This is a genomic window from Burkholderia sp. GW821-FHT14F03, from assembly GCF_058803765.1.
This window is the reverse complement of record NZ_JBXAPG010000030.1, coordinates 1-55,885: the sequence shown is the minus strand read 5'-3', so window position 1 is coordinate 55,885 and position 55,885 is coordinate 1. Positions and strand designations below refer to the sequence as shown.

Here is a 55,885-nt window from a genome sequence, read left to right as displayed (position 1 = left end):
CGACGCTCCCAACCCGCTCGCGCCGCGAACGACGCGCGAGCGCGACGCACACGGCCCGGCCCCATGCATGCGCATGGGCACGGCGGGAACGGCGGATCGGACGGCGGGCGGAGAGAGGCGCTAGGGCAACAGCGACGCGACGTCGTCGCAGTGCACGGCAATGAAGGCGCGGGCGGCCACGACGTTGTAGCGGCGCACGCAGCGGCGGGACAGGATGGCGTAGATAGACAGGCTTGGGCTAGCGAGATGCTTGCCGCAGCTGCCGTCGTCGCAGGGCTCGGCGGCATGCGGAAGATCCGCCTGCCGACTTCGATCCCATCTGACCAAGGGGCCTTGGACTCTCACGATCACACTCGTCTGGCTGTTTAAAGTATTGAACGTCCCGGCATGCGGTGCGAACAGCCTGGCACCGTGGACCGGCCCGTCGGCGCGCCGTCGCTGCCGGGAAGCCTTGCCATCGCCCAGGTGCGGGATGGCGTTTTGACGGGCCTCAACATCGACATGACGACTTGCTGACATCCAGCTTAACTGATTCAAAAATGCCGTCAATTCCGTTTCAAAAATACCCGCTCAGTGTTTTCCCCTAAAGGCGGCGCGTCACGACTGCTTAAAATATTCGACAATTCGGATGCCGACGGAAATGCTGCGGTGCACGCGTTTTCCTTTATGCGGGGTCCGAAACGTCTCTTTCCATGCGGGTCATATCCGGGGTCGCACGATGTCCGTCGAAGTCGCCACGCGTCTGCAATACATTCGAAAAAAGCACGGCCTGTCGCAGCGCGAACTCGCGAAGCGCGCGGGCGTCACGAACGGCACGATCTCGCTGATCGAGCAGAATCGCGTGAGTCCGTCGGTGGGCTCGCTGAAGAAGCTGCTCGAATGCATCCCGATGAGCCTCGCCGAATTCTTCACGTTCGAGATCGAAGAGAGCCGCGCGATCGTGTCGCGTCGCGACGAGATGCCGAACCTCGGCAACGATGCGATCCGCCTCTATCTCGCCGGCGCGGCGAACCGCGACCGCACGATCGGCATCATGCGCGAGGTCTACGAGCCGCTCGCCGACACCGGCCCCGACATGCTGCAGCACGCAGGCCACGAAGGCGGCGTGGTCGTCAGCGGCGCGATCGAGCTGACGGTCGCCGGCACCACCTGGCGGCTCGATCCGGGCGACAGTTACTACTTCGAGAGCCGCCTGCCCCACCGTTTCCGCAATCCGAGCGCGGAGCACCGCTGCGAGATCGTGTCGGCCAATTCGCCGCCGACCTTCTGAGCGACGCGCCCGGGCATCACGGCGCGCGGGCCTTCCGCGCCGCGCGCCCCAACCACGAGGCATACCGATGAGCAAGACACTCGCATACTGGCAGGATCTGGCCGCATCGCTGAGGTTCGAAGGACGCGCCTTCATCGACGGCGCCTATCGCGACGCGGCCTCGGGCCGCCGCTTCGACTGCGTGAGCCCGATCGACGGCCGCGCGCTCGCGACGATCGCCGACAGCGGCGCGGCCGACGTCGACGCCGCCGTGGCCGCCGCGCGCCGCGCCTTCGAGGCCGGCGTCTGGGCCGGGCTCAATCCGCGCGAACGCAAGGCCGTGCTGCTGCGCTGGGCCGCCCTGCTGCGCGCGCATCAGGATCAGCTCGCGTTGCTCGAAACGCTCGACGCGGGCAAGCCGATCGGCGACACCACCACCGTCGACGTGCCCGGCGCGATCTATTGCATCGAGTGGTACGCGGAGGCGATCGACAAGCTCGGCGGCGAGGTCGCGCCGGCCGACCATCACCTCGTCGGGCTCGTCACGCGGGAGCCGGTCGGCGTGGTGGCCGCGGTGGTGCCGTGGAATTTCCCGCTGCTGATGGCCGCGTGGAAGTTCGCGCCCGCGCTCGCGGCGGGCAACAGCGTCGTGCTGAAGCCGTCGGAGAAATCGCCGTTGACCGCGCTGCGGATCGCGCAGCTCGCGCACGAGGCGGGCATCCCGGCCGGCGTGTTCAACGTGGTGCCGGGCGGCGGCGAACCCGGCAAGCTGCTCGCGCTGCATCGCGACGTCGACTGCCTCGCGTTCACGGGCTCGACCGCGGTCGGCAAGCTGATCATGCAATACGCGGGGCAATCGAACCTGAAGCGCGTGTGGCTCGAACTGGGCGGCAAGTCGCCGAACATCGTGCTGCCCGACTGTCCGGATCTCGACCGCGCGGCGCGCGCGGCGGCGGGCGCGATCTTCTACAACATGGGCGAGATGTGCACGGCCGGCTCGCGGCTGCTCGTGCATCGCGACATCCGCGACGCGTTCGTCGCGCGCCTGCTCGATGCGGCGCGCGCCTACACGCCCGGCAATCCGCTCGATCCCGCGACCACGATGGGCGCGATCGTCGATGCGACCCAGCTCGAACGCGTGCTCGGCTACATCGAGGCGGGCCGCGCGGAAGCGACGCTGCTCGCGGGCGGTGCGCGGGTCAGGCAGGACAGCGGCGGCTTCTACGTGGAACCGACGGTGTTCGAGGTGCCGGACGCCGATGCGCGGATCGCGCGCGAGGAGATCTTCGGGCCGGTGCTGTCGATGATCGTGTTCGATACGTTGGACGACGCGATCCGCATCGCGAACGACAGCGACTATGGTCTCGCGGCCGCGGTGTGGACCGCGGACCTGACGACGGCGCACGAGGTGTCGCGGCGGCTGCGCGCGGGCACCGTGTGGGTGAACTGCTATGACGAGGGCGGCGACATGAATTTCCCGTTCGGCGGCTACAAGCAGTCGGGCAACGGCCGCGACAAGTCGCTGCACGCGCTCGAGAAATACACCGAACTGAAGTCGACGCTGATCCGGCTGCGATGAGGCGAGGCGCGCCGCGCGGCTCGACAGCCGCCGGCGCGCCGTCGACCGGACGCGACCTCAGTGCCGCGCGAGCGCGGTGGTGACGAGCGCTTCGAGGATCGGCGTGATGCGCGCGGCCTTCGCTTCGTCGTACGCGTAGGGCCGCGCCTCTTCCATGTAGGTGTCCTGCACGAGTTCGAGCTGGACCGCCTGGACGCCGGTTTCCGGCGCGCCGTAGTGGCGCGTGATGTAGCCGCCCTTGAAGCGGCCGTTCGCGACCGACGTGTAGCCGCCGTGCGCGCGGACCACCTCGGCCAGCGTCTCGGCAAGCCCTGTCACGGCGCTCGCGCCGTTCGACGTGCCGAAATTGAAGTCCGTCAGCCGGCCGTCGAAGAAGCGCGGCACGTGCGAACGGATCGAGTGCGCCTCCCACAGCAGCACCCGCCCGTGCGCGGCCTTCAGGCGCGCCAGTTCTTCGGCGAGCGCGTCGTGATAAGGCTGCCAGTACAGCGCGCGCCGACGCGCGACCTCGGCCGCATCCGGAACCGCGCCGTCCGGGTACAACGGCGTCTTGTCGAACGTGTCGACGGGCACGAGCCCCGTGGTGTCCTGGCCCGGATAGAGATTCTCGTCGTCGGGCGGCCGGTTCAGGTCGACCACGTAGCGCGCGTGCGCCGGCACCAGCACCGACGCGCCCAGCGTCTTCGCGAAGCCGTACAGCCGCTCCAGGTGCCAGTCGCAATCGTCGACGTGCCGCGCGACCGGGGTCATGGTCGCGGCGATCTCGTCGGGCACGGCCGTGCCCGCATGCGGAATCGAGATCAGCATCGGCAGGCTGCCGCGCTGCAACGAGAAAACCGGTGGATGGGATGCGGAACTCATGATCGTCAACCTCTTGAATGGAAAACCGGGGCCCCGCGGCCCCGGTTGCGACGTCAGCGCAGCAGCTCGGCGAGCGCCGCGCGATAGGCCGCGTAGGCGCGCCCCTCGTCGCGGTGGCGACGCGCGCTCACGACCTGCGCGCCGCCCGTATAGACATCGAATACCGGCGTATCGCCATGCTCGGCGAACACCACGCCCGACAGCCAGGTCTCGCGGCCATGCTCGGCGATCGCGGGATGATCGGGGTCCAGCACGAGCCAGTCGGCGCGCGCGCCGACGCGCAGCGCGCCCACCGCGCGGCCGCTCGCGAGCGCCCCGCCGTGCAACGAGGCCGCGTACAGCCGGTCGGCCACATGAGTATGCGCCGAATCGGCCAGCACGTTGCGCTCGCGCCGCGCGAGCCGCTGCCCGTACTCGAAGAGCCGCAATTCCGAACGCCAGTCGACGGCCGCATGGCTGTCCGAGCCGATGCCGATCACGCCGCCCTGCGCGAGATAGTCGACGGCCGGGAACAGGCCGTCGCCCAGGTTCGCCTCGGTGGTCGGGCACAGGCCGGCGACCGCGCCGGAGCGCGCGAGCGCGGCGGTCTCGGCCGCATCGAGATGGGTCGCGTGCACGAGGCACCAGCGCGCGTCGACGCCGAAGCGGTCGAGCAGCCACTGCACCGGCCGCGCGCCGTAGGTCGCCACGCAATCGTCGACTTCCGCGGTCTGCTCGGCGATGTGGATATGGACCGGCGCATCGCCGGGCAAGCCGTCGAGCAGCGTGCGCAGCCCCGCCTCCGACACCGCGCGCAGCGAATGCGGCGCGACGCCGTAGCGCAGGCCCGCATGCTCGGGCGCGTCGCGGCGCAGGCCGTCGAGCAGCGCGAGCAAGGCCTCGGACGTGTTGATGAAGCGGCGCTGGTCGTCGCGCGGCGGCCGCGCGCCGAACCCGCTGTAGGTGTACGCGACGGGCAGCATGGTGATGCCGATGCCCGCGTCGCCCGCGGCCCCGACCACCCGCAGCGCGAGTTCCGCGGGCCGCGCATAGCGAGCGCCGTCGGGGGCGTGGTGCACGTAGTGGAACTCGCACACCGACGTATAGCCGCACTTGAGCATCTCGACGTACAGCCAGCGCGCGATCGCCGCGAGCGCATCGGGCGTGAGCCGCAGCGCGAAGCGGTACATCAGGTCGCGCCAGCTCCAGAACGTATCGGACGGATTCGCGCGATATTCGGTCAGGCCCGCCATCGCGCGCTGGAATGCGTGCGAATGCAGGTTCGGCATGCCGGGCAGCAGCGGGCCGTGCGCGCGCGCGACGCCGGCGGGCGCCGTCGCATCGGGCCGCACCTCGCGCAGCGTGCCGGTCTCGTCCCAGCGCAGCAGGACATTGCTCCGCCAGCCCTCCGGCAGATAGGCATCGGCGGCGAACAGCATCGAATCGCTCATGATCATTCCTGTCGGGTCACGCGGCGGACCGCTGGTAGACGGTGACGCCGCCCTTCACGACGCGTTCGCACAAGGGCCGGCCGAACCAGTAGGCCAGCTCGGCGAGGCTCGCCACCGGCCACACCGCGAAGTCGGCCTGGCGGCCCGCGGCGAGTTGCCCGTGCCGCGCGCCCTGGCCCAGCGCCGCGGCCGCATGGCGCGTGACGCCCAGCAGCACCTCCGGCACCGTCATGCGGAACAGCGTGCAGGCGAGATTGAGCGTCAGCAGCAGCGAGGTCAGCGGCGAGGTGCCCGGGTTGTGGTCGGTCGCGAGCGCGATCGGCACCCGGTGCTTGCGCAACAGGTCGAGCGGCGGCAATTGCGTCTCGCGAATGAAGTAGTACGCGCCCGGCAGCAGCACCGCGACGGTGCCCGCGGCCTTCATGGCCTCGACGCCGGCCTCGTCGAGGAATTCGAGGTGATCGGCCGACAGCGCGCGGTAACGCGCGGCCAGCGCGGTGCCGCCGCCGTTCGACAGCTGCTCCGCATGCATCTTGACGGGCAGCCCGCGCCGGGCGGCCGCTTCGAAGACGCGCTCGCTCTGCGCGAGCGAGAAGCCGATCCGCTCGCAGAACACGTCGACCGCATCGACGAGCCCTTCGTCCGCGAGCGCCGGCAGCATCCGTTCGCACACCTCGTCGATATACGCGTCGGCGCGCCCCGCGTACTCGGGCGGCAGCGCATGCGCGCCGAGGAACGTGGTGTAGACGGCGACGGGAAAGCGTTCGCCCAGCTGCCGCGCGACGCGCAGCATCTTGCGCTCGCTCGCGAGGTCGAGCCCGTAGCCGGACTTGATCTCGATCGCCGTGACGCCCTCGGACAGCAGCGGTTGCAGGCGCGCGGCGGCCTGCGCGAACAGCTGCGCCTCGTCGGCCTCGCGCGTGGCGCGCACCGTCGAGACGATGCCGCCGCCGCGCCGCGCGACTTCCTCGTAGCTCGCGCCCGCGAGCCGCAGCGCGAATTCGTCGGCGCGCTGCCCGCCATAGATCAGGTGGGTATGGCAGTCGACCAGGCCGGGCGTGACCCAGGCGCCGCCGAGGTCTTCGTGCGGCCAGTGCGCATAGCCGTCGGGCAGCGCCGCGCGCGGCCCGAGCCAGGCAATCGTGCCGTCGCCCTGGACGGCGAGCGCCGCGTCGTCGATCGTGTCGTCGGGGTCGCCCTGCGGGCACAGCTTCAGGTTATGCCAGAGAATCGGTTTCATGCGGTCGTGCGGTTGCAGTTGGATTCACGCGCGTCACGCGGACCGCGAGCAGCGTGCCCTCGCCGCGGACCGCGCAGGACGCGTCCGCCGCCGGAGCGTCGATCCGCAGCGTATCGAACGGATACAGCGTGTACGACTCGGCGCCGCCGTCGAGCGCGACGGCCAGCTCGCCCGCGACGCAGAACAGCAGCACGGTGTCGGCGTCGAGCCGCTCGCGCGCCCCGCCGCACCAGATCGCCACGTCGCCGCGCGCCAGCTCGCGCCGCACCATCAGGTTGAAATCGCGGGTCGGCCCGTCGTGCAGTTCGGCCCGCAGCGCCATTTCGCCGGCGAACGCGAGCCGGTCGAGCGGCCGCGCGAGCACGTGGCGCGCGCCGCCCTCCTCCACGAGCGTCATGCCCGCGCCCGACAGCAGCACCAGCGTGCGATCCACGCCGTCGAAGCGCGAGAACGGCCCCGGCTGCGCGACGTCCGCGACGCTCACGCGCCAGCTGAACGCGTCGAAGGTTGTGGCGGCGGCCGATGCCGCGGCCGCGATCTCGCGCGTCACGCCGCCGCCGTTCTTCCACGGCGTCGCGACCAGCGCCTCCGCGCGGATCAGCGTCGTAGAGGACGTGGCAGCCATGCGCTCAGCGGCCGAGCATCGGCAGCTTGAGGCCGGCTTCGCGCGCGGTCTCCTGCGCGAGTTCATAGCCGGCGTCCGCGTGGCGCATCACGCCCGTCGCGGGATCGTTGAACAGCACGCGCTCGACGCGCCGCGCCGCGGCGTCGGTGCCATCGCAGACGATCACCACGCCCGAATGCTGCGAGAAGCCCATGCCCACCCCGCCGCCATGATGCAGCGACACCCAGGTCGCGCCGCCCGCCGTATTGAGCAGCGCATTCAGCAGCGGCCAATCGCTGACGGCGTCGGAGCCGTCCTTCATCGATTCGGTCTCGCGGTTCGGGCTCGCGACCGAGCCGGTGTCGAGGTGGTCGCGGCCGATCACGACGGGCGCCTTCAGCTCGCCCGACTTGACCATCTCGTTGAACGCGAGGCCGAGACGATAGCGGTCCTTCACGCCAACCCAGCAGATCCGCGCGGGCAGGCCCTGGAACGCAATGCGTTCGCGCGCCATGTCGAGCCAGTTGTGCAGGTGCGGATCGTCCGGGATCAGTTCCTTGACCTTCGCGTCGGTCTTGTAGATGTCTTCCGGATCCCCCGACAGCGCCACCCAGCGGAACGGCCCCTTGCCTTCGCAGAACAGCGGACGGATATAGGCCGGCACGAAGCCCGGGAAGTCGAACGCGTTCTCGACCCCCATCTCGAGCGCCATCTGGCGGATGTTGTTGCCGTAGTCGAGGGTCGCCGCGCCGCGCTGCTGCAGCGTGAGCATCGCGCGCACCTGCGCGGCCATCGAGGTCTTCGCCGCGTGGACGATGCAGCCCGGATCGACCTTCTGGCTCTCGCGCCACTGGTCGACGGTCCAGCCCTGCGGCAGATAGCCGTGCACCGGATCGTGCGCGCTCGTCTGGTCGGTCACGCAATCGGGCGTGATGCCGCGCGCGACGCATTCGGCGAACACGTCGGCCGCGTTGCCGAGCAGGCCGACCGACACCGGCTTGCCGGCGCGCTTCGCGTCCTCGACGATCGCGAGCGCTTCGTCGAGCGTGCGCGCCTTCTTGTCGACATAGCGGGTCTTCATGCGGAAATCGATGCGCGACTCGTCGCATTCGACGGCGATCATCGAGAAGCCCGCCATCGTCGCGGCGAGCGGCTGCGCGCCGCCCATTCCGCCGAGGCCGCCCGTCAGGATCCAGCGGCCGCTCGGGTCGCCGTTGAAATGCTGGTTCGCGACCGCGAAGAAGGTTTCGTACGTGCCCTGCACGATGCCCTGGCTGCCGATGTAGATCCAGCTGCCGGCCGTCATCTGGCCGTACATCATGAGGCCCTTGCGGTCCAGCTCGTTGAAGTGCTCCCAGTTGGCCCAGTGCGGCACCAGGTTCGAGTTCGCGAGCAGCACGCGCGGCGCGTCGGCATGCGTGCGGAACACGCCGACCGGCTTGCCCGACTGCACGAGCAGCGTCTCGTCGTCGTTCAGGTCCTTCAGCGACGCGAGGATCTGGTCGTAGCAATCCCAGTTGCGCGCCGCGCGGCCGATGCCGCCGTACACGACGAGCGCATGCGGATGCTCGGCGACCTCTGGATCGAGATTGTTCTGAATCATCCGGTAGGCCGCTTCCGTCAGCCAGCTCTTGCAGGTCTTGACGTTGCCGCGCGGCGCGCGGATCACGCGGGTGGGATCGAGGCGAGGATCGATGTGTTTCGGATGATTCATGACGGCTTGCTCCCGCAGGGAAAAAAAGACGGTTCTCAGAAATGTCCGGTGAAGCGATAACGGCTGCCCGGGTGCCACAGATTCACGACCGATGCCACGACGCCCTGCGACCAGGTTCGGCGATGCAGCACGAGACACGGCTCGGTGTCGCTCATCTCGAGGTGCTCGCGCATCGCCTTGTCCGGCGTCGCGGCCTCGATCCGGTACTCGACGCGCTGCAGCGGCGCGGCGCGCATCAGGTACTGGTTCGGCGTGACGTGCGTGAAATCCTGGTCCGCGTAGTCCGCCGCGACGGCCGGATTGACCCAGCGTTCCTCCAACTGCACGGGCTCGTCGTTCTCGTAGTGCAGCACCATCGAGCGGAAGATCCGCGCATGCAGCGCGACCTGCATCTCGTCGGCAAGCGCCTCGTCGGCCTTCATCGTGACGAGGTCGAGCACGCGCGCATGGTGCCGGTGCCCGCGCGCGTCGATCTCGTCGGAGATGCTGCGGATCGCGACCAGCGTCGATTCGTACTTGGGCCGCGCGACGAAGGTGCCCGCCCCCTGGATCCGGGTCAGCACCTGCTCGGCCGTCAGCTCGCGCAGTGCGCGATTGACGGTCATCCGCGCGACCTTGAACTCGCGCGCCAGCTCATTCTCGGACGGCACCTGATCGCCCTCCGCCCATTCGCCGGCGTGGATGCGTTCGAGGATGAAATCCTTGATTTCCTGATAGGCGGGCGTGTTCATCGCGTCACTGTTCCGATTCGAACGACAGCGGGCTGTGCGCGGCGAATGCGCCCGCCTGCACGAGACGCGCGATCGCGGCGATGTCCGGCGCGAAGTAGTGGTCGAGATCGTAGTGCGCGACCTCGGCGCGGATCGTCTTCATCACGCGGTCGAGCGCGGGGCTCGTCTCGCGCGGCGCGCGCAGGTCGACGCCCTGGGCGGCGGCGAGCAGCTCGATCGCCAGGATGTACTGGGTGTTGTCGGCGATGTCGGCGAGCTTGCGCGCGGCGAAGGTCGCCATCGACACGTGGTCTTCCTGGTTCGCCGAGGTCGGCAGCGAATCGACCGAGGCCGGATGCGCGAGCGTCTTGTTCTCGGACGCGAGCGCGGCCGCCGTCACGTGCGCGATCATGAACCCGGAATTCACGCCGCCATCCTTGACCAGGAACGGCGGCAGGCCCGACAGCGTCGCGTCGATCAGCAGCGCGATGCGGCGTTCCGCGAGCGCGCCGATCTCGGCCGCCGCGAGCGCGAGGTTGTCGGCCGCGAATGCGACCGGCTCCGCGTGGAAATTGCCGCCCGACAGGACTTCGCCCGTGTCCGGGAAGATCAGCGGGTTGTCCGACACCGCGTTCGCCTCGATGAGCAGCACCGACGCCGCGTGGCGCATCTGGTCGAGACACGCGCCCATCACCTGCGGCTGGCAGCGCAGGCTGTACGGATCCTGCACCTTGTCGCAATCGCGGTGCGACAGGTTGATGTCCGAACCTTCGAGCAGCGCGCGATACGCGGCCGCCGCCTCGATCTGGCCGCGATGGCCGCGCAGTTCGTGGATGCGCGCGTCGAACGGCTTCACGGAGCCCGCCGCCGCGTCGACCGACAGCGCGCCGGCCACCAGCCCGGTGCGGTACAGGTCCTCGATCGCGAACAGGTTGTTGAGCGCGAGCGCCGTGGACGCCTGCGTGCCGTTCAGGAGCGCGAGCCCTTCCTTCGCCTGCAGCGTGAGCGGTTCGAGACCCGCGACGCGCAGCCCGTCGACGGCGCTCGCGCGCTCGCCGCGGATGAACACCTCGCCGATGCCGAGCAGCACGGCCGACATGTGCGCGAGCGGCGCGAGGTCGCCCGATGCGCCGACCGAACCCTTGACCGGGATCAGCGGCAGCACGTCGGCGTTGAACAGCGTGACGAGCGCCTCCATCACGACGCGGCGGATACCCGAATGGCCGCGCCCCATGCTCGACAGCTTGAGCGCCATCAGCAGCCGCACGACGGGCAGCGCCATCGGCTCGCCCACGCCCACCGCATGCGACAGCACCAGATTGCGCTGCAGCAGCTCGAGCTGGTCGTGCGGGATGTGGGTGCTCGCGAGCCGGCCGAACCCCGTGTTGATGCCGTAGGCCGGCTCGCCCTTCGCGGCGATGGCCTCCACCGCCTGCGCACAGCGGTCGATCGCGGCGTGGCTCGCGGGATCGAGCACGATCCGCACCTGTTCGCGGGCGATCCGGCGCAGTTGCGGGAGGGTCAGGTGGCCTGGGGTCAACGTGATCATGAAAGCGTCCTGTCTATACAAGTGTTCGGGTGACTGAAGTGTAGAGTCACGAGCTTGTATAGACAACTTGTTTTTGCGCTTTCGAAGGTCGGGAATTTCCCTTAGATCGATCTCGCGCGGACAGGCGAAGGACCGGGTGGAAGCACGCCGGGGGCCCACCGGCGCGGCGTGCGCGCCACCGTCATGGAAGGGCCGGATCGGGGGAAATCAGCGCACGGGCCAAGGGCGGGCGCGCCGGCCCGCGCCGCCGCGTTACGCGCGCGGCCAGGCGACGCAGGCCGCGTAGCCGTCGGGCGCCTCGAGCCAACCGGCCTCGAAGCCGGCCACGCCGCGCGCGGGCGACGCCGGCTCGACCACGCGCACGGCGGGCCGCGTCGCGTCGTAGGTGGGATCGACGACCGAGAACGCGGTGAGGCCGCCCGCGATGCCGGTGCCGAGCGCCTTGAGCAGCGCCTCCTTCGCGGACCAGACCCGGTAGAACGCCGCCTCGCGCGCGCCTTCCGGGTGCGCCTCGACCCACGCGCCGTCGTCGGCCGCGAACACCGCGGGCCCGAGCGACGCCCAGCCGATGCCCGGGCGATGCCATTCGATATCGACGCCGACCCGCGCCGTGTCGCTCCACGCGATCAGCGCATGCCGGCCCGAATGCGAAACGTTGAAGTCGAACCCCGGCACGCGCGCGGCCAGGTCGGGCGCGAGCCCGGGCCGGCCGGCCGCATCGGTGACGAGGCGCACCTCGGCGGGCGCGATGCCGAGCCGCGCGCCGAGCAGGCCGCGCAGCGCCGTTCGGGTCGTTGCGCTGCGCACGCCGTCCTCGGCGCGCAGGAAGCGTCGGGCGCGGGCGCGCTCGTCGCCGCTCAGCACGTCGAATGCCGGCGTGTCGAGCGGCGTGTCGAACGCGAAATCGATGCGCAGCACCCGTACGGCCGCGCGCCGCGCCGCATCGGGTACGCGCACTTCGACAATCCGGCCGGCGGGCGCGCAAGCGGTCGAGAGAACGGCGTCGAGGTCGGCGGGCAGGCTCATGGGTGGCGAGGGCGTGCAATGGAAAAAGGCATCTTAGCGGATGCAGCCGCCGGACGAAGTATCGATTGCCCTAGCTCGCGCGCCGGCCTCGCTCGACGTCGCGATCCCGCCGCCTGGCGCCCCCCCTCCGTCGAGGCCGCCGCGAGCCGGCCCGCCCACCGACGCCGGCGACCTCGCCGCGCCCGCCTCCCGTCGACCCAGCGCCCCGGCCCGCACACCGGACATCCCGCGCGGGAAGCGCGTCTCGCCGCCCCCAGCGCACGTCTCGCCGGCCGTTACGCGCGCCGCCCCGCCGCGGATTCGGCCGGACGCCGCACGACCTCGCCCGGCGCCCCGGCCGGCAGCGCGCCGTCCTGCAGCCAATGCAGCGCGAGCGGCCACAGCGTCGCCGCGAAACACGAATGAAAGAATGCGAAGTGACCGATCGCCGGCACACCGATCTCCTGCGGCGCGATCCGCACATGCGTGACCTCGCTGCGTGCGTAATACGCGAGCAGGCGCTCGATCGCCGCGACCGTGCCGAACTCGTCGTCGGCCAGGCCGACCGCGAGGATCGGCGCACTCACGCGTGCAAAGCGCGCGACCAGCTCGCGGCGGGTCTCCTGCGTCTCGAACAGCGGCGCGCGCGCGTAGGTGTCCTCGAAGCGCGGCCGGCAGCGGCTCCACGACAGCGCCACGCCCTTGGGCGTGTCCTCCATCCAGCCGAGCCGCTTCGCGGGCACGTAGCCGAGCAGATGCGCGAGCGCCGGCATCGCGAGATACCACTTGAGCAGCATCCCGAACCGGTGCGTCGGCGCGGTGTCGCGCCAGTACGCATACTGCGCGCCGACGGTGAACACGCGGCGCAGCTGCGCGCTCGAGGCCGCGAGGCCGAGCGCGAAGCCGCCGATGCTGTGGCCGACGAGATCGAGCGGCCGGCCGGGAAAGCGCTGCAGCGCGAACTGCAGCACCGCCTCGCAATCGAAGCGCCCCCAGTCGAGCCAGGTCGCATGAAAGCCCGCGAGCCGCGCGGGGCGCGATTCGCCGATGCCGCGATAGTCGTAGACGAGCACGTCGCGGCCCTGGCCGAACAGATAGGCCGCGAACCGGAAGTAATAGCGGCAGCGCACCGAGGTCGCGCAGTTGATGACCGTGACCGGTCGCCGCGAAGCCGGCGCGCGATGGCGCCACATGAAGCCGCGCACCGGATAGCCGTCCGCCGCGATCGCGACGAACGGCTCGGGCGGCATGGCCTCGGGAAACGGTATCGCCATGGGTTCTCCTGATTCCGGCGGCCGCATCGGCCCCCGCGTTCTCATTCTGTCCTGTCTCGCCATTGCACTTGACGCATGACGATATCTCAACCAATCTTCGGGCTCCGTTCGCATGAGCGTCACGCATGTCAACTCCCCTCGTCCGCCTGCCGCCCCTCGATCTGCTGCGCGGCTTCGTCGCGGTGGGCCGGCGCATGAGCATCACGCTCGCCGCGCAGGACCTGTGCCTGACCCAATCGGCCGTGAGCCGCCAGGTGCACGCGCTCGAGGCGCAGCTCGGCGTCGCGCTGCTGCATCGCGGCTACCGGTCGATCGCGTTCACGCCGGAAGGCGAACGGCTGTTCCACACCGCCGACGCCGCGCTGCGCCGGCTGCAGGACACCGTGGCGATGCTGCGCGCGCCGCAGGCGCGGCAGCCCGTGACGATCACCGCCAGCATCGGCGTGACCGCGCTGTGGCTGCTGCCGAGGCTCGGCGGGTTCCAGCGGCGCCATCCCGACATCGACCTGCGCGTCGCCGCCAACGACAAGTCGCTCGACCTGCGCGCCGAAGGCATCGACCTCGGCATCCGCTATTGCACCGCGCAGCGCGCGCCGGCGGGCGCGCTGCGCCTGTTCGACGAAACCGTCGTGCCGGTCGCGCATCCGTCGGTCAGCCGCACGGCGCTGTCGAGCGCCCGTGCGCTCGGCGCGCACGTGCTGCTCGAATTCGACGGCCCGCGTCACGCGCAACTGCAATGGACCGATCATCTCGCCGCGATCGGCCTCGCGAACGCGCGGCCCAAGGGCGTGCTGCGCTTCAACCAGTACGATCAGGTGATCCAGGCCGCCGTCGCCGGCCAGGGCATCGCGCTTGGCCGGCTCGCGCTCGTCGGGCCGCTGATCGCCGACGGACGGCTCGCGGTGCTCGGTCGCAGCGCGCCCGAACTCAAGCGCGATTTCGGCTATTGGCTATACGCCGCCGAGCCGTCGCCGCGCGCCAACGTGCTCGCCGTGCGCGACTGGATCCGCGACGAGGCCCGCGCCTACGAGGCCGCGCCCACGCTCGGCTGACGCCGCCGGCGTCAGGCTACCAGTTCTGGTAGTTGCGGTGCTTTTTCCTCCCGCGTGAAATAGGTCGCGATGGAACCGCGAACTCGACCGCGCACCCTTGTCGAGCCGGCCCATCCCAGACATCCGACCGGAGGTCACGCGTGAGTCCGACTGTCCCCCTGCTTCGCATCGAAGCGCTCGCCTGCGGCTATGGCAAGCGCGAAATCCTGCATGGCATCTCCCTCGTGGTCGCGCCCGGCGCGATCGAGGGCCTGCTGGGCCGCACCTCGGCGGGCAAGACCACCCTGCTGATGACGATCGCGGGCCTCGTGAAGGCCTACGACGGCTCGATCCGTTTCGACGGCATGGAACTGGCCGGCCTGAAAAGCCACGAGATCGTCATGCGCGGCGTGGCTTACGTCCCGCAGAAACGTTCGCTGCTGCGCGCGCTGTCGGTTCGCGACGCGCTGATGGCGGGCGCCTGGCGCGACGCCGACCAGGAACGCATCCGTCACGACACCGATTGCCTGCTCGACCGCTTCGCATGCCTGCGCGCACGCGCCGCGCAATGCGTCGCGCTGCTCGACGACCACGAGCAGCAATTGCTCGCGATCGCGCGCGCACTCGTCCAGCGACCGCGCCTGATGCTGCTCGACGAACCCGCGCTCGGCCTCACCGACGCCCATGCGGAACAGATCGCCGCGCTGCTCGCCGAGCTGCGCGCCGAAGGCCTGAGCATCCTGATCGCCGAGCGCGAGCCGCGGCTCGTGCCGCGGCTCGCCACGGGCACCCACACCCTGGTCGAGGGCTGCATCGCCGGCATGCCCGCGCCGGCCCCGCGCGAGGCGCCCCGCCGCCGGGTGCGCCGCCACGTGCTGCCGCAGGAGGAAGCGCTGCCCGCAGCCACCCTCTGACACGCCGTCTCCGGCTCGCGGGGGCCATCGCGCGCGCCGCCGCCGGGCGCGTGCGCCCGCGCATCCGGCCGCCTTCCCGCCTGCTTCCCGCTCGCCGTGTTTCGCATGCGCGCCACGCATGCGAAACGCACCGAGGAATCGATTGAAACACCCCGCCGCGCCGCGTCTAATGGCGACGGCGGCTCCCCTCCGACGGGCCGCCCCCACTCGGAGACGCCTGTCATGCCCTCATCCCGGCCCCCTGTCCGCCATCGCTGGCGCCTCGTGATCGCCGGCGGCCTGGTGATGGGCGCCGCGCTCGGCATCCGCCACGTCCAGGGCCTGTTCCTGCTGCCCGTCACGCTCGAGCGCGGCTGGTCGCGCGAGGCGTTCGGGCTCGCGCTCGCCTTGCAGAACCTGCTCTGGGGCCTCGCGCAACCCTTCACGGGCATGATCGCCGATCGCTTCGGCTCGGCGCGCGTGATCGTCTCCGGCATGATCTGTTACGCGCTCGGCCTTGCACTGATGGCATACGCGAACACCCTGGGCCTGTTCACGCTGGCCAGCGGCGGGCTGATCGGCGTCGCGCTGTCCGGCTCCGCATTCGGCGCCGTCTACGGCGCGCTGAGCCGGCTCTACCCGGGCGAGGAACGCAGCTGGGCGCTCGGCGTCGCCGGCGCGGTCGGCGGCTTCGGCCAGTTCTGCATGGTGCCCGCCGCGCAGGGATTGATCAGCGGCTTCGGGTGGATGACCGCGCTGCTCGCGCTTGCGCTCGCCTGCCTGCTGCTCGCGCCGCTCGGCGGCCTGTTGAACGATGCGCCGGGCGCGGGCGCGCCGACCGCCGACAACGACCAGACGCTGCGCGCCGCCATCCGCGAAGCGCTGTCGCATCGCGGCTTCCTGCTGTTGAACCTCGGCTTCGTGGTGTGCGGCTTCCAGCTCGCCTTCATCGGCGCCCATCTTCCCGCCTACCTGTTCGACCAGGGCTTCACCGCGCGCCATGCGAGCATCGCGCTCGCGCTGATCGCGCTCGCCAACGTGGCCGGCACCTATGGATGCGGCTACCTGGGCGGCTTCCTGCGCCGCAAGTACGTGCTCTCCACGCTCTACCTGGTGCGCGCGGGCGTGATCGCGCTGTTCGTCGCGCTGCCGCTCACGCCCGCGAGCCTGTATGTCTTCGCGTGCGCGATCGGCCTGCTGTGGCTCGGCACCGTGCCGCTGACCAATGGCCTCGTCTCGCAGGTGTTCGGCGTGCGCTACATCACCACGCTGTTCGGACTCGTGTTTCTCGGCCATCAACTGGGCGGCTTCCTCGGCGTCTGGCTCGGCGGCATCGTGTTCGACGCGACCCGCTCCTACCTGCCGCTCTGGTACGGCGCGATCGGGCTCGGCCTCGTCGCCGCGCTGCTGCACCTGCCGATCGACGATGCGCGCGTGGCGCGCACACCGCGCGCCGCGCCCGCGCGCGTGCCCGCATGAAGCCGCTGCGCGCGGCCGGTCGCGCGCTCGGCATTGCGGCCGCCCTGGCGCTCGTCGCGCTGTGCTTCGCCGCGTACCTGCGGCCGGACGCGCTGCTGTCGGTCGCCACCGCCCTGAGCTTCTGCGGCTGACGCGCGCTGCGCGGCCGCCCGCCTTGATGCAGATCCGCTCCATGCCGCGCGGCCGCGCGCACGGCCGCCGCGAACGTTAGAATCTCGATTGCGCACCCTGCGCAATCATTCGTTCAAACCACATCCGGCATCCCGGGAGGGCCTTATTTCCATGAAAGCAACGACGTTCGTCGGCACCGCCATCCTTACCCTGTCCGCCCTGCACCTTGGTTCCGCCGCCGCGCAGGAACCGGCCGCCCCCGCGGCGACGGGCGAATCGGCACTCGCCGCGACCGCGCAAAACGTCGTGGACAACGTCAAGCCCCGCCACATGCGCGCGCTGATCGTCGGCATCGACGCGGCGTCGCGCACCCTCACGCTGAAAGGCGCGAAGGACTTCGTCTCGAACGTGGTGGTCGGGCCGGAAGTCCCCGGCTTCGAAAAGCTGAAGGTCGGCGACCGGGTCGACGTGTTCTCCCGCAACGCCCTGCTCGTCACGGCCGACAAGGTCGACGCGTCGGACATCCGCGAAAGCAAGGTCACGCGCTCGCTCACGCCGAAGCCGAGCGGCTTCGACACGACGCGCCAGGTCGAACTGCTCGCCACCGTGACGCGCATCGATCGCAAGGCGCGCGTCGTGACGCTGCGCGGCCCGCAAAACACCGCGTCGTACGAAGTGTCGCCGCAACTCGACCTCGGCGCGCTGAAGGTGGGCGATACGGTGCATGCGGTGTATGTGTCGGCCACCGCCGTCAACGTGACGTCGCAGCCGACCGCGCAGGACTGAACGTGGTGTCCCGCGCCTCGCGCGCGGGCCCCGGCCTGCTCAACTGAGCAGGCCGAGCATGGCGGCCCGCACGACTGCGGCCGTCTTGTTCGCGGTCTTCAACTTGACGATCGCGTTCTTCACGTGGAAGTTCACGGTATCCACCGAGATCGCGAGAATCTTCGAGATTTCGCCGGAAGTCTTGCCGTCGGCGGCCCACTTGAGCACCTCCACCTCCCGCTCGGTCAAGCCGCGCTCCGGGTCCGCCATCAGCTTCGGCAGCATCCTGCGGCCCAGCGCATGATGCGCGGTGCTGACGAGCCAGCGCATGCGCGGTTCCTTGCTCTCGAGTTCGTCGGCCGTCAACGGCGCCGAGGAACGGACCATCACCAGCATGCCCATCACGCCGTAGGCGTCGCAGTTCGATTGCGCCCAGCCGAAACGCAACCCGAACGACTGCGCCTCGATCCACAGCTGATGCGCGGGCGCGAACAGCTCGTCGCTCCAGATGATGGGCGCCTGCGAACGCCGGCCATGCGCGACGATCGGATCGATATCGAGAAAGCCCGCTTCAAGGTAGCGACGCTGCCAGGGCTCCGGGTAGTTGCTGCGCATCACGATCCGGGGACGAGACAGCGGCCAGGGCACGCGCAGCCCATACGCGCAGTACTCGAAGCCGAGGTCGGCCGCGGCGGCCTCGACCTTCGCGAATACATCGTCCTCGGACCGTGCGCGATCCAGCCCCGATAGCACGTTCTCTGCCCAGTTCATCATGTAGGCCCTCTTCGGATCTGTGTGCCGGACTTGCCGCCCCCCACGCCCCAGATGAGCGCACGAACCCGGGCCGCCCGTTTTTTTTGAGGTTATTAAACCCGTCTATTCAAATCAGGAATCATTAAACATTAAGCCCGTGACGAAATCAATTGCAACCATCCCGAATCCGTCATTGGCGCAATGAATAAGTAAAGTTCAGTCTCAACAGCGACCTCGATTATTCAACCCGCAATCCACGAATTTCACAAATAAATCAATATGATGCCGGCCGTTACGATACCGCGCACAATTCAGGGCACGCTGACATTACGCAAACGTTCTCAACATTCTTGACGAAATGAAAGAATTCAATCCTCAAGGATAAATTTATCTGCGATAGCAGATTGCCAATTTTCTTGCTTTTGAAATCAGAAAAGAATTGACGAAATTCCCTTGCTTAACAAATGAATATAATTAAATGCACAATGAAAGGCGTGGGGAGTCGAGCGTGCGCGCACGCCGGACGAGGACGGCGCGGGTCGCGCGGCGAACGGCGGGAAACGAGGCGGAAGGAATCGCGCCGGATGCAGGAAGGGCGCGGGTAAAACGGTGCGCCAAGCATCGGCGCGGCAGACACGCACAGGCGCCTGCCGCCGGAAAACGTCAGAGCCGGCCGGGCAGCTCCGCGACGCTCGCCAGTTGCGCAAGCAAGGTCAGGATCGACACGCCGACCTCGCAGCCCGACGTATCGAGCACCATCTCGGGCGCCGCCGGCGCCTCGTACGGGCCCGACACGCCCGTGAATTGCGGCAGCTTGCCGCGCTCCGCGAGCGCGTACATGCCCTTCGGATCGCGTGCTCGGCACACGGCTGCCGGCGTGGAGACGAAGGTCTCGAAGAAACCCTTGCCGATGATCGAACGCGCGAGGTCGCGCTGCGCCTGCAGCGGCGAGATGGTCGCGACGATGACGAGATAGCCTTCGTACTGGAACAGCTTCGCGATATGCGCGAAGCGGCGGATATTCTCCATGCGGTCGGCATCGGAAAAACCGAGATCGGCGCACAGGCCGGCGCGCAGGGTGTCGCCGTCCAGCACGATGGCCTTCACGCCGCGGGCCAGCAGCAGGTTCAGCAAGGCGTTCGCGGTCGTGGTCTTGCCTGCGCCGGGCAAGCCTGTCATCCATACGACCGGAGCAACGGCCTCCGGTGGATATCCACCCTTCATATCCATTTCAAATCCCTCTCAAGATCCTGATATCGAGGGGAGTCTAGCCGCTAGACGAATAAACAAAAATGCATGAATTTTTACAAAATATTCTCAAGAAATATGCTAAAGTGGAAACCGAGCACAACGCTGCATCGGTTTGGGCACAAAATGCCGCACGGGCGAACTCAACCGCGCGTGACCTGCTCCAGCGCCGCGAGCGCCCGAGCGCGCGCGGCGTCGTGCTCGACGATCGGCAGCGGATAATCCGCGCCAAGCCGCACCCCGGCCGCCGCCAACTGTTCGGGCCGCGCCCGCCAGGGCGCATGGATCACGCCGGCCGGCAGGCGCGCGAGCGCCGGCACCCAGCGCCGGACGTAGTCGCCGTCGGGATCGAACTTCTGCCCCTGCAGGACCGGATTGAAGATTCGGAAGTATGGCGCGGCGTCGGCGCCGCAGCCCGCCACCCATTGCCAGTTCGCCGCGTTGCTCGCGGGATCCGCGTCGACCAGCGTGTCCCAGAACCAGGCCTCGCCGTCACGCCAGTCGAGCAGCAGATGCTTGACGAGAAACGACGCCGCCACCATCCGCACCCGGTTGTGCATCCAGCCCGTCGCCCACAGCTCCCGCATGCCCGCATCGACCAACGGATAACCGGTCATGCCGCGCTGCCACGCCGCCAGCGCCGCCGGATCGCGGCGCCAGGGCATTGCGTCGAACTGGCGGCGGACATTACAAACCGATAAGTCCGGTAACGCATACAACATGCCGTAACAAAATTCCCGCCAGCCGAGCTCGCTCAAAAACTTGTCGAGATCCGCGAGCGCGGCGGCGCCCTGCTCGTGCGCCGCCGCCTGCGCCGCATGCCAGATCTGGCGCGCGGACAACTGGCCGAAGCGGAGATACGGCGACAGTCGGCTCGTCGCCGGCTGATCCGGCCGATCGCGGGCATCCGTGTAGCCGCGCAGGCGCCGAGCCAGGAATTCGCGCAGGACGTCCAGCGCGTCGTCCTCGCCGCAACGCCAGGCGTCGCGCAGGCCGCCCGACCAATCCGGGCGGACTGGCAACAGGCCCAGTTCAGGGAGCGCCGCGCGGCGCGCCGCGAGCGCGGGCGGCAGCGGAAGGAACCTCGGCGACTCCGGCTCCGGCAGCGGCGGCGCAACCTCGCGGCCGGCGCGCGCCGCGCGCCAGTACGCGGTAAATACCTGGTAGGGCTTGCCTGCACCGGTCAGGACCTCCCAGGGCTCGTTGAGCAGCGCCGCGTTGCCGCTCTCCGCGACGATCCCACGCGCCTTCAAGGCTGCCTTGAGGCCGCTGTCGAGCGTGCGATGCCCCAGCGCGTAGCGACGGTTCCAATACACCGCGCCCGCGCCGAGTTCGACCGCCAGCCCCTCGATGGTGGCGGCCTCGTCGCCTCGCAGCAGCACGAGTTCACCGCCGCGCGCGCGCAACGCGCGATCGAGCGACGCCAGCGCGCCATGCAGCCACCACCGCGCCGCGCCGCCGAGCGACCGGCCCGCCCCCGCCGGATCGCTGACGAACACGCACACGAGCGGACGACCGGACGCCGCCGCGCGATACAGCGCGGGCTGGTCGATCAGGCGCAGATCATCGCGAAACCAAACGATGGCGGGAGCATCAGGGTTGGACACGGCGGGACACCTCGAAGCGGACGTTCTGGCAGGGGCGGTCATTGTCGCGTGGGGAGATCGCGTTGTCGATGCAAAGGGCGGGCAGCCTCCCCGATCGTTGCGTGAGCACCCGACTCCCTCCTCGTTCCACTCCACCCGTCCGGCTGCACGGCATCCGCTCCGGGCTCGAACCAACCGTCGCCTCCGTGCCGCGTTTCAATCGCCGCGCCAGGCGAGCCGCATCGCATCGCGACGGACAGCGCCCCGTTTGGAGTCGTACACCTAACCGGGGATTTGGCGAAGCCCGGGCGCAGCACATATAAATCAGGCCATCGGGGCGCGCGCGAGGCGGCCAAACCACAACAAGGAGGGAGACCATGTCGACACCCGCACCGGCATCCGTGCCGTGGACCGACGGCAAGCGCTACTGGTGGCTGCTCGGCGCCTTGACCGTCACGCTGCCGATCGCCTCCGCGCAACTCGCGCTCGCGACCGGCTGGCATATTTTCTGGTGGTTCGGGCCGCTATTCGCGTTCGGCGTGATCCCGCTCCTCGACATCCTGATCGGCGACGACCGGGACAATCCGCCCGAGGCCATCGTGCCCGCGCTCGAGCAGCAGCGTTACTACCGCTACGTGGTGTACCTCGCGACCTTCGTCGAATACGTCGTGTTCGCGGGCGCGATGTGGGTGGTCGTCACGCAGACGCTGACCTGGTATGACTACCTCGGCTTCGCGCTGTCGCTGGGCGTGGCGACCGGCGCCTCGATCAACACCGCCCACGAGCTTGGCCACAAGACCAGCCGCTTCGAGCGCTGGCTGGCCAGGATCACGCTCGCGCCCGTCGCCTATGGTCATTTCTATGTCGAGCACAATCGCGGCCATCATGTGCGCGTCGCGACGCCCGCCGATCCGGCCAGCGCGCGCTACGGCGAATCATTCTGGGCGTTCCTGCCGCGCACCGTGACGGGCAGCATCGCCTCCGCGTGGCGGCTCGAACGCCAGCGCCTCGCGCGCGGCGGACACAGCGTCTGGTCGTGGCGCAACGAGGTACTGCAGGCGTGGGCGATGACGGCCGTGCTGTGGGGCGTCGCGATCGCGTGGTGCGGCGCGATCGTCGTGCCCTTCCTGCTGATCCAGGCGGTGTACGGCGCGTCGCTGCTCGAGGTGGTCAACTACGTCGAGCACTACGGGCTCGGCCGCAAGCAACTGCCGAACGGGCGCTACGAGCGATGCGCGCCGCAGCACTCGTGGAACAGCAACCATGTCGTGACAAACCTGTTTCTCTATCAGTTGCAGCGGCACGCGGATCACCATGCCAACCCCACCCGCTCGTATCAGGCGCTGCGTCACTTCGACGACGCACCGCAGCTGCCCGTCGGCTATGCGGCGATGATCCTGCTCGCGTATGTGCCGCCGCTGTGGTTCCGCGTGATGAACCCGCGGGTGGTCGCGCATTACGGGGATCGGTTCGCGCAGTCGAACATCAAGCCGTCGATTCGGGAGAAGGTGCTCGCGCAGGTGGCGGCGGGACGGGGTTAGGCGGGGCTAAGCGTTACGCATCGCCCGCCCTGAAAGATAAAACCCCCGCAAATCGGCGATTCGCGGGGGTTTCGGTATTCTGGCGGAGAGAGGGTCCGTCAAAAACCCTTATTTTATAAGGCCTGCAAGGCGATAAATCAAAAAAATACCCGACAAAGTACCCGCAAACTGAAGGCATTTCGTCAAATAAGGCTTTGGAGGCAGCGAATGCGGCCGCTCCACCAAAAAGTCCGCCATATGCCCATATTTCACAACCGTTTCCAGCCAAATCACGAAAAAATGTCCGGATAAATACCCAGCGTTGTCGGCTGCCGCACAAACCGCCCTTGCCTTGGTGCCGCCCTCTCCCACTTCAAAAATTGCCGACAGTGCACTTGAGCCGGTTCCGGGATCACCTGTGCGCGTGAATAGCCCAAAGGGGTCCGTCAGGGAGCGCTCAATGTGGGCTAGTCGGCAGTATGCCCTTTGCATCGATGGAATCGGTTTGTCAATTCGTTCGCGAGGAAGGAGGAACTGTTGGAAATGAGGCGGCTAGTTTTCATTTGACACTCGTTCGCCTATGGTCGACAGTTCTGTTTGCGTCGGTCACCAAAGCAAATATATCGGGGAAAACATGGCAGCGGAAGAAAACAGATCAAAACTGGTAAGAATCAGTGTCCGCAATATCGGTTGTATCGGAAACGATCCCGTAGACATTTCCCTCGATAACGTTGTGTGTCTCGTAGGTCGAAACAACGCTGGAAAATCGACAATACTTCGTGCGTACGAGTTGGCAAAGGGCACGATTTCCTTTGAGCCCACGCGGGATAGGCATATTCAGGCGCAGCAGGATCATCCCTCCGAGGTGATTCTCGAAGTTCATATTCCCGACGGAATTGGAAACATAGCTCCTGAGTGGAAAATCGATGACGGTGGGCTGCGCATTGTCAAGAGCCGTTGGCAGTGGACGGTCCCGTCTTTTCAGAAGGTGCGTACGACTTGGAATCCGACCGGTGGCGCGGACAATGCCGGGGACTGGGATCCCGACAAAAATGCTGCGGGTCTGGATAACGTTTTCACCTCACGCTTGCCGCGCCCGCTCCGCGTCGGGTCGCTAGACGATGCCGAGAAAACTGAAGAGATGCTTCTCACGCTCGCTCTCACACCTCTGATCGCCAGCCTCGAAAAGGAGCGCCAAAACGCTGAATCGGCCTTATCAAAAGCGATTTCAAGCATCACCGCCAATATCAACGATCACAGCGCTGCGCACGAAGGCGACTTTAATAAAATTGCGGCGCAGGTCACCGAGGGTTTCAAGAGTGTATTCCCATCGCTGGGTGTGCGCCTCAATATCGCTTCCGCTCCTTTTACAGTAAAGCTTGACGATCTTGTGAAAAAGGGTTCGGGTCTCCGGATAGCTGATGGTAAGGCGGACACATCATTGGCCCAGCAAGGAACGGGCGCACGGCGCGCGCTGTTCTGGGCGATGTTGCAGGTACACAATGAGCTCACTCGTGAAAAGGAAGTTCGTGCCGAGTTTCAGAAGAACCTCGAAAGAGAGCTAGCCGATCAAGAAAAAAAGGCAGCGAAGAAGATAACGGACGAAGTTCGGGTAGAGATCAATGCTCGGATAGCCAATTTGACGGCGCAATTAGATGCTCATGCCGCTGGCGCTCCGATACCCGAAAGTCCGGACGACCCGTCGCTGCCTGGCTATCTTTTACTGATCGATGAACCGGAGAATGCTCTGCATCCAATGGCCGCCCGCGCGGCGCAAAGGCACCTCTACAGGCTGGCTGAAAGCCCCGATTGGCAAGTTTTCATGACTACGCATTCCCCGTACTTCGTGAATCCATTTGAGGACCATACAACGATCGTGCGGCTGGAGCGTCTTGGCGGGAACGATGGAGCTCCTATTGCGCCAATGACATATCGCTCCGACTCCATTGCGTTTGAAGGTGACGAGAAACAGCGACTTCAGGCTTTGCAGCACATTGATCCGAGTTTTGCCGAGGTCTTCTTCGGTTCCTATCCGGTGCTGGTCGAAGGCGACACGGAGCACGCCGCGTTTGTGGCCGCCATCGTTGAAAAGGAACAGGAGCTCATGGATCGGGCGACAGTCATCCGAGCACGTGGAAAGGCGATTCTGGTTCCGTTGATCAAGGTATTGCGGCATTTTAAGATCGGCTTCGGCATCGTTCACGACTGCGATCCGCCGTTCAAAGCCAACGGTGACAAAAACGGCATGTGGACCGAAAACACGAAGATCCGAAACGCGATACTGGATGCTCGAACCGCGGGCTTAACGGTACGGCATCGGGTCAGCATACCGGATTTCGAGCGGTTTCTTGGGGGAGACGAAGAATCCAAGGACAAGCCGTTGAACGCGTATCGAGCCATTACCGAGGACGCCAAACTGGGGGCATTGGTTCAAGCGCTGTTGAAAGACCTCGTCAGCAGCGAACAGCACGAACCCTTTCCGCAGGACGAAATGCAAGGTGAGTATATAGAAGTGTTGCGTTCGAAAGTCTTGCTCTGGGCTCGGGACCATGGCTTTGAGACTACCGTCCGTTTTGCCGGAAACCCAAAAGCCTGATAGACCCGAGTAGCGAGCAAAATTATATGAACGATCACAACCCAACCTCTCAGGCATCTAACGTTTCTCTTGCTCTGCACACGTTAGGCTGGAAAGGTTTCCAGGATCTCTGTGCCCAAGTATGCGAGGTAGCTTTTGGGCGCACTGTTTCTGTTTATCGTGAAGCGCAGGACGGCGGGCAGGACGCTGTATTCATGCTGCCCGGCCAAGAGGTCCATGAGCCGCTCACAGAGGCGACCGTTCAGTGTAAGTTCAGCAGTCGGAGTGACGTTCGGCTGCGGCCGGGTGATATCTCCAGCGAATTGGAAACGGTTGAGAAGCTAGTGTCGGAGGGTAGAGCATCGACCTACTACTTCCTTACTAGCCTTGGCGTGGATGCCCCTGTTGCAGCGAAGATTCGCGATACCCTTGTCGCAACCGGGGTAAGGGAAGCCCACGTTCTGGGACTGGAATGGCTCACGCTGCAGATCAAAAGCAGTCCACGACTTCGCGCACTAGTGCCACGCGTCTATGGCCTGGGTGATCTCTCGACTATCGTCGATGAAAGATGCGCGACACAAACGGAGGCACTTCTCGGACACCTGCTGCCGAGTCTGAAGGTATACGTACCGACTTCTGCACACAGGACCGCTGTCCGCACACTAGGCGAACACAAGCTTGTTTTGCTTCTCGGTGCCCCTGCAGCGGGTAAATCGATGCTGGCAGCGATCTTGGCAACCACGGCGATTGACAGCGAGCATCACCAGACCCTCAAATGCGAAGGTCCTCTTGAGCTACGGTCGCGCTGGAATCCTCACGAGCGAAATCGGCTGTTCTGGATAGACGATGCCTTTGGTCCGAATCAGTTGCGAGACGACTATGTGGATGCCTGGATCGAGTTTATGCCGAAGGTGAAGGCTGCTATCGAACTCGGCAATCATTTTATACTTACCTCGCGTACGCACATCTGGAATGCAGCTAAGCATAAGCTTGGCACCCGAAATCACCCGTTTTTGGCCGATAATCGCGCGATCGTAGACGTAGGCTTGCTTAGCCCAGAGGAGCGACAGCAGATCCTATATAACCATGTGAAGGCGGGGAATCAAATCCGCTCTTGGAAACAGGCGGTGAAGCCACACCTGCCGGACTTAGCTGCGCAACTTTACTTGCTCCCGGAGATTGCGCGACGATTAGGCGATTCTACCTATACGAAAGGTGTGAAGTCGCTACCCAAAGACTTGATTCGTTTTGTGAATGAACCTCAGGAGTTCTTAAAGGAGACGATTCTTGAGCTCACGTCGGCGCAGCAAGCGGCGATGACGTTGGTATTTCTCGCCCGTTCGAGGCTTGCAGTTCACTCAGCGGGGGACGCAGAATGTAAGGTCGTGGCTGATAAGTTCGGCGTAACGGTTGCGTCCGTCGTCGAAGCACTAGGGCAGCTCCTGGGAGCGTTTCTTCTGAAGCGGCTGGAAAGCGGACAGATGTGTTGGGGGTTCGTTCACCCCACCTTCGCGGATGCGATCAGCAGCATACTCAGTGGACGGTCGGACTTGGTGGGCCTTTATGTCCGAGGTACGCGCCTTGAGAACCTACTCAGCGAAGCGATATGCGAAGGCGCGCCCAGCGTACGTGACGCGGTGGTAGTGCCAGCGACGAGCTTTGACAGCGTGATCGGACGCTTGATCGATACGCCGGATGCGTCGGGTCTGAACGAGAAACTGTTCCTGTTCTTGGTTGATCGGTGTCCGGAGTCTGTTACGAAGAAGGTCCTTGAATTCGACCCATCTATTCTGACAAGGCGTGGCGAGACGCACAGTTGGCAGAGAATCCGAAGGAATAATAGCGTGCGCCTTCGTGGCTTAGCACACCGCCTCGGAATCCTCGAAAGCTCGCTGCGTTCGGCGACTAGCGACGAGCTTGAGGACGCGGCGCTTCGCAACTTCGACTTGTCTTTCCTTCGTCAGGAGAACTTACTGGAACTGTTTGAGCCATTAGATTTGATGCGTCTAACCGGCAAGCTCATCGGCTTACTGAACGATGCCGTTCGTGATCGCATATCCGAGTTGGCTGAAAGCGCGGATCCTGATAGCGATTTGGACGATCACTTCGACCCAATATCAGACTTTCTTCGCGACATAGAAGAGCTAACGATCGATAACGACGACTTGGAACCGAAAATTCGGGAGTTGGAGGATGAACTGACGGAAGCCAAGGCGTCAGTTAAGGCATCCAAATCGGACGACGACTCGGGCAGCTTCTGGAACAGGGTTTCGCCCGCCACGGTTGGAGATTCCACAACGGGGCGATCTATTTTCTCCGATGTCGACGAGTAACGCGGCGTCAGAACGGTGCTGATCGCAAGAATTCGGGTTGCCGACACACTCCGACCGTCTCTTTAAAGGTGACTGTCTGGGCTTGTCATGAGTGATGCAGAAAGTAGTCGTCGAGATTCGATCGATCGGAGAGGCGGATATAGGCGCAGACGCGGAACATATGTACGTCTCAAATAGGCCGAAATGTACGCGTGAATATTAACGCGTGTCCGAAAATACAAAGGTCTTATTTTCGGACACGCCTAAGCCGCTCTCTCCGCAATGGATCTCTTTGGGTTGTGCGCGCACTTAAGATATAGAAAGTTTTTTGTAATAATAGACTTTCCCTTTTGCTTTCGTGCCGAAGCGCACCGCTCGTTCATGCCCATCTCACCGCGCATCCGCTACCGCAACCTAGAAAATCTAAGGCGGTCTGATTTTCGTGACTGGCTAGGTGAGATGGAATGCACAAACAAACTCTTGGCAAACATACAGAGTGTAGCTAGGAAAGCTCTGGACGACGCGGTACAGGACGAGCTACTCGCCACAAACCCGTTGTACGGCTGGACATACCGGAAGAAGGAGGCACCGAAAGAGGAGGACGACGTGGACCCGTTCACGTCAGATGAACAACGAAACATCGTCGCAGCTATGCAACCCCAAGCCGCGAATATGTTTCAGTTCGCGTTCTGGACCGGCTTACGTACTTCGGAGCTAGTCGCACTGAACTGGACGGATGTAGATTGGAAACGCGGAGTAGTTGTTATCAAGCGCGCGTTGACCCAAACAGCCAAGGAGGCAGAAGACACTAAAACCAAGTCAAGCCGTCGAGAGGTAAAGCTGTTGCCGCCTGCCCTCGCCGCGCTAGTTGCCCAAAAAGCTCACACGTACCTACTGGGCCGGGAAGTATTTCAAGACCCGCGCAACGGGGAAAGGTGGGGAGGGGATTCCCCCATTCGGATAGTGTGGACCCGAGGACTACGGCACGCACAAATCCGCTATAGAAAGCCCTACCAGACGCGCCATACGTATGCGTCCATGATGCTTTCAGCGGGGGAACATCCGATGTGGGTAGCTCGGCAGATGGGCCATTCGAACCAGAACACGACGGTTCGAATTTACGCTAGGTGGATGCCCAGCGCTGACCCAGATGCAGGCGGCAAAGCTGTAGCGAAGTTTGCAGAATCGACGTTGCGATTAAGCTGCGATTCCGCACAGAAAACAGCGGTAAACCATAGCAATTAATCGAAACCCACTTCGCCAAGTCGTTGAAAAATAAAGAAATTCTGGCGGAGAGAGGGGGATTCGAACCCCCGATAGGCGATTAACCTATACACGCTTTCCAGGCGTGCGACTTAAACCACTCATCCATCTCTCCAGCAAGAGCGAGAGTATAGCAAACTCCCGGCCCCTTTCACCAGCCCCCGTCAAGGATGCCGGATGTAGTCCACGAGCGCGTTCGTATACGCATCCGGCGGCCGGTCGCACAGACTCACGACGATCGCGACCGCGAACCCCGCCGGCACGCCGAACACGCCCGAGCTGATCGGCTCGATCCCGAACCAGCTGGGCCCGGCGAACCCGGTGATCTGGGTAAAGAACGGATAGGTCGACACGATGTAATACACGCACACCGCGAGCCCCGTCACCATGCCGGCGATCGCCCCGCGCGTGGTCGTGCGCTTCCAGAACACCCCGAGCACCAGCACCGGGAAGAAACTCGACGCCGCCAGCGAGAACGCCGCGCCCACCAGGAACAGGATCTTCCCCGTGTTGAGCGACGCGACATACGACGCGAACAGCGCCACCCCGAGCAGCAACACCTTGGAGATGGTCACGCGCCGCTGGCTCGACGCATCCGGCGCGACCATGTGGTAATAGACGTCGTGCGACAACGCATTGGCGATCGTGAGCAACAGCCCGTCCGCGGTCGACAGCGCCGCCGCGAGCGCCCCCGCCGCGATCAACCCGGACACGACATACGGCAGCCCCGCGATCTCGGGCGCCGCGAGCACGACGATGTCGGGCTGCATCTGGATGCCCGCCCAGTGCACGACGCCGTCGTGGAGCAGATCGAACACGCCGACCAGGTCGGGTTCGAGGTGATGCCACTGCGTCACCCAGGCCGGCAGTTCCGCGAACGGCCGCCCGACCAGGTTCGCGAGGATCTCGTACTTGATGAGCACCGCGAGCACCGGCACCGTCAGATAGAACAGCGCGATGAAGAACAGCGTCCAGCCCACCGAGCGCCGCGCCGAGGCCACCGAGGTCGTCGTGTTGTAGCGCGTGAGGATATGCGGCAGGCTCGCCGTGCCGAGCGACAGGCACAGCAGCAGCGCGAGGAAATTGCGCTCGCGCGGACGGCGCTCGCCGTCGTTCGCGGCGGGGAACGGCTCGGCCATCGGCTCCGGGTCGGCCGCGCGCACGAGCAGGTCGTCGCGCGCCTGCTCCCACACCACCCGCGCCGCGTCGGGATCGCGCGGGAATTCCGCGAGCCGGCGCTCCTGCTGGCTGATCTCGCGCAGCGGCCCGTTACGGCGGCGCAGCGCCGCCAGCTCGTCGGCCAGCCGCGCCTTTTCCTCGCCGTACGACGCCGGCAGGCGATCGAGCATGCCCTGGATCTGCACGGCCCGGGCGCGATAGGTCTCGCGCGCGCGACGTTCGTCGGGCGAAGTGCGCACGCGCGCCTCGAGTTGTTCGACGCGTGTCATGAGCCGGCCGTAATCGAACTGCGGCGCCGGTCCGAGCCCCTGCTTCATCGCGATCAGCGACACCGGGATCAGGATCGCGCTGATCAGGATGATGTATTGCGCGACCTGGGTCCAGGTCACCGCGCGCATGCCACCGAGAAACGAGCAGACCAGGATCCCGGCCAGCCCGCAAAAGATCCCGATCGAGAAATCGACGCCGATGAAGCGCGTCGCGATCAGGCCGATGCCCTGGATCTGCGCGACCAGATACACGAACGAGCACAGGATCGCCGCCCCCGCCGCCAGCCCGCGCATCGCCGTGCTCGAGAACCGCGTGCCGAGGAAATCGGGAATCGTGTAGCGCGCGAGCTTGCGCACGTACGGCGCGAGCAGGAACGCGACGAGGCAGAAGCCGCCCGTCCAGCCCATCAGATAGGCGAGCGCGTCATAGCCGGTTGCGTACAGCGAGCCCGCGAGGCCGATGAACGACGCGGCCGACAGCCAGTCCGCCGCGGTGGCCATGCCGTTGAACGCGGACGGCACGCGCCGCCCCGCCACGTAGTACTCGACCAGATCCGAGGTGCGCGACAACAGCCCGATCACCGCGTACACCGCGATCGGCACGAACAGGAACACATAGCCGATCCATACGCCGGGCCCGGTCACGTGCTCGATGCGCGCGAGCAGCAGCACGAATGCGAGAAAACCGACCGTATAAAGCGCGTACGCGTGGATCAGGCGGTTCGTCAGCATCGCTCAGCGGCCGCCGCCAGGATGCGCGGCAGGGTCTGCCTGCTGGTCGTAAGCGCGGCGCAGCACGCGGTCGGCGCGCTGCATCAGCACGATGTACACGAGGATCAGCGCCAGGTAGATCAGGATCGCGCCTTGCGCCCCGAGGTAGAACGGCAGGCTGAAACCGGCGAAGCGCAGCGGCGCGAGCGCGTGCGCGAAGCTCGGAACCACGAACGACACCGCGAAGCCGATCGCCATCAGGATCGCGATCAAACCGACGTTGAAGCGCCAGTAGCGCGCATGCGCGCGCGCGAGCGCGGCGGGCACGTCGGGCGGCTCAGCGGGATGCGCGGGGGAGGAGGACGAGGCGGCCATGCGCTTGTGTAACAAAAAGCCCCCGCGCGGGCAATCGGGATTGCCGCGCAGGGGCCGGTCGCACGAAGCCGCGCGAACGCTCAGCGCACTTCGGCGAGCTGTTCCAGGATGGCCGGATTCTCGAGCGTCGAGGTGTCCTGCGTGATCGCCTCGCCCTTCGCGAGCGAGCGCAGCAGCCGGCGCATGATCTTGCCCGAGCGGGTCTTGGGCAGGTTGTCGCCGAACCGGATGTCCTTCGGCTTCGCGATCGGCCCAATTTCCTTGCCGACCCAGTCGCGCAGCTCCTTCGCGAGCGCGACGCCTTCCTCGCCCTCGGGGCGCGAGCGCTTGAGCACCACGAACGCGACCACCGCCTCGCCCGTCGTATCGTCCGGGCGGCCGACCACGGCCGCTTCCGCGACGAGCGGATGCGACACCAGCGCCGATTCGATCTCCATCGTGCCGAGCCGGTGCCCCGAGACGTTCAGCACGTCGTCGATGCGGCCCATGATCGTGAAGTAGCCGCTGTCCTTGTCGCGCACCGTGCCGTCGCCGGCGAGGTACAGCCGCCCACCAAGCTCCTCGGGGAAATAGCTCTTCTTGAAGCGCTCCGGATCGCCCCAGATGGTGCGCGCCATCGACGGCCACGGCCGCTTGACGACGAGGATCCCGCCCTGCCCGTTCGGCACGTCCTGGCCAGTCTCGTCGACCACGGCGGCCATGATGCCCGGCAGCGGCAGCGTGCACGAGCCCGGCACCGTCGGCGTCGCGCCCGGCAGCGGCGTGATCATGTGGCCGCCCGTCTCGGTCTGCCACCAGGTGTCGACGATCGGGCAGCGCTCGCCGCCCACGTGCTTGTGATACCACATCCACGCTTCCGGATTGATCGGCTCGCCCACCGTGCCAATGATGCGCAGGCTCGACAGGTCATAGCTCTTCGGATGCACGACCGGGTCGGCCTCGGCCGCCTTGATCAGCGAGCGGATCGCGGTCGGCGCGGTATAGAACACCGTCACCTTGTGGTCGGCGATCATCTTCCAGAAACGCCCAGCGTTCGGATAGGTCGGCACGCCCTCGAACACGACCTGGGTCGCGCCGGTGGCGAGCGGCCCGTAGGTGATGTAGGTGTGGCCCGTGATCCAGCCGATGTCGGCCGTGCACCAGAAGACGTCGTCGGGCTTCCAGTCGAAGGTCCACTTCATCGTCTGGGCCGCCCACAGCAGGTAGCCGCCCGTGCTGTGCTGCACGCCCTTCGGCTTGCCGGTCGAGCCCGACGTATACAGGATGAAGAGCGGATGCTCGGCGCCGACCCATTCCGGCTCGCACACCTCGGCCTCGGCCGCCGCCAGCTCGTGCATCCACAGGTCGCGCCCGGCGTGCCAGTCGACCTTGCCGCCCGTGCGGCGGTACACGATCACGCTCTTGACCTTCTCGCAGCCGCCCATCGCGATCGCCTCGTCGGCGATGCTCTTGAGCGGCAGCGTCTTGCCGCCGCGCATCTGCTCGTCGGCGGTGATGAGCGCGCTCGCGCCCACGTCGACGAGCCGCTCGTTGAGCGACTTCGACGAGAAGCCGCCGAACACGACCGAGTGCGTCGCGCCGATGCGCGCGCAGGCCTGCATCGCGACGATCCCCTCGATCGACATCGGCATGTAGATCACGACCCGGTCGCCCTTGCCGATCCCACGCTTCTTCAGCGCGTTCGCGAAGCGGCTCACGCGCGCGAGCAGGTCGGCGTACGTGACACGTGTCACGGCGCCGTCATCGGCCTCGAAGATCACCGCGACCCGCTCGCCGTTGCCGGCCGCGACATGGCGGTCGAGGCAGTTGTACGACGCGTTCAGCTCGCCGTCCTCGAACCAGCTGTAGAACGGCGCGCGCGTCTCGTCGAGCACCTTGCTGAACGGCTTGCGCCATTCGAGCGTCTCGCGCGCGAGGCGCGCCCAGAATCCTTCGTAGTCACGCGCCGCCTCATCGACGAGCGCCTGGTAGGCCGCCATCCCGGCAATGGTCGCCGCCTGCCCGACGGCGGCGGGCGGTGCAAACTGGCGGCGTTCGTGCAGAACCGATTCAATCGCAGACATCGACAACCCCTTGGTGAACGTGAAACCGACTGCATGGCGGCGCGATCGTGCGCGCCGCATCTCGTTGGCGCGTGACGCGCCTGTCTCCACCCTCGCGCGACGGCCGGACCCGCATGGCTCGCGATGCTGCAGCGCAGCACGCCACGCGGCCGCGCAGCGCGACACGGCGATTGCCACGATAAGCGCCGCAACTTACCCGTCACTTACGCGGGCGGCGCCCGGCCCAAGCTTTACGCCGGCTTTCGGGCGACTCTACAATGCTAACTGAACTCGTCGTCCGGATTCCAGCTTGAATCGCTACGCTCTCTTCCTCATCCTGTCGATGCTGCTGGTCGGCAGCAACGTCGGCATCGGCAAGTCCATCGTCGTCTTCGTTCCCGTCGCCCTGCTCGCCACGCTGCGCTTCGTGGTCGCGATCGCCGTGCTGTGGCCGCTGTTCAGCCCGGTCAAGATGCGCACGGTCAAGCGCGGCGAATGGCTGAACCTGTTCCTGCAGGCGTTCTTCGGCACCTTCATGTTCACGCTGCTGATGCTGAACGGCGTGCAGCGCACGAGCGCGGTCGCGGCGGGCGTGATCACGAGCACGATCCCCGCCGTGGTCGCGCTGTTCGCGTGGCTGTTCCTGCGCGAGAAGCCGAGCGGCCGCGCGCTGGTGTCGATCGCGCTCGCGATCGTCGGCGTCGTGACCATCAATCTCGCCGGCGGGCAGGCCGACGACGGCGCGCAGGCGGGCTCGCTCACCGGCAACCTGCTGATGCTGGGCGCGGTGTGCTGCGAATCGCTGTACGTGATCCTGTCGCGCCGCCTCACGCAGACGCTCGCGCCGATCGACATCTGCGCGTACACCCACCTGTTCGGCCTGCTGCTGATGCTGCCGCTCGGCGCGGGCGCGCTCTGGCGCTTCGACTACGCGAGCGTGCCGGCGGGCATCTGGGCGCTGGTCGTCTGGTACGGGCTGTCCGCGAGCATCTTCTCGTTCTGGCTGTGGATGAAGGGCATCCGCCACGTGCCGGGCAGCCTCGCCGGCGTGTTCAGCGCGGTGCTGCCGATCGCCGCGGCGCTCTACGGCATCCTGGTGCTCGGCGAGCGCCCGACGCTCGCGCACGGCTTCGCGCTCGCCTGCGTGGTCACGGGCATCGCGCTCGCGAGCGTGCGGGCGCGGCGCGCGCCGCCCGTGTCCTCGTAGCCGCTTCGCGTCGCCCGCCGTCGCGAACGGGCGCCGCTGCAGCCCGGCCGGGCGACGCGTTACAATGACGCGCTTTCAAAAATACCCCCGATACCCGCGCCATGTCTGCCCCGTCGCCCACGCCGCACGCCCGTTCCTCCCGTCACCGGATGCGCCCGCTGCCCGCGCTCATCTTCATGAGCCGCTGGCTGCAAGTACCGCTCTACCTGGGCCTGATCCTCGGGCAGGCGGTCTATGTCTTCCTGTTCCTCACGGAAGTCTGGCACCTAGTCTCGCACGCGACCTCGCTCGACGAAACGAGCGTGATGCTCGTGGTGCTGAGCCTGATCGACGTGGTGATGATCTCGAACCTGCTGATCATGGTGATCGTCGGCGGCTACGAAACCTTCGTGTCGCGCCTCGGCATCGAGGGGCATCCCGACGAGCCCGAATGGCTCGATCACGTGAACGCGGGCCTGCTGAAGGTGAAGCTGTCGATGGCGCTGATCAGCATCTCGTCGATCCATCTGCTCAAGATCTTCATCAGCCCGGACCAGCACACGAACCACGCGATCATGTGGCAGGTGCTGATCCATGTGTCGTTCCTGCTGTCGGCGCTCGTGATGGCGTGGGTCGACCGCCTGACGACGCGCACCCATACCGAGCATTTCCATACCGATGCGCCCGCGCAGCCCGCCGCGCATCGCGAGCCGGCGTAACGACCGGCGCTGCCCAACCGATTCCCACTGTCCCCACAGAGTCTCAGCCATGACCGTCATCAAACAGGAAGACCTGATCCAGAGCATCGCGGATTCGCTGCAGTACATCAGCTACTACCATCCGCTCGACTACATCCAGGCGCTCGGCCGCGCGTACGAGCGCGAGGAAAGCCCGGCCGCGAAGGACGCGATCGCGCAGATCCTCACCAACAGCCGCATGTGCGCCGAAGGCCGTCGCCCGATCTGCCAGGACACCGGCATCGTGACGATCTTCGTGAAGGTCGGCATGGACGTGCGCTGGGACGGCGCGACGATGGGCGTCACCGACATGATCAACGAGGGCGTGCGCCGCGGTTACCTGAACCCGGACAACGTGCTGCGCGCGTCGATCGTGAACCCGCCCGAAGGCGGCCGCAAGAACACGAAGGACAACACGCCGGCCGTGATCCACTACGAGATCGTGCCGGGCGACAAGGTCGACGTGCAGGTCGCGGCGAAGGGCGGCGGCTCGGAGAACAAGTCGAAGTTCGTGATGCTGAATCCGTCCGACTCGATCGTCGACTGGGTGCTGAAGACCGTGCCGACGATGGGCGCGGGCTGGTGCCCGCCGGGGATGCTCGGGATCGGCATCGGCGGCACCGCCGAGAAGGCGATGGTGATGGCGAAGGAATCGCTGATGGATCCGATCGACATCCAGGATGTGATCGCGCGCGGTCCGAAGGACTGGGCCGAGGAACTGCGCATCGAGCTGTACGAGAAGGTCAACGCGCTCGGCATCGGCGCGCAGGGGCTCGGCGGTCTCGCGACCGTGCTCGACGTGAAGATCATGGCGGCGCCGACGCATGCGGCGTCGAAGCCCGTCGCGCTGATCCCGAACTGCGCGGCGACCCGTCACGCGCATTTCACGCTCGACGGCTCGGGCGTCGCGCGCCTCGACCCGCCGCCGCTCGACGCATGGCCGAAGGTCCAGTGGGAGCCGAACACCGAAACCAGCCAGCGCGTGAACCTCGACACGCTGACGCCCGCCGAGGTCGCAAGCTGGACGCCGGGCCAGACGCTGCTGCTGTCGGGCAAGATGCTCACGGGCCGCGACGCCGCGCACAAGCGCATCGCCGACATGCTCGCGAAGGGCGAGACGCTGCCCGTCGACTTCACGAACCGCGTGATCTACTACGTCGGCCCGGTCGATCCCGTGCGTGACGAAGCCGTGGGCCCGGCAGGCCCGACCACCGCGACGCGGATGGACAAGTTCACCGAGATGATGCTCGCGCAGACCGGGCTGATCTCGATGATCGGCAAGGCCGAGCGCGGCCCGGTCGCGATCGAGGCGATCAAGAAGCATCAGGCCGCCTACCTGATGGCCGTGGGCGGCGCCGCCTATCTCGTGTCGAAGGCGATCCGCCACGCGAAGGTGCTCGCGTTCGAAGACCTCGGCATGGAAGCGATCTACGAGTTCGACGTGCAGGACATGCCGGTGACGGTCGCGGTCGATTCGTCGGGCACATCGGTGCATCAGACGGGGCCGAAGGAATGGCAAGCGAAGATCGGCAAAATCCCGGTCGCAAGCGTGTAAACAAGAATGATTTTCAGGCCGGATTTCAATCCGGCCTTTTTGATTCTCATTACGTGCGGCCTTTCGGATATCGAACCGATTTACGCTTGGCTTTTCGGGTGCGAGCGTTTATCTTTCGATAGTCTGAGCCCCACACGATTTAAAAGGAACCATCATGCAAGGCGATAAGAAAGTCATCGAATATCTCAACGCCCAGTTGAAGAACGAGCTGACTGCAATCAACCAGTATTTCCTGCATGCGCGCATGTACAAGCACTGGGGCCTCGAAAAGCTCGGCAAGCATGAATACGACGAATCGATCGGCGAGATGAAGCACGCCGACTGGCTGATCGAGCGCGTGTTCATGCTCGACGGCCTGCCGAATCTTCAAGACCTGCACAAGCTGCTCGTCGGCGAAGAAACCGAAGAAATCCTGAAGTGCGACCTGAAGCTCGAACAGATCTCCCAGGCCACCTGCAAGGAAGCAATCGCCTATTGCGAAACGGTGCGTGACTACGTCTCGCGCGAGATCTTCGAAAAGATCCTCGACGACACCGAAGAACATATCGACTGGCTGGAAACGCAGATCGATCTGATCGGCAAGGTCGGCCTGCAGAACTATCAGCAGACGATGATGGGCTCGCCGGAGTAACTCCCCGCCCCTCTCCCGCCGCACCCGCATGCTCCGCCCGTCCCCGTTGCCCGATATACCGCCCGCCGCCGCGCCGGCGGCGCGCGCGCACGCGCCGATCGGCATCTTCGATTCCGGGCTGGGCGGCCTGTCGGTCCTGCGCGCCGCGCGCGCGCTGCTGCCCGCCGAAACATTCGTTTACGTTGCCGATTCCCGCCACGCGCCCTACGGCGAACGCGACGACGCGTTCATCACCGAGCGCACGCTGGCCATCGGCGAATGGTTGGTCGGCCAGGGCGCGAAGGCGCTCGTGGTCGCCTGCAACACCGCCACCGCGCAATCGATCGCCGCGGTGCGCACGCAATTGCCGATCCCGCTCGTCGGCGTCGAGCCCGGCATCAAGCCGGCCACGCAGGTATCGCGCTCGCGCGTGGCGGGCGTGCTCGCCACCCAGGCCACGCTGCGCAGCGAGCGGTTCCGCGCGCTGCTGGAGCGGCACGCGGCCGACTGCCGTTTCATGTGCCAGCCCGGCCACGGGCTCGTGCAGGCGGTCGAGCGCTGCGACATCAACTCGCCCGAGCTGCGCGCGCTCCTGGCGTCCTATCTCGAACCGATGCTCGCCGCCGGCGCCGATACGCTCGTGCTCGGCTGCACCCACTACCCGTTCCTCGACGAAACGATCCGCGCGCTCGCGGGCGATCGTCTCACCCTCGTCGACACCAGCGACGCCATCGCGCGCCAGCTGGGCCGCGTGCTCGACGCGCACGGCCTGCGCGCGCCGGCCGACGCCGTCGCGCGCCCGACCCGCCTGTGCTCCACCAGCGACGGCGCGCATCTGCACACGCTCGCCGCCGCCCTGCTCGGGCTGGAAACCGGGGTCGAAACCGTGTCGATCGTTTCGCCGAGCGCGGCCGACCGTTCCGCCCAGCCGGCCTGAACGGGCCGCCGGGCGGCCATGCGTGCCGCCCGTTGCCGGGAAACCCTGCTAAGCACCTGGTTTTGTTACAAAAAAGCCCGCCCCACCCTTGCCAAGCCTCGTGAATAGAATGATAATAATTCGCATTAACGTTAGCTATCGCGTCCATCATGATCGTCTGCGTGTGCAAATCGGTATCCGACCGGAAGATTCGCGCCTCCCTCGCCGAGGGTGCCGCCAGCTTTGAAGAGCTTCAATTCGAACTGGGCGTCGCCTCCTGTTGCGGGAAGTGCGAGGAGTCCGTGCGCGACCTCATGGCGGAGCACGGCGTCTGCGCGAGCCGTTGCGGCGTCGAACACCACGCCCACCCGATTCCCGTGACGTTCTACGAACGCAAGGCGGCCTGAAGGCACGATTGCGCGCTGCGCGGCGCGAGCCGCGTCGTATTGTTGTTTCCACCCGCCCGTCAGCAAGCCTTTCCCGCGAGCCAGCGGCTTACCTGCAAAGGAGCCTGTGATGGAGTTGCTGATCGGATTCGTGACGACTGTGTGTATCTCGCTGTTGATTTTCCGCAAATGAGATCGCCATCCCGGGTGCGCCGGCCGCGCACCACCGCCCTACCAAGCTAACATGCAGGCCTCGACTTCCGTACCGACCGGCTCCTGGCCGGTTGCTTCCCGTATGAATCCCCGTGTCGTTACCGCCACCGCCGCAGTCCTCGCCGGACACGCGCTGCTGCTGGCCGGCGCGCTGCTGATGCGCAACGACGTGCCGGAGCGTCCGCTCGAATCGAAAGCGATCACCGCGCAGCTGCTGAGTTCGACGCCGGTTGCCCAACCGGTCGGCGTGCAGTCCGCGCCGACGCCGCAACCGAAACCCATCCCCACGCCGCGGCCGAAGCCCACGCCCAAGCCCGTGGTCAAGCAGACGCCCACGCCGCTGCCGGTCACGCACGAGCCCTCGCCCAATGCGGTCACCGCGCCCGAACCCGCGCCGCCGGCCCCGGCGGCCCCCGCCGCGCCGCCGGCCGCACCGGCTCCGGCGCCCGCGCGGCCGACGATGGAAATCGCCGCGCCCAAGGGCGGCGCGTCGCTGTCGTGCCAGATCGTCAAGGCGAATTACCCCGCGCTGTCGAAGCGCCGCGGCGAAACCGGCGTCGCGAAGGTGCGCTTCGTGGTCGGCGTCAGCGGCCAGATCGAAAGCGCGCAGATTGCCCAGAGCAGCGGCTTCCCGCGCCTCGACGACGCCGCGCTCGAAGCCGTGCGCGCGTCGCAGTGCCAGCCGTACCTGCAGAACGGGCAGCCGATGCGCGCCGCGTACACGCAGCCCTACGACTTCAGCCTGACCGACTGATTTCCGCTACATCCCAAAAGCTACACCCAAAAAGATTCAAGAAAAGGAACACACATGCAAAGCTACGGTATCGCGCACGTCTGGGCGCAAGGTGACTTCGTGACGCGCTTCATCGCGATCACGCTGCTCGTGATGTCCATCCTGTCGTGGTTGGTGATCGTCATCAAGGGCTGGAACGTCTTCCGCCTGAAGCGCCTGACCCGCAACGCCGAACAAGCCTTCTGGCATTCGGACGATTTCGATGACGGCGTGCAGAAGCTCGGCGTCTCGTCGTCGACGCCGCAGGACAACCCGTTCCTCGCGCTCGCACTGTCGGGCAAGGAAGCCGCGGACCACCACCACCAGACCCAGCCGCACCTGCACGACCGCATGGACGTATCCGACTGGGTCACGCGCTGCCTGAAGGACACGATGGACGACGGCGTCGCGCGGATGCAGAGCGGCCTCGCGATTCTCGCGTCGATCGGCAGCACCGCACCGTTCGTCGGCCTGTTCGGCACCGTGTGGGGCATCTATCACGCGCTGCTCGTGATCGGCGCGACGGGCCAGACCTCGATCGATCAGGTCGCCGGCCCGGTCGGCGAATCGCTGATCATGACCGCGTTCGGCCTGTTCGTCGCGATCCCCGCCGTGCTCGGCTACAACGCGCTCACGCGCGCGAACAAGGACATCGTGAGCAAGCTGCGCCGCTTCGCGCACGGCCTGCACGCGTACTTCGTGACGGGCGCGCGCCTCGCGTCGTCGTCCCAGCGCGACGGCCTGCGCCTCGCCACCCGCGCGAACTGATCGAGGATCCGTCATGGCAATGAATTCCACCTTCGATGAAGAAGAAGAAGGCCTGATGAACGAGATCAACATGACGCCGCTCGTCGACGTGATGTTGGTGCTCCTGATCATTTTCCTGGTCACGATCCCGGCGATGCACCACGCGGTGAAGATCGATCTGCCGCGTGCGAGCAGCCAGCCGGTCGAAGTGAAGCCGCAGACCATCAACGTCGCGATCGAAGGCGACGGCACCGTGCTGTGGGACGACCACCCGGTCACCGCGGAAGATCTGCAGACGCGCATCGCGCAGGCGGCGCAAGCCACGCCGCAGCCGGAGCTGCATCTGCGCGCGGATCGCAAGGTCGCCTACGAGCACGTGGCGGAAGTGATGTCGGCCGCGCAGGCCGGCGGCCTCACGAAGCTGGGCTTCGTCACCGAGCCGAAGTCGAAGTAACGCATCACGCATCACGCATCACGCATCACGCGCTCGACAAAGTAAAAGGCCTTCATCGCCAGATGAAGGCCTTTTTTGATGCGCACGCGGGCGCCTTCGGGCGGCGGGCTCTTCGGCGGCATCAATTGGCGCCTGGAGCAACGCAATGCGACTCGCCGTGATCTCACGGACTGCGCGTTCTGCCCTATCTGGCTCGCAACATATGCGGCCACCGGTTTTCGCTCAGAGCATCCTTCGCGAAGTGGGATTCCAATATAGGTCGACACGCGCACGCATTCAAGCAAACCCCGATTGAAACTACCGATCGCGCGCGACGCTTGAATGAAAAAACCGATGCTTCGCACACACAAGGATCGCCGTCAGGTGGGCAGCATCTTCGGCATGCCGTCTTTCGCGCCGCGCTCCGGGCAGCCGGGCTGCGCGTAATGCTCGTTGTCGAGCTTCTCGACCAGGAAGTCGACGAAGGCGCGCACCGCGGGCGGCATCCCCTGCCGCGACACGAACACCGCGGATAATTGCGGCGCAGGCAAGGTCCAGCCCGGCATCACCGGCGACAACTGCCCCGCGCGCAGCGCGTTGCCGTACATCATTTCCGGCAGCGCGGCGATTCCGACCCCGTCGAGCACCGCCTCGCGTATCGTCATCAGATCCGCAGTGACGAGGCGCGGCTCATGCTCGTGCGTATGCCGCGTCCCATCGGGCGCGATCAGCGAAAACACGTGACGGCCGTCACCCGACGGCGTATCGAGCGTCGCGAAACCAGCCAGATCGTCGGGCGTCAACGGCGGCGCATGCTGGCTCAACAGGCTCGGCGCGCCGACCAGCATCTGCTCGGTGCGAAACAGCGGACGCACGACGATATTCGCGCTGGAGGGCGGCTCGGAGCGCACGCGCAAGGCGACGTCGATCGAATCCTCGAACAGATCGATCACGCGATTCGTCACGCGAATCTGCATCCGCACTTCCGGATAACGATGAAGGAATTCCGGCAGCAGGTTCGACAGCATGGTCTGCGACACCGTCACCGGCACGCTCACGCGCACCGTGCCGCGCGGCGACGTACGCAGCTGCTGCACCGCGTTCATCGCGGCCTGCGCCTCCGCGAGCATGGCCTGGCAATGCTGATAGAACAGCTGCCCGGCCTCCGTCAGCGCGAGCTTGCGCGTCGAACGCTGCAGCAGACGCACGCCGAGCGCCGCCTCCAGTTCGGTCAGGCGACGCGACAGGCGCGACTTCGAGATACCGAGCACGCGCTCCGCGGCGGAAAAGCCGCCATGCTCGACGACCTGCGAGAAGTACATCAGGTCGTTCAGGTTGTGTGCGTCGATAGTCATCTCATCGTTCCAATTCCAGAACGATCCATTGCGGATCGCCCGGCTTTTCTCTGCAAATCGCTCCATATAATAGCTTCATGTATCGAAAATAAAGCGATTTCCCCCATTCCGAAGGGCCTGCCCATGTCATCCAGCCGTTCCATCACACGCACGTACCCATCGCTGCGCACGACCGAAGGCGGTGGTTTCATCGTCCATCGTCCATTCCCGACCCGCCTGTTGATGGACTTCGATCCATTCCTGCTGCTCGATGAAATGGGCCCCGTCAACTACGCGCCCGGCGAGGCCAAGGGCGCGCCCGATCATCCTCATCGCGGGTTCGAGACCGTCACCTACGTACTCGACGGCCGGTTCCGCCATCGCGACTCGGCCGGCCACGCGGGCACGCTCGGTCCCGGCGACGTGCAGTGGATGACGGCGGGCGCGGGCGTCGTTCACAGCGAGATGCCCGATCCCGGCTTCGCGCACACGGGCGGCCGCTCGCACGGCTTCCAGCTGTGGGTGAACCTGCCGCGGCGCGACAAGATGATCGCGCCGCGCTATCAGGAGATCGGCGCGGCGCGTCTGCCGAGCGCCACGTCGCCCGACGGTCGAGCGCGCGTGAACGTGATCGCGGGCGAAGCGTTCGGCGTACGCGCCCATATCGAGACGCGCACGCCGATCCTGTATCAGCACTTCACGCTGCAACCGGGCGCCGAGGTCGAGCATCCTGTGCCGGCCGGCTTTCGCGTGTTCGCCTACCCGTTCGACGGCGACGGGTTCTACGGCGCGCAACGGCAAGCGATCGATGCGCGCCACATGGTCGTCTACGGCGACGACGGCGACACCGTCGCCTTCGCCGCAGGCGACGCGCCGCTCGATCTGCTGCTGATCGGCGGCCAGCCGCTCAACGAGCCGATCGTCCGCTACGGTCCGTTCGTGATGAATACCGAGGACGAGATCCGCCAGGCGGTCGTCGACTTCCAGAGCGGCCGCATGGGGCGCATTCCCGCCTGATGCGCGGCGGTCATCGGGACGCGCCGCCCGCGCATCCGAATTGCGTCACAATACCTGCTCGCGCCTGTGGCGCCGTACGACAGAAGGAACCTGCCGCCTTGAATTTCGAACACCTGATCCAGATCAACGACCCCAGCAACCCGACCCTGCCCACCCTGACCCGCGCCCAGCTGTGGGAAGGCCTCGTGTTGCGCGCCGAGCAGCCGCAACTCTTCGTGATTGGCCTCGACCGCTGCGTCATGCGCGAGCGCACGGACACCCTGCTCGAGCGCGAGCTGCACTTCGGCAACGCGACGATCCTCGATCGCGTGACCTTCACGCCGGACGAGCAGGTCCGCTATGACATCCACGCCGCGCACGGCGAGATCGGCGGCTCACTGACGATGACGATCGAAGAGCCGGAAGCGGCGCAACTGTTCCTGCGCTTCGAATACCGGACCACGCTGCCCGTCGGCGACGACAGCGAGGACGCACGCCAGACCCAGGAGATCGTCAAGGAGGCCTATCGCGCGTCCGACATCGACACGGTCAGGCTGATCCGCGAATACGCGCAGGGGCGCAAGGATCCCGATCCGCTGCACTGAGCCGTCACGCGGGGCGCCCCCGCGGCGCTCCAGCCTGGATTTTGACGTTGGCTATCGACTTCGCTTGTTCGATCAATAATGAGATGTTGTAAATGGGAATGGTTATCATTTAGACTTCATTCCATCGTATCGCCAAACATCACTGACCGAATGACCGAACTTATGCGCTCTTCCACGCTCACCCTGCGCCGCACTGGCGGCACCGCAACCGGTGGCCGGACGAAAGTGGCGGCGGTTACTACGCCAGCGAATGCCGCGAAACCCGCCGGCGCGGATGCCGGCCAGCGCGTCGTCAAGAGCGAGGCGCTGCTCCAGGGCCAGACGCACGTGAGCATCGCGCACAACGGCGAGACTTACCAGCTCCGCGCCACCCGCCTGGGCAAGCTGATTTTGACGAAGTAGTCGTACCGAGTATTGTGGGGACCACCTCCTAGAGGGGTGTTGGGCATTAGCCAGCCGTAGCGGCTTGCACGCGAGATCTAGACCCCTTCGTGCAAACACATTCAAGCAGCCGTTACAGCAAGCCAAGCCACTTTTTTTGGTTCTCACCCGTGAAAGCAAAAGCGGCGCGTTCGATGAACGCCCCGCTTTTTTATCGCCGGCTTTCCTGCCGCCGACACGTCCTTCCACCCGGCTCAGAATCCCCAGAACATCAGCCACCACGCACTGTCGATCACGGCGAGCGCCGCGGCCACCCAGCCCATCGCGAGCACGCGGCGCGGCCAGCCTGCATAGCGGCCCGTGACCTTGAACACGAGCCACGCGCTCCACAGGTTCGCGCCGATCAGGATCGCCAATCGCACATCGGTCGCCCAGCCGAGCGGCACGTGCTCCGCGCGCAGCAGCGACAGCGTCGTCGCGGACAAGCCGAGAAACACGCCCGCGCCCGCGATCGGAATCAGCCCCTGCGCGAGATGATGGAGCCGCACGCGCTCGAAACGGCCGAGCATCATGACCGCGCCGCTGAGCAGCACCAGCAGCACACTCCCGTAGATCAGTCCCGTGCCGACGATATAGCTGACGACGAGCGCCCCGTCGAGCCACGAGAACACGTCGTTGCGGTCGGGATAATGCGTGAGCAGGAACCACGGCGCATTGGTCTCGAGCGGCCAGAGGATGTCGTGGTCGATCAGCCAGCCGGCGAGCGCCTGCTTGATCTGCACGAACCACGGGCTCACGGTCCAGTGGAACGCGCCGATCGCGACGCCGAGCAACCCGTACAGGATCAGCGCGGTATCCCAGCCGCTCGCGTGCTTGTCGCCGAGCGCGACGACCTCTTCCGACGGCGAGCGCGCCGTCAGCGCGATCGCATCGCGATGGCCGGCGCAGCGGCCGCACATATGGCAGTCCGCCGCGCCCTTCATGTTGCGCAAGGGCACGAGCGGTGCACAGTTGATCGGAATCACGCGGTGCCCATGCTCGCCCTGCCGGTACGAACGTCGCCATGCTTCCTCGTCGACCTTGTAGCGCAGCGGCGCGAGTCGCGCGAGCAGCGAGAACACCCCGTTGACGGGGCACAGGTACTTGCACCAGACCCGCTTCTCGCGCCCGTACAGCAGACCGATCACCATCGCCGCGGCGGTCGAGCCGCCGAGCACCAGCAGCACGGCGCGCGGGTATTGGTAGACGCTCACCATCTGGCCATAGATCGTCGTGATCCCGAACGCAACGAACGGCCAGCCGCCCCAACGCATCCAGCGCGGAATCGCGCGGCCGCGACCGAAGCGGCTCGCGAACTCCGCGAGCGCGCCCTCAGGACACAGCACGCCGCACCACACGCGCCCGAGCATCACCATCGACAGCAGCACGAACGGCCACCAGATTCCCCAGAACAGGAACTGCGCGGCCAGCGTGAAATTGCTCCACAGATGCGCGGTGTCGTCGGGCAGCGGCGTGAACGCGGGCACGAGGATCAGGAACGCATAGACCGCGACCACGACCCACTGGATGCCGCGGATCAAAGCGCCATGGCGCTGCATCCATTGGCCGGCCGCCGCGATGCGGCCGATGCGGCCGCCGGCGACCGCGCTCATGCAGCGCGCCCCGCCGTCGCGACCGGACGCCGTGTCGCGCGCTTCAGCAGCAGATAGACGACGAGCCAATACGCGGCGTACGCAACCAGGTTCATGAGCGCCGGGTGCGCGCGATAGCCGGTCAGCGTCGCGACGAGCGAGCCGAAGGTGCTCGAATCATCGAGCAGCGCGGAGCTGTCCCACAGCTGCGCGATGCCGAGCGGCAGGATCTCCTTGTCGATCAGCTTGTCGACCCCGGTCTGGAACAGGCCGGCGCCGAGGAACAGCAGCATGATCTCGGTCACGCGGAAGAAATGCCGCCACGAGAAATACTTGCCGCCGAGTTGCAGCAGATAGAACGTGAGGAACGCGAGGCCGAGGCCGATGAGTACCGCGAGCATCTGCGCGCCGTCGACATGCCCGGACTGGCCGAAGCCGAGCCCGTACAGGAAGATCACGGTTTCGCTGCCCTCGCGCGCGATCGCCAGCGCGACCAGCACCGCGACGCCCCACCAGTTCGAACCCTGCGTGCTCTTCTGCAGCGATTGCTCCATGTCGCGCTTGAGCGTGCGGCCGTGCTGGCGCATCCACAGCACCATCTGCACGATCAGCACGCAGGCGACCAGCACCATCGCCGTCTGGAAATAGTCCTGCGCGTCGCCGGACAACACCTCGGTGAAGCCGACCAGCGCGGCGCCGAGCGCGACCGCCATCAACAGGCCCGCGCCCACCCCGGCCCACAGATACGGCAGGCCGCGCCGTGCATCGGCGTCGCCGTTATTGAGCCATGCGTAAAGAATGCCGACGACGAGCAGCGCCTCGACGCTCTCCCGCCAGACTATGAACAAGATCTGACCCATCTATCCCTCCTGGCACCGCTCGCGCGGCAAGCGCCGCCGGTGCGAAATCCCTTACTTCGCGACGATGACGCCCTGCGCCTGCTGGTGGAAATCGTCAAAGAACTTGTACTCGCCCGGCGACAGCGGGGCGATCACGACGAACGACTCGGAGCCCGGCGCGAGCACCTTCTCCTTGCGCAGCTGCACGCTCTCGAATTCGACTGCGCCCTTGCCGGTGTTGCGGATTTCGATCTTGATGCGCTGGCCGGCCGGCACTTCGATGCGGGCCGGATTGAGCTTGCCGTCGGCCATCTCGAGCTTGAAGGTCGGCAGGTCGACCGCATGCGCGGCGCCCGCGACGAGCACGGCGGCGGCGAACGCGAATATTCTGGGGAATGTCATTGTGTTTCTCAAAAAAGACAAGCGCGCTATACGCGCGCTGTCCGACTGCTGCAGATCCCGCGGATCAATATCCGCCTTTCTTGCCGATGCCCGCGAACGGGAAATCGTAGTCGAGCGTGATCGGCTTGAACCACGGGCCCACGCCGGTTTCCTTGTCGACGTGGCGGCCGAACGCCATGTGGCCCGTCTGCATCGGCGGCTTCACGACGAGCGTCAGGTGGTACTTGCCCGGACCGTTCAGCTTCACGTTGTCGCCGTAGTGCGGGCCGTCGCTCGCGACCATGCCCATCAGGTCGCCTTCCGACTTCCACTTCGCGTCGCCCTGCTTCGTGAGCTTGTAGGTCACTTGCAGGTACGGCATCCAGTCGCCTTCGGCGAACCCGGTCGGATTGTTCTTGACCGCGTGGATGTCGGCCTCGAGGTGGATGTCCGAATCCGATGCCTTGCGCATCATCCCTTCCGGCTCCATCGTGATCGGCTGCAGATAAACCGCGCCGATCTCCATGCCGCCCTGGATCTGATGCTTGCCGATCGGATACTCGGCAGCCGTGGCCGACATCGCGGCCAGCGCCGCCGCTACCGCAATCCCGTTGCGGATGAAGGAAGAACCCAACATTGACACTCCTTGTTTTTATCGTCCGACCACACCCGACGGCCCCAAGCGCGGCCCGTCGGCGGTCCCTGATGCGAGAAAGAACGTTAATGCGAACTATTCTCAATAATTGCGGAGTTTAGCACCGATCCTGAACCGGAACAAACCGGCCCGCGCACCAAACCCTTGCTGGATCAGGAGCCCGATGCATCGGCGCGGGGTCAGGCGCCGCTCACGTGGTCGCCGACATTCGCGCCGAACACGCGTTCGCGCAGCAGCGCGAGCTGGTCGCGCGTCTGGGCGGCCTTCTCGAACTCGAGGTTCTTCGCGAAATCGGCCATCTGCTTCTCGAGCCGCTTGATCTCCTTCGCGATCTGCTTTTCCGACATGTCCTCGAATTTCGCGCGCTGCTGCGCCTCCTTCAGCTCCGCGCGCGCGTCGTCGACGTTGTAAACGCCGTCGATGATGTCCTTGATGCGCTTTTGCACGCCGCGCGGCGTGATGCCCATCTTTTCGTTGAACGCCACCTGCTTCGCGCGCCGGCGCTCGGTCTCGTCGATCGCGCGACGCATCGAGTCGGTGATGCGGTCCGCGTAGAGCAGCGCCTTGCCGTTGACGTTACGAGCCGCGCGGCCGATGGTCTGGATCAGCGAACGCTCGGCGCGCAGGAAACCTTCCTTGTCGGCGTCGAGGATCGCGACGAGCGACACCTCGGGAATGTCGAGGCCCTCGCGCAGCAGGTTGATCCCGACCAGCACATCGAAGGTGCCGAGCCGCAGGTCGCGGATGATCTCGACGCGCTCGACCGTGTCGATGTCGCTGTGCAGGTAGCGCACCTTCACGCCGTGGTCGGCGAGGAATTCAGTCAGCTGCTCGGCCATCCGCTTGGTCAGCACCGTGATCAGCACCCGTTCGCCGGCCTTGACCCGCGCGTTGATCTCGGTGAGCACGTCGTCGACCTGGCTGCTCGCGGGGCGCACCTCGATCTCCGGATCGACGAGCCCCGTCGGCCGCACCACCTGCTCGGCCACCTGCCCCGTCACCCGCAGCTCGTAGTCGGCGGGCGTCGCGGACACGAACACGACCTGGCGCATCTTGCGCTCGAACTCCGGAAACTTGAGCGGCCGGTTGTCGAGCGCGGACGGCAGCCGGAAGCCGTAGTCGACCAGATTCTCCTTGCGCGCGCGGTCGCCGTTATACATGCCGTTCAGCTGGCCGATCAGCACGTGCGATTCGTCGAGCAGCATCAGCGCGTCGGACGGCAGGTAATCGACGAGGGTCGGCGGCGGCTCGCCCGCCGCGGCGCCGGAGAAGTGCCGCGAGTAGTTCTCGATGCCCTTGCAGAAGCCCAGCTCGTGCAGCATCTCCAGATCGAAGCGGGTGCGCTGCTCGAGCCGCTGTGCCTCGACGAGCTTGCCTTCGCGGTGGAAAAACTCGAGCCGCTCGCGCAATTCGTCCTTGATCGTCTCGACCGCGCGCATCACGGTGTCGCGCGGCGTCACGTAGTGCGACGACGGATAGACGGTGAAACGCGGGATCTTCTGCCGCACCCGGCCTGTCAGCGGATCGAACAGCTGCAGCGACTCGACCTCGTCGTCGAACAGCTCGACCCGCACCGCCATTTCCGCGTGCTCGGCCGGGAAGATGTCGATCGTGTCGCCGCGCACCCGGAACGCGCCGCGCTGGAAGTCGGCCTCGTTGCGGTTGTACTGCATCGCGATCAGGCGCGCGATCACGTCGCGCTGGCCGAGCTTGTCGCCCGTGCGCAGCGTGAGAATCATCTGGTGATACTCGGACGGATTGCCGATACCGTAGATCGCCGACACCGTCGCGACGATCACCACGTCGCGGCGCTCCATCAGGCTCTTCGTCGCCGACAGCCGCATCTGCTCGATGTGCTCGTTGATCGACGAATCCTTCTCGATGAACAGGTCGCGCTGCGGTACGTACGCTTCCGGCTGGTAGTAGTCGTAGTACGAGACAAAATACTCGACCGCATTGCGCGGAAAGAACTCGCGGAATTCCGCGTACAGCTGCGCGGCCAGCGTCTTGTTCGGGGCGAACACGATCGCCGGGCGGCCGAGCCGCGCGATCGTGTTCGCCATCGTGAAGGTCTTGCCCGAGCCGGTCACGCCGAGCAGCGTCTGGAACGACAGACCGTCCTCGACGCCTTCCACCAGCGTCTCGATCGCGGTCGGCTGGTCGCCGGCGGGCGGGTACGGCTGGTAGAGCTGGAACGGGGAGCCCTCGAACGTCACGAATTTCGATTCGTCGAGCGCCTCTTGCGTATCGGAATGATGTTCAGCCATGGGGTGCGGATCGCTGCGGAGGCAAAGGACTATTCTAGCGCGTCGCCGCCGGCCGGGCTGCTGTCGCCTCCTGCCGCGCGCCGCGTGCAAAAACCCGGCACGCCGCTGCGACATCGGCCGAAAACGCGCGGCGAATTCGCTACAATAGACGGCTGTCGCGCTTTGCCCCGCGTGCCGCCGTCGCGCGTCACGCCGCCCATGCAAGCCGCCGGGCCCAATGGCCTGACCCTCTTTCTCAACTGCTGCCGAACCATCATGTCGCTCTTCTCCGCTGTCGAACTCGCCCCTCGCGACCCGATCCTGGGTCTGAACGAAGCCTTCAACGCCGATCCGCGCCCGACCAAGGTCAACCTGGGCGTCGGCGTGTACACGAACGAAGACGGCAAGATTCCGCTGCTGCGCGCGGTCCGCGACGCGGAGAAGGTGCAGGTCGAAGCGGGCCTGCCGCGCGGCTATCTGCCGATCGACGGCATCGCCGCCTACGACGCCGCCGTGCAGAAGCTCCTGCTCGGCAACGATTCGCCGCTGATCGCGGCGGGCCGGGTCGTCACCGCCCAGGCGCTGGGCGGCACGGGCGCGCTCAAGATCGGCGCGGACTTCCTGCGCACGCTGAACCCGAACGCGAAGGTCGCGATCAGCGATCCGAGCTGGGAAAACCACCGCGCGCTGTTCGAAACGGCCGGCTTCGACGTCGTCGCCTATCCGTACTATGACGCGCAGACCAACGGCGTGAATTTCGACGGCATGCTGGCCGCGCTCGAAAGCTATGCGCCGGGCACGATCGTCGTGCTGCATGCGTGCTGCCACAACCCGACGGGCGTCGACCTGACCGACGCGCAATGGGCGCAGATCGTCGCGACCGTCAAGGCGCGCAATCTGGTGCCGTTCCTCGACATCGCCTACCAGGGCTTCGGCGAAAGCATCGAGGCGGACGCGGCAGCCGTGCGCCTGTTCGCCGCTGCGGAACTGAACGTGTTCGTGTCGTCGTCGTTCTCGAAGTCGTTCTCGCTGTACGGCGAGCGCGTGGGCGCGCTGTCGATCATCACGTCGAGCAAGGACGAGGCCGCCCGCGTGCTGTCGCAGCTCAAGCGCGTGATCCGCACCAACTACTCGAACCCGCCGACCCACGGCGGCGCGATCGTCGCGGCCGTGCTCGCGTCGCCGGAACTGCACGCCGCATGGGTGCAGGAGCTGGGCGAGATGCGCGATCGCATCCGCGCGATGCGCAACGGCCTCGTCGAACGCCTGAAGACGAGCGGCGTCGACCGTGACTTCAGCTTCATCAACGCCCAGCGCGGGATGTTCTCGTACTCGGGCCTCACGTCGGCCCAGGTCGACCGCCTGCGCGAGGAGTTCGGCATCTATGCGGTCGGCACCGGCCGCATCTGTGTCGCGGCGCTTAATACCCGCAACCTCGACGCCGTCGCGAACGCCGTGGCCGCCGTGCTGAAGTAAGTTCGCGCACGCCGCCCGGCTCAAGAAAAAACGCGCTCCACGGAGCGCGTTTTTTTATTCCGGGCGGCGACGCCGGCCAAGAAGGCCGCGTCCGCCGACGTCACTGCATGAACCATCCGTGGCTGACGATGAACGACTGGCCGGTCAGCGCCGCGCTCGGGAACGCGGACAGGAACAGCACCGTCTGCGCGACGTCCTCGACCGTGGTGAACACGCCGTCCACCGTGTTGCCGAGCATCACATGCTTGATCACGTCGTCTTCGCTGATGCCGAGTTCCTTCGCCTGCTCCGGAATCTGCTTGTCGACGAGCGGCGTGCGCACGAAGCCCGGACACACCACATGCGAGCGCACGTTGTGCTTCGCGCCTTCCTTGGCCAGCACGCGCGCGAGGCCCAGCAGCCCGTGCTTCGCCGTCACATAGGCCGACTTCAGCGGCGACGCCTCGTGCGAGTGCACCGAGCCCATGTAGATCACCACGCCGCCGCGATCGTCCTTGTACATGTACTTGAGCGCCGCCTTGGTCGTCAGGAACGCGCCGTCGACGTGGATCGCCTGCATCTTCTTCCAGTCCGAGAACGCATAGTTCTCGATCGGATTCACGATCTGGATGCCCGCGTTCGACACCAGGATGTCGATCGTGCCGAAGGCCGCCGCCACCTTGTCGATCCCGCTGTTGACCGCTTCCTCGCTGGTCACGTCCATCGCGACGCCGATTGCCTTGCCGCCCGCCTGCCTGATCTGTTCCGCCACCGCGTTCGCGCCATCCTGGTTCAGGTCCGCGATCGCCACCGCCGCGCCCGCCTTCGCCAGTTCCAGCGCGATCTCCTTGCCGATCCCGCTCGCCGCGCCCGTCACGACCGCCGTCTTGCCAGCCAAACTCGAAGCCATTCCCACGTCTCCTCAATCAGGTGAATGAAAGCATCATGTGCGGCGCGGGCCGGGCCACTCGGCACGTACCGGCAATCCGGCACGCCCGCGCGCGGACAACGCCGCTATTGTGCATGATCAGACCGCGCGCAATGGCCAAACAGGCTAAGCTTGTCAGCGGTCACGCATACGGGAGGCGCCATGAACTACCGCAGACTGGGACGTTCCGGCCTACAGGTCAGCGAGCTGTCGATCGGATCGTGGGTCACGTACGGCAACCAGGTGGATCGCCGCGCAGCCCGCGAATCGCTGGCTGCAGCGCGCGACGCCGGCGTCAACTTCTTCGACAACGCAGAGGTGTACGCCGGCGGCAAATCCGAGGAGATCATGGGCCATGCGCTGAAATCGCTGGGCTGGCCGCGCCTCAGCTACGTCGTATCGACCAAGTTCTTCTGGGGCCTGACCGAGGCGCCGAATCAATACCACACGCTGAACCGCAAATACCTGCTGCACGCGATCGACGCGTCGCTGCAACGCCTGCAGCTCGACCACGTGGATCTCGTGTTCTGCCACCGGCCCGATCCCTACACGCCGATCGAGGAAACCGTGTGGGCCATGAGCGACATGATCGCGCGCGGCAAGGCGCTCTACTGGGGCACCTCGGAGTGGAGCGCGGACGAGATCCGGACCGCCTGCGACATCGCCGAGCGCCATCATCTGCATAAGCCGGTGATGGAGCAACCGCAATACAACCTGTTCCACCGCCGCCGCGTCGAGCAGGAGTACCGTCGGCTCTACGAGGACCTCGGGATCGGGCTTACCACCTGGAGCCCGCTCGCGTCCGGGCTGCTGACCGGCAAATATCGACACGGCGTGCCCGAAGGCAGCCGGGCGCGCGTGCAGGGTTACGACTGGCTGCGCGAGCAGCTGACCGACGCGGCGAAGAACAGCATCGTCGACAAGCTCGGCCACGTCGCGGCGGAACTCGATTGCAGCATCGGCCAGCTCGCGATCGCCTGGGTGTTGAAAAATCCGCGGGTCAGCACCGTGATCACGGGCGCGTCGCGCATCGAGCAGATCGTGGAGAACATGCGGGCCGCCGACATCGCGACGCGACTCACGCCGGAGATCAAGCAGCGAATCGAGGATATCGTCGGCGATGCGTATCAATGACAGCAGTCGCCGCGGCGTCGCGTACAATACGCGACCGCTTCGGCCGGCCTGCCCACCTCCGCATCCTGTTGCGCGGTGTCGCGCGGGACGTTCGGCCCTTCCACGTTTCGCTCCGTTTGCCTGTTCGCCATGCTCAGTTATCGTCACGCCTTTCACGCCGGCAACCATGCGGATGTGCTCAAGCACGCCGTCGTCGTCCAACTGTTGCATTACCTGAACCGCAAGGACAAGTCGTATTGGTACATCGACACGCACGCGGGCGCCGGCGTTTACTCCCTGTTGGACGGCTACGCGGCGAAAACCGCTGAATCCGGCACCGGCATCGGCAAGCTGTGGGACGCGGATGATCTGCCGGCCGCGCTCGGCGACTACCTCGACGAAGTCCACGCGCTGAACGACGACGGCACGCTGCGCTACTACCCCGGCTCGCCCTATCTCGCATGGCGCCTGATGCGCGAACAGGACCGCATGCGGCTGTTCGAACTGCACACGACGGAAATCGATGTGCTGCGCCACAATTTCCGTGATGCCGGCCGGCGCGCGATGATCTATGCGGGGGATGGTTTCGAAGGAATCAAGGCGCTGCTGCCGCCGCCGCCGCGGCGCGCGCTGGTGCTCATCGATCCGTCCTACGAGGACAAGCGCGATTATGCGCGCGCGCTGAGCTGCGTCGAAGAAGCACTCAAGCGCTTTGCGACCGGATGCTATGCCGTGTGGTATCCGCAGGTGAGCCGCCCCGAGTCGCAGAAATTCCCTGATCACCTGAAGCGCCTGCAACCGAACAACTGGCTGCACCTGACGCTGACCGTGAGTCGGCCGCCGGCGGACGGTTATGGGCTGTTCGGCAGCGGCATGTTCATTCTGAATCCGCCTTACACGCTGGTGGATTCAATGCGGGAAGCCCTTCCCTATCTCGTCGAGGCGCTGGGCCAGGACGACGGCGCAAGCTTTTCGATCGAGCATCGGAGCAGCTGACGCCGAATGCCGCGCCTCACTGGCGCGGCTGCCTCGGTGGGAGTTGGGGCTGTGGCTGGGCGCCGTTCCATGCCGGGACCTGGACATAGGGCGCCACGATCACGGGCATGACGGAGTTGGGCGCCAATTCCGCGGGGGCGGTCATCTGAGCAGGCGTCGCAATCGGCGCGCGCGACAGTGGCGCGTTCTGCAACACGATTCCGCTCTTGCCGTCGTGTATGCCGGCCTGGGTATCGAGCACCAGCGGCGGCCGGGACGGCTCTGCGCGAGCCGACAGGAACGCACCCGAGAGCAAGACGCCAAACCCGCAGGTTACGAGGCGGACGAGGCTTTGAGGTAGTCGCATGTCACGCGAAGTCTTCCGACTGAGGTAGCAGATACGCCACCATAGCGCCGCTGTCCGCGACGCGCCAGTCATTCCGTGGACAAAAAGACAAAGCCCCGACGATACGGGGCTTGATTGTCATTGCGCCGGAACGGGCGCGATACTGCAGCGAAACCGAGGCTTACAGCGAGTAGCCGTTGGTTTCCAGCGCGCGGATGCGCTGCTCGAGCTGAACGATGTCGCTCGACGATGCCAGGTAGGCTTCGCGGCGGGTGCGTTCTGCGGTTTCAAACCAGGTGCTCAGCTTCTCAATGACGTATGCAAACATGATGGCTCTCCAAGGAAGATAAAGATCCCTGGTGAATCGGCGTCAGGGATATCCCGTATAGGGTTAACCCCATTATAGCCACAATGCACCAACTTGCCAGTGAAATGCTCGAATGCCGACCATTCCATTTTGGAATACATGCCGTGTTCCAGGCATAAACGATTGATTCTTCAGCACAATCCTCATGTTCGCGGCGTTCTGTCACGGCGTTGGGGCGCACTATTTCGGTGCATCACAGCACGTCGCCAAACCTTCCAGGATCGGACAATCGGGACGCTCATCCCCGTGGCAATGCGCGGCGAGGTTAGCGAGGGTGTTCCTCATGTCCGTCAACTCGGCGATACGGCTGTTCAATTCCGCCACGTGCTCGAGCGCGATCGCCTTCACTTCCGCGCTTGCCCTTGAGCGGTCCTGCCAAAGCGCCAGCAACTTACGGATGTCGTCGACCGCAAAACCCAGCCTGCGGGCCTGGCGAATGAACCGCAGCAAATGAACGTCGTCGTCCTGGTAGACCCGGTAACCGGCATCGGTTCGCTTGCTCGCGCTCAGCAAACCCACGCTTTCGTAGTATCGGATCATCTTCGCGCTGACGCCCGAGGCGCGCGCCGCTGCTCCAATGTTCACACTGCCTCCCAATCCACTATGGTGAGATCTTAGCTCGTTCGGAGAAACGACATGGCTCAATGGAAGCGCAAGTCTTCGTGCAGTTAACTGAGGAAGCGCTGCTTCATGGCTGCGCGCGCAACGAACCGGACGTCGCCCGCGATTCATCGCCCGGTCCTGATCCGGG

General features: G+C 65.9%; 52 protein-coding genes and 1 tRNA gene. 26 read left to right on the top strand and 27 right to left on the bottom strand.

Going from position 1 to position 55,885, the window contains the following annotated elements:
• Nucleotides 1-120: 120 nt before the first annotated feature.
• Nucleotides 121-549, bottom strand: coding sequence for a hypothetical protein (locus AC1RQF_RS20790; protein ID WP_443111587.1), 429 nt, complete (start codon nt 547-549; stop codon nt 121-123).
• 169 nt (nt 550-718) lie between these two features.
• On the opposite strand from AC1RQF_RS20790, the gene AC1RQF_RS20785 reads away from it, so the two are divergent.
• Both AC1RQF_RS20785 and AC1RQF_RS20780 read left to right on the top strand, forming a co-directional pair.
• On the top strand, nt 719-1,270 hold the full coding sequence (locus AC1RQF_RS20785) for a cupin domain-containing protein (RefSeq protein WP_274003953.1): 552 nt from the start codon (nt 719-721) through the stop codon (nt 1,268-1,270).
• Nucleotides 1,271-1,337: 67 nt separating this feature from the next.
• Complete coding sequence (locus AC1RQF_RS20780; RefSeq protein WP_492872861.1) at nt 1,338-2,828, top strand: aldehyde dehydrogenase; 1,491 nt, start codon at nt 1,338-1,340, stop codon at nt 2,826-2,828.
• A 57-nt stretch (nt 2,829-2,885) separates the two neighbouring features.
• On the opposite strand, the gene hutG is transcribed toward AC1RQF_RS20780, so the two are convergent.
• The 9 genes from hutG to AC1RQF_RS20735 all read right to left on the bottom strand — a co-directional run bounded on the left by hutG (nt 2,886) and on the right by AC1RQF_RS20735 (nt 13,215).
• Nucleotides 2,886-3,689 (bottom strand): N-formylglutamate deformylase, encoded by an 804-nt coding sequence (gene hutG, locus AC1RQF_RS20775; RefSeq protein WP_492872860.1) that lies wholly within the window; start codon nt 3,687-3,689, stop codon nt 2,886-2,888.
• A 53-nt stretch (nt 3,690-3,742) separates the two neighbouring features.
• A complete protein-coding gene (locus AC1RQF_RS20770) occupies nt 3,743-5,125 on the bottom strand; it encodes a formimidoylglutamate deiminase (protein WP_492872859.1) in 1,383 nt (460 codons plus the stop codon).
• Between the two features lie 10 nt (nt 5,126-5,135).
• Nucleotides 5,136-6,359: an imidazolonepropionase gene (gene hutI, locus AC1RQF_RS20765; protein WP_274003959.1), complete on the bottom strand. Its 1,224-nt coding sequence runs from the start codon at nt 6,357-6,359 to the stop codon at nt 5,136-5,138.
• Nucleotides 6,337-6,984 carry a HutD/Ves family protein gene (locus tag AC1RQF_RS20760; protein WP_492872857.1) on the bottom strand — a complete coding sequence of 216 codons (648 nt, stop codon included), beginning with the start codon at nt 6,982-6,984 and terminating at the stop codon, nt 6,337-6,339. The genes hutI and AC1RQF_RS20760 overlap by 23 nt, the downstream gene beginning before the upstream one ends.
• Nucleotides 6,985-6,988: 4 nt before the next feature.
• Nucleotides 6,989-8,677 carry a urocanate hydratase gene (hutU, locus tag AC1RQF_RS20755; protein WP_274003963.1) on the bottom strand — a complete coding sequence of 563 codons (1,689 nt, stop codon included), beginning with the start codon at nt 8,675-8,677 and terminating at the stop codon, nt 6,989-6,991.
• A 35-nt stretch (nt 8,678-8,712) separates the two neighbouring features.
• On the bottom strand, nt 8,713-9,408 hold the full coding sequence (gene hutC / locus AC1RQF_RS20750; protein ID WP_274003965.1) for a histidine utilization transcriptional repressor HutC: 696 nt from the start codon (nt 9,406-9,408) through the stop codon (nt 8,713-8,715).
• 4 nt (nt 9,409-9,412) lie between these two features.
• Nucleotides 9,413-10,936: a histidine ammonia-lyase gene (hutH, locus tag AC1RQF_RS20745; protein WP_274003967.1), complete on the bottom strand. Its 1,524-nt coding sequence runs from the start codon at nt 10,934-10,936 to the stop codon at nt 9,413-9,415.
• Between the two features lie 252 nt (nt 10,937-11,188).
• Nucleotides 11,189-11,962: a 4'-phosphopantetheinyl transferase family protein gene (locus AC1RQF_RS20740; RefSeq protein WP_492872856.1), complete on the bottom strand. Its 774-nt coding sequence runs from the start codon at nt 11,960-11,962 to the stop codon at nt 11,189-11,191.
• Nucleotides 11,963-12,237: 275 nt separating this feature from the next.
• Nucleotides 12,238-13,215 (bottom strand): alpha/beta hydrolase family protein, encoded by a 978-nt coding sequence (locus AC1RQF_RS20735; protein ID WP_274003971.1) that lies wholly within the window; start codon nt 13,213-13,215, stop codon nt 12,238-12,240.
• Between the two features lie 125 nt (nt 13,216-13,340).
• Here AC1RQF_RS20735 and AC1RQF_RS20730 point away from each other — a divergent pair, with 125 nt between their 5' ends.
• The 5 genes from AC1RQF_RS20730 (at nt 13,341) to AC1RQF_RS20710 (ending at nt 17,515) form a co-directional block, all read left to right on the top strand.
• Nucleotides 13,341-14,267, top strand: coding sequence for a LysR substrate-binding domain-containing protein (locus tag AC1RQF_RS20730; RefSeq protein WP_492872855.1), 927 nt, complete (start codon nt 13,341-13,343; stop codon nt 14,265-14,267).
• 140 nt (nt 14,268-14,407) lie between these two features.
• A complete protein-coding gene (locus AC1RQF_RS20725) occupies nt 14,408-15,160 on the top strand; it encodes an ABC transporter ATP-binding protein (protein WP_274003975.1) in 753 nt (250 codons plus the stop codon).
• Nucleotides 15,161-15,382: 222 nt separating this feature from the next.
• Nucleotides 15,383-16,618, top strand: a complete 1,236-nt coding sequence (locus AC1RQF_RS20720) for an MFS transporter (RefSeq protein WP_492872853.1) — start codon at nt 15,383-15,385, stop codon at nt 16,616-16,618.
• Nucleotides 16,615-16,749, top strand: coding sequence for a hypothetical protein (locus tag AC1RQF_RS20715; RefSeq protein WP_274003979.1), 135 nt, complete (start codon nt 16,615-16,617; stop codon nt 16,747-16,749). Before AC1RQF_RS20720 ends, AC1RQF_RS20715 begins: the two co-directional genes overlap by 4 nt.
• 151 nt (nt 16,750-16,900) lie before the next feature.
• The gene (locus AC1RQF_RS20710) at nt 16,901-17,515 is read left to right on the top strand and encodes a hypothetical protein (RefSeq protein ID WP_274003981.1); all 615 of its coding nucleotides are present in this window, start codon (nt 16,901-16,903) and stop codon (nt 17,513-17,515) included.
• A 39-nt stretch (nt 17,516-17,554) separates the two neighbouring features.
• Here AC1RQF_RS20710 and AC1RQF_RS20705 read toward each other — a convergent pair whose 3' ends face one another.
• From AC1RQF_RS20705 to AC1RQF_RS20695, 3 genes are all read right to left on the bottom strand, one after another.
• On the bottom strand, nt 17,555-18,268 hold the full coding sequence (locus AC1RQF_RS20705) for an autoinducer binding domain-containing protein (RefSeq protein ID WP_274003982.1): 714 nt from the start codon (nt 18,266-18,268) through the stop codon (nt 17,555-17,557).
• Between the two features lie 642 nt (nt 18,269-18,910).
• Nucleotides 18,911-19,477, bottom strand: a complete 567-nt coding sequence (cysC, locus tag AC1RQF_RS20700; RefSeq protein ID WP_274003984.1) for an adenylyl-sulfate kinase — start codon at nt 19,475-19,477, stop codon at nt 18,911-18,913.
• A 161-nt stretch (nt 19,478-19,638) separates the two neighbouring features.
• Nucleotides 19,639-21,144, bottom strand: coding sequence for a cryptochrome/photolyase family protein (locus tag AC1RQF_RS20695; RefSeq protein ID WP_492872876.1), 1,506 nt, complete (start codon nt 21,142-21,144; stop codon nt 19,639-19,641).
• Between the two features lie 314 nt (nt 21,145-21,458).
• Between AC1RQF_RS20695 and AC1RQF_RS20690 the strand changes: the two genes are divergently transcribed.
• Nucleotides 21,459-22,622, top strand: coding sequence for an alkane 1-monooxygenase (locus AC1RQF_RS20690; RefSeq protein WP_492872852.1), 1,164 nt, complete (start codon nt 21,459-21,461; stop codon nt 22,620-22,622).
• A 108-nt stretch (nt 22,623-22,730) separates the two neighbouring features.
• Here the strand turns inward: AC1RQF_RS20690 and AC1RQF_RS20685 are convergent, their stop codons facing one another.
• A complete protein-coding gene (locus tag AC1RQF_RS20685; RefSeq protein WP_492872851.1) occupies nt 22,731-23,093 on the bottom strand; it encodes a hypothetical protein in 363 nt (120 codons plus the stop codon).
• A gap of 142 nt (nt 23,094-23,235) precedes the next feature.
• Between AC1RQF_RS20685 and AC1RQF_RS20680 the strand changes: the two genes are divergently transcribed.
• From AC1RQF_RS20680 to AC1RQF_RS20670, 3 genes are all read left to right on the top strand, one after another.
• Nucleotides 23,236-25,197: an ATP-dependent nuclease gene (locus tag AC1RQF_RS20680; RefSeq protein ID WP_492872850.1), complete on the top strand. Its 1,962-nt coding sequence runs from the start codon at nt 23,236-23,238 to the stop codon at nt 25,195-25,197.
• 26 nt (nt 25,198-25,223) lie between these two features.
• The gene (locus tag AC1RQF_RS20675; protein WP_492872849.1) at nt 25,224-27,509 is read left to right on the top strand and encodes an nSTAND3 domain-containing NTPase; all 2,286 of its coding nucleotides are present in this window, start codon (nt 25,224-25,226) and stop codon (nt 27,507-27,509) included.
• Nucleotides 27,510-27,770: 261 nt separating this feature from the next.
• Nucleotides 27,771-28,733, top strand: coding sequence for a site-specific integrase (locus AC1RQF_RS20670; protein ID WP_492872848.1), 963 nt, complete (start codon nt 27,771-27,773; stop codon nt 28,731-28,733).
• A 42-nt stretch (nt 28,734-28,775) separates the two neighbouring features.
• On the opposite strand, the gene AC1RQF_RS20665 is transcribed toward AC1RQF_RS20670, so the two are convergent.
• The 4 genes from AC1RQF_RS20665 to acs all read right to left on the bottom strand — a co-directional run bounded on the left by AC1RQF_RS20665 (nt 28,776) and on the right by acs (nt 33,348).
• Nucleotides 28,776-28,866: transfer RNA gene (locus AC1RQF_RS20665), tRNA-Ser, on the bottom strand.
• Nucleotides 28,867-28,915: 49 nt separating this feature from the next.
• The gene (locus AC1RQF_RS20660; RefSeq protein ID WP_274004046.1) at nt 28,916-30,931 is read right to left on the bottom strand and encodes a sodium:solute symporter family protein; all 2,016 of its coding nucleotides are present in this window, start codon (nt 30,929-30,931) and stop codon (nt 28,916-28,918) included.
• Nucleotides 30,932-30,934: 3 nt separating this feature from the next.
• Nucleotides 30,935-31,285, bottom strand: coding sequence for a DUF4212 domain-containing protein (locus tag AC1RQF_RS20655; RefSeq protein ID WP_274004048.1), 351 nt, complete (start codon nt 31,283-31,285; stop codon nt 30,935-30,937).
• Between the two features lie 80 nt (nt 31,286-31,365).
• On the bottom strand, nt 31,366-33,348 hold the full coding sequence (gene acs, locus AC1RQF_RS20650) for an acetate--CoA ligase (protein WP_492872847.1): 1,983 nt from the start codon (nt 33,346-33,348) through the stop codon (nt 31,366-31,368).
• A 289-nt stretch (nt 33,349-33,637) separates the two neighbouring features.
• Here acs and AC1RQF_RS20645 point away from each other — a divergent pair, with 289 nt between their 5' ends.
• The 9 genes from AC1RQF_RS20645 (at nt 33,638) to AC1RQF_RS20605 (ending at nt 40,903) form a co-directional block, all read left to right on the top strand.
• Entirely contained in the window at nt 33,638-34,534 is an 897-nt protein-coding gene (locus tag AC1RQF_RS20645; RefSeq protein ID WP_492872846.1) for a DMT family transporter, read from the top strand.
• Nucleotides 34,535-34,635: 101 nt separating this feature from the next.
• Complete coding sequence (locus tag AC1RQF_RS20640) at nt 34,636-35,232, top strand: TIGR00645 family protein (protein ID WP_274004055.1); 597 nt, start codon at nt 34,636-34,638, stop codon at nt 35,230-35,232.
• Between the two features lie 49 nt (nt 35,233-35,281).
• Nucleotides 35,282-36,805 (top strand): fumarate hydratase, encoded by a 1,524-nt coding sequence (locus AC1RQF_RS20635; RefSeq protein WP_274004056.1) that lies wholly within the window; start codon nt 35,282-35,284, stop codon nt 36,803-36,805.
• A gap of 154 nt (nt 36,806-36,959) precedes the next feature.
• Nucleotides 36,960-37,436, top strand: a complete 477-nt coding sequence (gene bfr, locus AC1RQF_RS20630) for a bacterioferritin (RefSeq protein WP_252982814.1) — start codon at nt 36,960-36,962, stop codon at nt 37,434-37,436.
• Between the two features lie 28 nt (nt 37,437-37,464).
• On the top strand, nt 37,465-38,352 hold the full coding sequence (murI, locus tag AC1RQF_RS20625; RefSeq protein ID WP_492872845.1) for a glutamate racemase: 888 nt from the start codon (nt 37,465-37,467) through the stop codon (nt 38,350-38,352).
• 149 nt (nt 38,353-38,501) lie between these two features.
• A complete protein-coding gene (locus AC1RQF_RS20620; RefSeq protein WP_274004062.1) occupies nt 38,502-38,738 on the top strand; it encodes a (2Fe-2S)-binding protein in 237 nt (78 codons plus the stop codon).
• Nucleotides 38,739-38,961: 223 nt separating this feature from the next.
• A complete protein-coding gene (locus AC1RQF_RS20615) occupies nt 38,962-39,684 on the top strand; it encodes an energy transducer TonB (RefSeq protein WP_274004064.1) in 723 nt (240 codons plus the stop codon).
• Between the two features lie 54 nt (nt 39,685-39,738).
• Nucleotides 39,739-40,470, top strand: a complete 732-nt coding sequence (locus AC1RQF_RS20610; protein WP_274004066.1) for a MotA/TolQ/ExbB proton channel family protein — start codon at nt 39,739-39,741, stop codon at nt 40,468-40,470.
• Between the two features lie 13 nt (nt 40,471-40,483).
• Nucleotides 40,484-40,903, top strand: a complete 420-nt coding sequence (locus tag AC1RQF_RS20605; RefSeq protein WP_274004069.1) for an ExbD/TolR family protein — start codon at nt 40,484-40,486, stop codon at nt 40,901-40,903.
• 359 nt (nt 40,904-41,262) lie between these two features.
• On the opposite strand, the gene AC1RQF_RS20600 is transcribed toward AC1RQF_RS20605, so the two are convergent.
• A complete protein-coding gene (locus AC1RQF_RS20600) occupies nt 41,263-42,237 on the bottom strand; it encodes a LysR family transcriptional regulator (protein ID WP_274004070.1) in 975 nt (324 codons plus the stop codon).
• Between the two features lie 123 nt (nt 42,238-42,360).
• Here AC1RQF_RS20600 and AC1RQF_RS20595 point away from each other — a divergent pair, with 123 nt between their 5' ends.
• The 3 genes from AC1RQF_RS20595 to hemP all read left to right on the top strand — a co-directional run bounded on the left by AC1RQF_RS20595 (nt 42,361) and on the right by hemP (nt 44,219).
• Nucleotides 42,361-43,233, top strand: coding sequence for a pirin family protein (locus AC1RQF_RS20595; RefSeq protein WP_492872844.1), 873 nt, complete (start codon nt 42,361-42,363; stop codon nt 43,231-43,233).
• 98 nt (nt 43,234-43,331) lie between these two features.
• A complete protein-coding gene (locus AC1RQF_RS20590) occupies nt 43,332-43,817 on the top strand; it encodes an SRPBCC family protein (protein ID WP_274004071.1) in 486 nt (161 codons plus the stop codon).
• Nucleotides 43,818-43,967: 150 nt separating this feature from the next.
• A complete protein-coding gene (gene hemP, locus AC1RQF_RS20585) occupies nt 43,968-44,219 on the top strand; it encodes a hemin uptake protein HemP (protein WP_274004073.1) in 252 nt (83 codons plus the stop codon).
• A 233-nt stretch (nt 44,220-44,452) separates the two neighbouring features.
• Here the strand turns inward: hemP and AC1RQF_RS20580 are convergent, their stop codons facing one another.
• The 5 genes from AC1RQF_RS20580 to uvrB all read right to left on the bottom strand — a co-directional run bounded on the left by AC1RQF_RS20580 (nt 44,453) and on the right by uvrB (nt 49,971).
• Nucleotides 44,453-45,850 carry a 4Fe-4S binding protein gene (locus AC1RQF_RS20580; protein WP_492872843.1) on the bottom strand — a complete coding sequence of 466 codons (1,398 nt, stop codon included), beginning with the start codon at nt 45,848-45,850 and terminating at the stop codon, nt 44,453-44,455.
• The gene (locus AC1RQF_RS20575; protein WP_274004076.1) at nt 45,847-46,689 is read right to left on the bottom strand and encodes an FTR1 family iron permease; all 843 of its coding nucleotides are present in this window, start codon (nt 46,687-46,689) and stop codon (nt 45,847-45,849) included. The genes AC1RQF_RS20580 and AC1RQF_RS20575 overlap by 4 nt, the downstream gene beginning before the upstream one ends.
• 51 nt (nt 46,690-46,740) lie before the next feature.
• Entirely contained in the window at nt 46,741-47,070 is a 330-nt protein-coding gene (locus tag AC1RQF_RS20570) for a cupredoxin domain-containing protein (RefSeq protein WP_274004078.1), read from the bottom strand.
• 64 nt (nt 47,071-47,134) lie between these two features.
• Nucleotides 47,135-47,686, bottom strand: a complete 552-nt coding sequence (locus tag AC1RQF_RS20565) for an iron transporter (protein WP_274004079.1) — start codon at nt 47,684-47,686, stop codon at nt 47,135-47,137.
• Nucleotides 47,687-47,883: 197 nt separating this feature from the next.
• The gene (uvrB, locus tag AC1RQF_RS20560; protein WP_274004080.1) at nt 47,884-49,971 is read right to left on the bottom strand and encodes an excinuclease ABC subunit UvrB; all 2,088 of its coding nucleotides are present in this window, start codon (nt 49,969-49,971) and stop codon (nt 47,884-47,886) included.
• Nucleotides 49,972-50,226: 255 nt separating this feature from the next.
• Between uvrB and AC1RQF_RS20555 the strand changes: the two genes are divergently transcribed.
• Nucleotides 50,227-51,426 carry an amino acid aminotransferase gene (locus AC1RQF_RS20555; protein WP_492872841.1) on the top strand — a complete coding sequence of 400 codons (1,200 nt, stop codon included), beginning with the start codon at nt 50,227-50,229 and terminating at the stop codon, nt 51,424-51,426.
• A 100-nt stretch (nt 51,427-51,526) separates the two neighbouring features.
• Here the strand turns inward: AC1RQF_RS20555 and AC1RQF_RS20550 are convergent, their stop codons facing one another.
• Nucleotides 51,527-52,315: a 3-hydroxybutyrate dehydrogenase gene (locus AC1RQF_RS20550; RefSeq protein WP_274004084.1), complete on the bottom strand. Its 789-nt coding sequence runs from the start codon at nt 52,313-52,315 to the stop codon at nt 51,527-51,529.
• A gap of 180 nt (nt 52,316-52,495) precedes the next feature.
• Between AC1RQF_RS20550 and AC1RQF_RS20545 the strand changes: the two genes are divergently transcribed.
• Both AC1RQF_RS20545 and AC1RQF_RS20540 read left to right on the top strand, forming a co-directional pair.
• On the top strand, nt 52,496-53,467 hold the full coding sequence (locus tag AC1RQF_RS20545; RefSeq protein ID WP_274004085.1) for a potassium channel beta subunit family protein: 972 nt from the start codon (nt 52,496-52,498) through the stop codon (nt 53,465-53,467).
• Nucleotides 53,468-53,596: 129 nt separating this feature from the next.
• Nucleotides 53,597-54,442: a 23S rRNA (adenine(2030)-N(6))-methyltransferase RlmJ gene (locus AC1RQF_RS20540; RefSeq protein WP_492872840.1), complete on the top strand. Its 846-nt coding sequence runs from the start codon at nt 53,597-53,599 to the stop codon at nt 54,440-54,442.
• A gap of 506 nt (nt 54,443-54,948) precedes the next feature.
• Here AC1RQF_RS20540 and AC1RQF_RS20535 read toward each other — a convergent pair.
• Both AC1RQF_RS20535 and cueR read right to left on the bottom strand, forming a co-directional pair.
• Nucleotides 54,949-55,095: a DUF3563 family protein gene (locus AC1RQF_RS20535; RefSeq protein WP_252988207.1), complete on the bottom strand. Its 147-nt coding sequence runs from the start codon at nt 55,093-55,095 to the stop codon at nt 54,949-54,951.
• A 219-nt stretch (nt 55,096-55,314) separates the two neighbouring features.
• Nucleotides 55,315-55,719 carry a Cu(I)-responsive transcriptional regulator gene (gene cueR / locus AC1RQF_RS20530; protein ID WP_274004092.1) on the bottom strand — a complete coding sequence of 135 codons (405 nt, stop codon included), beginning with the start codon at nt 55,717-55,719 and terminating at the stop codon, nt 55,315-55,317.
• Between the last annotated feature and the right edge of the window lie 166 nt (nt 55,720-55,885).

Excerpts from the sequence above, each read along its gene's own strand:
- hutG (WP_492872860.1), bottom strand. The coding sequence starts at position 3,689 with ATGAGTTCCGCATCCCATCCACCGGTTTTCTCGTTGCAGCGCGGCAGC.
- AC1RQF_RS20600 (WP_274004070.1), bottom strand. The coding sequence starts at position 42,237 with ATGACTATCGACGCACACAACCTGAACGACCTGATGTACTTCTCGCAG.
- AC1RQF_RS20785 (WP_274003953.1), top strand. The coding sequence starts at position 719 with ATGTCCGTCGAAGTCGCCACGCGTCTGCAATACATTCGAAAAAAGCAC.
- AC1RQF_RS20540 (WP_492872840.1), top strand. The coding sequence starts at position 53,597 with ATGCTCAGTTATCGTCACGCCTTTCACGCCGGCAACCATGCGGATGTG.
- murI (WP_492872845.1), top strand. The coding sequence starts at position 37,465 with ATGCTCCGCCCGTCCCCGTTGCCCGATATACCGCCCGCCGCCGCGCCG.
- AC1RQF_RS20545 (WP_274004085.1), top strand. The coding sequence starts at position 52,496 with ATGAACTACCGCAGACTGGGACGTTCCGGCCTACAGGTCAGCGAGCTG.
- AC1RQF_RS20635 (WP_274004056.1), top strand. The coding sequence starts at position 35,282 with ATGACCGTCATCAAACAGGAAGACCTGATCCAGAGCATCGCGGATTCG.
- AC1RQF_RS20715 (WP_274003979.1), top strand. The coding sequence starts at position 16,615 with ATGAAGCCGCTGCGCGCGGCCGGTCGCGCGCTCGGCATTGCGGCCGCC.
- hutH (WP_274003967.1), bottom strand. The coding sequence starts at position 10,936 with ATGATCACGTTGACCCCAGGCCACCTGACCCTCCCGCAACTGCGCCGG.
- hutC (WP_274003965.1), bottom strand. The coding sequence starts at position 9,408 with ATGAACACGCCCGCCTATCAGGAAATCAAGGATTTCATCCTCGAACGC.
- AC1RQF_RS20720 (WP_492872853.1), top strand. The coding sequence starts at position 15,383 with ATGCCCTCATCCCGGCCCCCTGTCCGCCATCGCTGGCGCCTCGTGATC.
- AC1RQF_RS20615 (WP_274004064.1), top strand. The coding sequence starts at position 38,962 with ATGCAGGCCTCGACTTCCGTACCGACCGGCTCCTGGCCGGTTGCTTCC.
- AC1RQF_RS20620 (WP_274004062.1), top strand. The coding sequence starts at position 38,502 with ATGATCGTCTGCGTGTGCAAATCGGTATCCGACCGGAAGATTCGCGCC.
- AC1RQF_RS20575 (WP_274004076.1), bottom strand. The coding sequence starts at position 46,689 with ATGGGTCAGATCTTGTTCATAGTCTGGCGGGAGAGCGTCGAGGCGCTG.
- AC1RQF_RS20535 (WP_252988207.1), bottom strand. The coding sequence starts at position 55,095 with ATGTTTGCATACGTCATTGAGAAGCTGAGCACCTGGTTTGAAACCGCA.
- AC1RQF_RS20735 (WP_274003971.1), bottom strand. The coding sequence starts at position 13,215 with ATGGCGATACCGTTTCCCGAGGCCATGCCGCCCGAGCCGTTCGTCGCG.
- AC1RQF_RS20660 (WP_274004046.1), bottom strand. The coding sequence starts at position 30,931 with ATGCTGACGAACCGCCTGATCCACGCGTACGCGCTTTATACGGTCGGT.
- bfr (WP_252982814.1), top strand. The coding sequence starts at position 36,960 with ATGCAAGGCGATAAGAAAGTCATCGAATATCTCAACGCCCAGTTGAAG.
- AC1RQF_RS20685 (WP_492872851.1), bottom strand. The coding sequence starts at position 23,093 with ATGCAAAGGGCATACTGCCGACTAGCCCACATTGAGCGCTCCCTGACG.
- AC1RQF_RS20690 (WP_492872852.1), top strand. The coding sequence starts at position 21,459 with ATGTCGACACCCGCACCGGCATCCGTGCCGTGGACCGACGGCAAGCGC.
- AC1RQF_RS20550 (WP_274004084.1), bottom strand. The coding sequence starts at position 52,315 with ATGGCTTCGAGTTTGGCTGGCAAGACGGCGGTCGTGACGGGCGCGGCG.
- hutI (WP_274003959.1), bottom strand. The coding sequence starts at position 6,359 with ATGAAACCGATTCTCTGGCATAACCTGAAGCTGTGCCCGCAGGGCGAC.
- AC1RQF_RS20680 (WP_492872850.1), top strand. The coding sequence starts at position 23,236 with ATGGCAGCGGAAGAAAACAGATCAAAACTGGTAAGAATCAGTGTCCGC.
- AC1RQF_RS20655 (WP_274004048.1), bottom strand. The coding sequence starts at position 31,285 with ATGGCCGCCTCGTCCTCCTCCCCCGCGCATCCCGCTGAGCCGCCCGAC.
- AC1RQF_RS20705 (WP_274003982.1), bottom strand. The coding sequence starts at position 18,268 with ATGATGAACTGGGCAGAGAACGTGCTATCGGGGCTGGATCGCGCACGG.
- AC1RQF_RS20730 (WP_492872855.1), top strand. The coding sequence starts at position 13,341 with ATGTCAACTCCCCTCGTCCGCCTGCCGCCCCTCGATCTGCTGCGCGGC.
- AC1RQF_RS20695 (WP_492872876.1), bottom strand. The coding sequence starts at position 21,144 with ATGACCGCCCCTGCCAGAACGTCCGCTTCGAGGTGTCCCGCCGTGTCC.
- AC1RQF_RS20780 (WP_492872861.1), top strand. The coding sequence starts at position 1,338 with ATGAGCAAGACACTCGCATACTGGCAGGATCTGGCCGCATCGCTGAGG.
- AC1RQF_RS20770 (WP_492872859.1), bottom strand. The coding sequence starts at position 5,125 with ATGATCATGAGCGATTCGATGCTGTTCGCCGCCGATGCCTATCTGCCG.
- AC1RQF_RS20760 (WP_492872857.1), bottom strand. The coding sequence starts at position 6,984 with ATGGCTGCCACGTCCTCTACGACGCTGATCCGCGCGGAGGCGCTGGTC.
- uvrB (WP_274004080.1), bottom strand. The coding sequence starts at position 49,971 with ATGGCTGAACATCATTCCGATACGCAAGAGGCGCTCGACGAATCGAAA.
- AC1RQF_RS20595 (WP_492872844.1), top strand. The coding sequence starts at position 42,361 with ATGTCATCCAGCCGTTCCATCACACGCACGTACCCATCGCTGCGCACG.
- hutU (WP_274003963.1), bottom strand. The coding sequence starts at position 8,677 with ATGAATCATCCGAAACACATCGATCCTCGCCTCGATCCCACCCGCGTG.
- AC1RQF_RS20570 (WP_274004078.1), bottom strand. The coding sequence starts at position 47,070 with ATGACATTCCCCAGAATATTCGCGTTCGCCGCCGCCGTGCTCGTCGCG.
- AC1RQF_RS20610 (WP_274004066.1), top strand. The coding sequence starts at position 39,739 with ATGCAAAGCTACGGTATCGCGCACGTCTGGGCGCAAGGTGACTTCGTG.
- AC1RQF_RS20580 (WP_492872843.1), bottom strand. The coding sequence starts at position 45,850 with ATGAGCGCGGTCGCCGGCGGCCGCATCGGCCGCATCGCGGCGGCCGGC.
- AC1RQF_RS20710 (WP_274003981.1), top strand. The coding sequence starts at position 16,901 with ATGAAAGCAACGACGTTCGTCGGCACCGCCATCCTTACCCTGTCCGCC.
- AC1RQF_RS20555 (WP_492872841.1), top strand. The coding sequence starts at position 50,227 with ATGTCGCTCTTCTCCGCTGTCGAACTCGCCCCTCGCGACCCGATCCTG.
- AC1RQF_RS20565 (WP_274004079.1), bottom strand. The coding sequence starts at position 47,686 with ATGTTGGGTTCTTCCTTCATCCGCAACGGGATTGCGGTAGCGGCGGCG.
- hemP (WP_274004073.1), top strand. The coding sequence starts at position 43,968 with ATGACCGAACTTATGCGCTCTTCCACGCTCACCCTGCGCCGCACTGGC.
- acs (WP_492872847.1), bottom strand. The coding sequence starts at position 33,348 with ATGTCTGCGATTGAATCGGTTCTGCACGAACGCCGCCAGTTTGCACCG.
- AC1RQF_RS20670 (WP_492872848.1), top strand. The coding sequence starts at position 27,771 with ATGGATCTCTTTGGGTTGTGCGCGCACTTAAGATATAGAAAGTTTTTT.
- AC1RQF_RS20640 (WP_274004055.1), top strand. The coding sequence starts at position 34,636 with ATGTCTGCCCCGTCGCCCACGCCGCACGCCCGTTCCTCCCGTCACCGG.
- AC1RQF_RS20740 (WP_492872856.1), bottom strand. The coding sequence starts at position 11,962 with ATGAGCCTGCCCGCCGACCTCGACGCCGTTCTCTCGACCGCTTGCGCG.
- cysC (WP_274003984.1), bottom strand. The coding sequence starts at position 19,477 with ATGGATATGAAGGGTGGATATCCACCGGAGGCCGTTGCTCCGGTCGTA.
- AC1RQF_RS20675 (WP_492872849.1), top strand. The coding sequence starts at position 25,224 with ATGAACGATCACAACCCAACCTCTCAGGCATCTAACGTTTCTCTTGCT.
- AC1RQF_RS20605 (WP_274004069.1), top strand. The coding sequence starts at position 40,484 with ATGGCAATGAATTCCACCTTCGATGAAGAAGAAGAAGGCCTGATGAAC.